The 55204-nt window shown below is 69.9% G+C and carries 50 protein-coding genes, 2 pseudogenes and 1 riboswitch (2 of these 53 running past the window's edge); of the genes and pseudogenes, 14 read left to right on the top strand and 38 right to left on the bottom strand.

Annotation, left to right across the window (positions count from 1 at the left end):
• The 6 genes and pseudogenes from fabG to AAG689_RS03475 all read right to left on the bottom strand — a co-directional run.
• Nucleotides 1-682 carry the 5' portion of a 3-oxoacyl-ACP reductase FabG gene (fabG, locus tag AAG689_RS03500; protein WP_020228381.1) on the bottom strand. It extends 62 nt beyond the left edge of the window, so the window shows 682 of its 744 coding nt (coding positions 1-682); its start codon is at nt 680-682; its stop codon lies beyond the left edge, outside the window.
• Complete coding sequence (fabD, locus tag AAG689_RS03495) at nt 679-1632, bottom strand: ACP S-malonyltransferase (RefSeq protein WP_020228382.1); 954 nt, start codon at nt 1630-1632, stop codon at nt 679-681. The genes fabG and fabD overlap by 4 nt, the downstream gene beginning before the upstream one ends.
• 60 nt (nt 1633-1692) lie before the next feature.
• Nucleotides 1693-2670 (bottom strand): beta-ketoacyl-ACP synthase III, encoded by a 978-nt coding sequence (locus AAG689_RS03490; RefSeq protein WP_406624781.1) that lies wholly within the window; start codon nt 2668-2670, stop codon nt 1693-1695.
• Nucleotides 2670-3728, bottom strand: a complete 1059-nt coding sequence (plsX, locus tag AAG689_RS03485) for a phosphate acyltransferase PlsX (RefSeq protein WP_406624780.1) — start codon at nt 3726-3728, stop codon at nt 2670-2672. Before plsX ends, AAG689_RS03490 begins: the two co-directional genes overlap by 1 nt.
• Before the next feature lie 72 nt (nt 3729-3800).
• Nucleotides 3801-3983: a 50S ribosomal protein L32 gene (gene rpmF, locus AAG689_RS03480; protein WP_024001319.1), complete on the bottom strand. Its 183-nt coding sequence runs from the start codon at nt 3981-3983 to the stop codon at nt 3801-3803.
• 106 nt (nt 3984-4089) lie between these two features.
• A pseudogene (locus AAG689_RS03475) lies at nt 4090-4634 on the bottom strand (YceD family protein).
• A gap of 26 nt (nt 4635-4660) precedes the next feature.
• Between AAG689_RS03475 and AAG689_RS03470 the strand changes: the two are divergent.
• The 3 genes from AAG689_RS03470 (at nt 4661) to AAG689_RS03460 (ending at nt 7214) form a co-directional block, all read left to right on the top strand.
• Nucleotides 4661-5260: a Maf family nucleotide pyrophosphatase gene (locus tag AAG689_RS03470; protein ID WP_406624779.1), complete on the top strand. Its 600-nt coding sequence runs from the start codon at nt 4661-4663 to the stop codon at nt 5258-5260.
• Nucleotides 5257-6027: an SAM-dependent methyltransferase gene (locus tag AAG689_RS03465; RefSeq protein WP_406624778.1), complete on the top strand. Its 771-nt coding sequence runs from the start codon at nt 5257-5259 to the stop codon at nt 6025-6027. Before AAG689_RS03470 ends, AAG689_RS03465 begins: the two co-directional genes overlap by 4 nt.
• A gap of 86 nt (nt 6028-6113) precedes the next feature.
• A complete protein-coding gene (locus AAG689_RS03460; RefSeq protein WP_406624777.1) occupies nt 6114-7214 on the top strand; it encodes a hypothetical protein in 1101 nt (366 codons plus the stop codon).
• Here AAG689_RS03460 and AAG689_RS03455 read toward each other — a convergent pair.
• The 4 genes from AAG689_RS03455 to AAG689_RS03440 are packed head-to-tail and all read right to left on the bottom strand — an operon-like array spanning nt 7211 to nt 10274.
• Entirely contained in the window at nt 7211-8248 is a 1038-nt protein-coding gene (locus AAG689_RS03455) for a S49 family peptidase (RefSeq protein ID WP_406624776.1), read from the bottom strand. The genes AAG689_RS03460 and AAG689_RS03455 overlap by 4 nt on opposite strands.
• 4 nt (nt 8249-8252) lie before the next feature.
• The gene (locus AAG689_RS03450; protein ID WP_406624775.1) at nt 8253-8621 is read right to left on the bottom strand and encodes a Rieske (2Fe-2S) protein; all 369 of its coding nucleotides are present in this window, start codon (nt 8619-8621) and stop codon (nt 8253-8255) included.
• Complete coding sequence (locus AAG689_RS03445; RefSeq protein WP_406624774.1) at nt 8614-9273, bottom strand: HAD family hydrolase; 660 nt, start codon at nt 9271-9273, stop codon at nt 8614-8616. The genes AAG689_RS03450 and AAG689_RS03445 overlap by 8 nt, the downstream gene beginning before the upstream one ends.
• Nucleotides 9270-10274 carry an RluA family pseudouridine synthase gene (locus AAG689_RS03440; RefSeq protein WP_020228393.1) on the bottom strand — a complete coding sequence of 335 codons (1005 nt, stop codon included), beginning with the start codon at nt 10272-10274 and terminating at the stop codon, nt 9270-9272. Before AAG689_RS03440 ends, AAG689_RS03445 begins: the two co-directional genes overlap by 4 nt.
• A 569-nt stretch (nt 10275-10843) precedes the next feature.
• Here AAG689_RS03440 and AAG689_RS03435 point away from each other — a divergent pair.
• From AAG689_RS03435 to queF, 4 genes are all read left to right on the top strand, one after another.
• Nucleotides 10844-13903 carry a ribonuclease E/G gene (locus AAG689_RS03435; protein ID WP_406624773.1) on the top strand — a complete coding sequence of 1020 codons (3060 nt, stop codon included), beginning with the start codon at nt 10844-10846 and terminating at the stop codon, nt 13901-13903.
• 133 nt (nt 13904-14036) lie between these two features.
• Complete coding sequence (yaaA, locus tag AAG689_RS03430; protein WP_406624772.1) at nt 14037-14810, top strand: peroxide stress protein YaaA; 774 nt, start codon at nt 14037-14039, stop codon at nt 14808-14810.
• A gap of 256 nt (nt 14811-15066) precedes the next feature.
• Nucleotides 15067-15924, top strand: coding sequence for a 2OG-Fe(II) oxygenase (locus AAG689_RS03425; RefSeq protein ID WP_406624771.1), 858 nt, complete (start codon nt 15067-15069; stop codon nt 15922-15924).
• A 58-nt stretch (nt 15925-15982) separates the two neighbouring features.
• On the top strand, nt 15983-16828 hold the full coding sequence (queF, locus tag AAG689_RS03420; protein WP_406624770.1) for an NADPH-dependent 7-cyano-7-deazaguanine reductase QueF: 846 nt from the start codon (nt 15983-15985) through the stop codon (nt 16826-16828).
• A gap of 6 nt (nt 16829-16834) precedes the next feature.
• Here the strand turns inward: queF and AAG689_RS03415 are convergent, their stop codons facing one another.
• Nucleotides 16835-17317, bottom strand: coding sequence for a 6,7-dimethyl-8-ribityllumazine synthase (locus AAG689_RS03415; RefSeq protein WP_406626277.1), 483 nt, complete (start codon nt 17315-17317; stop codon nt 16835-16837).
• Nucleotides 17318-17415: 98 nt separating this feature from the next.
• A riboswitch (FMN riboswitch) is annotated at nt 17416-17580 on the bottom strand.
• Between the two features lie 168 nt (nt 17581-17748).
• Between AAG689_RS03415 and AAG689_RS03410 the strand changes: the two genes are divergently transcribed.
• Nucleotides 17749-18156, top strand: a complete 408-nt coding sequence (locus AAG689_RS03410; protein ID WP_406624769.1) for a hypothetical protein — start codon at nt 17749-17751, stop codon at nt 18154-18156.
• A 13-nt stretch (nt 18157-18169) separates the two neighbouring features.
• Nucleotides 18170-19036 carry a LysR family transcriptional regulator gene (locus AAG689_RS03405; protein WP_406624768.1) on the top strand — a complete coding sequence of 289 codons (867 nt, stop codon included), beginning with the start codon at nt 18170-18172 and terminating at the stop codon, nt 19034-19036.
• Nucleotides 19037-19044: 8 nt separating this feature from the next.
• Here the strand turns inward: AAG689_RS03405 and AAG689_RS03400 are convergent.
• From AAG689_RS03400 to AAG689_RS03340, 13 genes are all read right to left on the bottom strand, one after another.
• A protein-coding gene (locus tag AAG689_RS03400) for an IS5 family transposase (protein ID WP_406624493.1) occupies nt 19045-19837 on the bottom strand; the annotation gives its coding sequence in 2 pieces (ribosomal slippage) (nt 19045-19579 and nt 19578-19837; 795 coding nt in all).
• Nucleotides 19838-19877: 40 nt separating this feature from the next.
• A complete protein-coding gene (locus tag AAG689_RS03395) occupies nt 19878-20702 on the bottom strand; it encodes an amidohydrolase family protein (protein ID WP_406624767.1) in 825 nt (274 codons plus the stop codon).
• Nucleotide 20703: 1 nt separating this feature from the next.
• On the bottom strand, nt 20704-21690 hold the full coding sequence (locus AAG689_RS03390; RefSeq protein WP_406624766.1) for a Bug family tripartite tricarboxylate transporter substrate binding protein: 987 nt from the start codon (nt 21688-21690) through the stop codon (nt 20704-20706).
• 43 nt (nt 21691-21733) lie between these two features.
• Nucleotides 21734-22627 carry a DUF1932 domain-containing protein gene (locus AAG689_RS03385; protein ID WP_406624765.1) on the bottom strand — a complete coding sequence of 298 codons (894 nt, stop codon included), beginning with the start codon at nt 22625-22627 and terminating at the stop codon, nt 21734-21736.
• Nucleotides 22627-23334, bottom strand: coding sequence for an RraA family protein (locus AAG689_RS03380; protein WP_406624764.1), 708 nt, complete (start codon nt 23332-23334; stop codon nt 22627-22629). The genes AAG689_RS03385 and AAG689_RS03380 overlap by 1 nt, the downstream gene beginning before the upstream one ends.
• Nucleotides 23335-23490: 156 nt before the next feature.
• Nucleotides 23491-24378, bottom strand: coding sequence for a LysR family transcriptional regulator (locus AAG689_RS03375; protein ID WP_406624763.1), 888 nt, complete (start codon nt 24376-24378; stop codon nt 23491-23493).
• Nucleotides 24379-24390: 12 nt separating this feature from the next.
• Nucleotides 24391-25611: a DNA polymerase IV gene (gene dinB, locus AAG689_RS03370; RefSeq protein ID WP_406624762.1), complete on the bottom strand. Its 1221-nt coding sequence runs from the start codon at nt 25609-25611 to the stop codon at nt 24391-24393.
• Nucleotides 25612-25716: 105 nt separating this feature from the next.
• Nucleotides 25717-26646: an EamA family transporter gene (locus AAG689_RS03365; RefSeq protein ID WP_406624761.1), complete on the bottom strand. Its 930-nt coding sequence runs from the start codon at nt 26644-26646 to the stop codon at nt 25717-25719.
• Between the two features lie 211 nt (nt 26647-26857).
• Complete coding sequence (locus tag AAG689_RS03360) at nt 26858-27853, bottom strand: Bug family tripartite tricarboxylate transporter substrate binding protein (RefSeq protein WP_406624760.1); 996 nt, start codon at nt 27851-27853, stop codon at nt 26858-26860.
• Nucleotides 27854-27883: 30 nt separating this feature from the next.
• A complete protein-coding gene (locus tag AAG689_RS03355; RefSeq protein ID WP_406624759.1) occupies nt 27884-28726 on the bottom strand; it encodes an SDR family NAD(P)-dependent oxidoreductase in 843 nt (280 codons plus the stop codon).
• On the bottom strand, nt 28723-29541 hold the full coding sequence (locus AAG689_RS03350; RefSeq protein WP_406624758.1) for a hypothetical protein: 819 nt from the start codon (nt 29539-29541) through the stop codon (nt 28723-28725). Before AAG689_RS03350 ends, AAG689_RS03355 begins: the two co-directional genes overlap by 4 nt.
• Entirely contained in the window at nt 29538-30344 is an 807-nt protein-coding gene (locus tag AAG689_RS03345; protein ID WP_406624757.1) for a citryl-CoA lyase, read from the bottom strand. Before AAG689_RS03345 ends, AAG689_RS03350 begins: the two co-directional genes overlap by 4 nt.
• Nucleotides 30341-31861 (bottom strand): class I adenylate-forming enzyme family protein, encoded by a 1521-nt coding sequence (locus AAG689_RS03340; RefSeq protein WP_406624756.1) that lies wholly within the window; start codon nt 31859-31861, stop codon nt 30341-30343. Before AAG689_RS03340 ends, AAG689_RS03345 begins: the two co-directional genes overlap by 4 nt.
• Nucleotides 31862-31985: 124 nt before the next feature.
• Between AAG689_RS03340 and AAG689_RS03335 the strand changes: the two genes are divergently transcribed.
• Nucleotides 31986-32729: an IclR family transcriptional regulator gene (locus AAG689_RS03335; protein ID WP_406624755.1), complete on the top strand. Its 744-nt coding sequence runs from the start codon at nt 31986-31988 to the stop codon at nt 32727-32729.
• A gap of 100 nt (nt 32730-32829) precedes the next feature.
• Here AAG689_RS03335 and AAG689_RS03330 read toward each other — a convergent pair whose 3' ends face one another.
• The 6 genes from AAG689_RS03330 to AAG689_RS03305 all read right to left on the bottom strand — a co-directional run bounded on the left by AAG689_RS03330 (nt 32830) and on the right by AAG689_RS03305 (nt 39564).
• Nucleotides 32830-34002 (bottom strand): L-lactate dehydrogenase, encoded by a 1173-nt coding sequence (locus tag AAG689_RS03330; protein ID WP_406624754.1) that lies wholly within the window; start codon nt 34000-34002, stop codon nt 32830-32832.
• A gap of 101 nt (nt 34003-34103) precedes the next feature.
• Nucleotides 34104-34610, bottom strand: a complete 507-nt coding sequence (locus tag AAG689_RS03325) for an OmpA family protein (RefSeq protein ID WP_406624753.1) — start codon at nt 34608-34610, stop codon at nt 34104-34106.
• An 8-nt stretch (nt 34611-34618) separates the two neighbouring features.
• Nucleotides 34619-35881, bottom strand: coding sequence for a diguanylate cyclase domain-containing protein (locus AAG689_RS03320; RefSeq protein WP_406624752.1), 1263 nt, complete (start codon nt 35879-35881; stop codon nt 34619-34621).
• A complete protein-coding gene (locus tag AAG689_RS03315) occupies nt 35881-36417 on the bottom strand; it encodes a YfiR family protein (protein ID WP_020228418.1) in 537 nt (178 codons plus the stop codon). The genes AAG689_RS03320 and AAG689_RS03315 overlap by 1 nt, the downstream gene beginning before the upstream one ends.
• A gap of 49 nt (nt 36418-36466) precedes the next feature.
• Nucleotides 36467-38632, bottom strand: coding sequence for a penicillin-binding protein 1C (gene pbpC, locus AAG689_RS03310; protein WP_406624751.1), 2166 nt, complete (start codon nt 38630-38632; stop codon nt 36467-36469).
• A 59-nt stretch (nt 38633-38691) separates the two neighbouring features.
• The gene (locus AAG689_RS03305) at nt 38692-39564 is read right to left on the bottom strand and encodes a methylglyoxal synthase (protein WP_406624750.1); all 873 of its coding nucleotides are present in this window, start codon (nt 39562-39564) and stop codon (nt 38692-38694) included.
• Between the two features lie 121 nt (nt 39565-39685).
• Between AAG689_RS03305 and AAG689_RS03300 the strand changes: the two genes are divergently transcribed.
• The gene (locus AAG689_RS03300; protein ID WP_406624749.1) at nt 39686-39904 is read left to right on the top strand and encodes a DUF3079 domain-containing protein; all 219 of its coding nucleotides are present in this window, start codon (nt 39686-39688) and stop codon (nt 39902-39904) included.
• Here AAG689_RS03300 and AAG689_RS03295 read toward each other — a convergent pair.
• The 7 genes from AAG689_RS03295 to AAG689_RS03265 all read right to left on the bottom strand — a co-directional run bounded on the left by AAG689_RS03295 (nt 39877) and on the right by AAG689_RS03265 (nt 48084).
• Nucleotides 39877-40752: an endonuclease/exonuclease/phosphatase family protein gene (locus AAG689_RS03295; protein WP_406624748.1), complete on the bottom strand. Its 876-nt coding sequence runs from the start codon at nt 40750-40752 to the stop codon at nt 39877-39879. The two genes, AAG689_RS03300 and AAG689_RS03295, sit on opposite strands and share 28 nt — an antisense overlap.
• Nucleotides 40753-40817: 65 nt before the next feature.
• Complete coding sequence (locus tag AAG689_RS03290; RefSeq protein ID WP_406624747.1) at nt 40818-41645, bottom strand: carbohydrate ABC transporter permease; 828 nt, start codon at nt 41643-41645, stop codon at nt 40818-40820.
• A complete protein-coding gene (locus AAG689_RS03285; protein ID WP_406624746.1) occupies nt 41642-42535 on the bottom strand; it encodes a carbohydrate ABC transporter permease in 894 nt (297 codons plus the stop codon). The genes AAG689_RS03290 and AAG689_RS03285 overlap by 4 nt, the downstream gene beginning before the upstream one ends.
• On the bottom strand, nt 42535-43821 hold the full coding sequence (locus tag AAG689_RS03280) for an ABC transporter substrate-binding protein (RefSeq protein WP_406624745.1): 1287 nt from the start codon (nt 43819-43821) through the stop codon (nt 42535-42537). The genes AAG689_RS03285 and AAG689_RS03280 overlap by 1 nt, the downstream gene beginning before the upstream one ends.
• A gap of 18 nt (nt 43822-43839) precedes the next feature.
• Nucleotides 43840-44862 carry an ABC transporter ATP-binding protein gene (locus AAG689_RS03275; protein WP_406624744.1) on the bottom strand — a complete coding sequence of 341 codons (1023 nt, stop codon included), beginning with the start codon at nt 44860-44862 and terminating at the stop codon, nt 43840-43842.
• Between the two features lie 92 nt (nt 44863-44954).
• Nucleotides 44955-46991, bottom strand: a complete 2037-nt coding sequence (locus tag AAG689_RS03270; protein ID WP_406624743.1) for a BCCT family transporter — start codon at nt 46989-46991, stop codon at nt 44955-44957.
• Nucleotides 46992-47091: 100 nt separating this feature from the next.
• Nucleotides 47092-48084 (bottom strand): LysR family transcriptional regulator, encoded by a 993-nt coding sequence (locus AAG689_RS03265; protein ID WP_406624742.1) that lies wholly within the window; start codon nt 48082-48084, stop codon nt 47092-47094.
• Between the two features lie 113 nt (nt 48085-48197).
• On the opposite strand from AAG689_RS03265, the gene AAG689_RS03260 reads away from it, so the two are divergent.
• From AAG689_RS03260 to AAG689_RS03250, 3 genes are read left to right on the top strand one after another with little or no spacing between them, the layout of a single operon-like run.
• A complete protein-coding gene (locus tag AAG689_RS03260) occupies nt 48198-49181 on the top strand; it encodes a tripartite tricarboxylate transporter substrate binding protein (RefSeq protein ID WP_406624741.1) in 984 nt (327 codons plus the stop codon).
• Entirely contained in the window at nt 49178-50977 is a 1800-nt protein-coding gene (locus tag AAG689_RS03255; protein WP_406624740.1) for an acyclic terpene utilization AtuA family protein, read from the top strand. Before AAG689_RS03260 ends, AAG689_RS03255 begins: the two co-directional genes overlap by 4 nt.
• On the top strand, nt 50974-51951 hold the full coding sequence (locus tag AAG689_RS03250; protein WP_406624739.1) for a Bug family tripartite tricarboxylate transporter substrate binding protein: 978 nt from the start codon (nt 50974-50976) through the stop codon (nt 51949-51951). Before AAG689_RS03255 ends, AAG689_RS03250 begins: the two co-directional genes overlap by 4 nt.
• A 7-nt stretch (nt 51952-51958) precedes the next feature.
• Here the strand turns inward: AAG689_RS03250 and AAG689_RS03245 are convergent.
• A pseudogene (locus AAG689_RS03245) lies at nt 51959-55204 on the bottom strand (alpha-2-macroglobulin family protein) (it continues 2647 nt past the right edge of the window).

The following is a 55204-nucleotide window of genomic DNA, read 5'->3' as shown; positions in this document are numbered from 1 at the left end:
ATGCGAGGTAGGCGACCGCATGCGCAATGTCGCTCGGCTGCCCCAGATCCCCCATGGCGATCTGGGATTTGAGGGCCTTCTTCTGTTCTTCGGGCAGGTCGGCCGTCATGTCGGTGGCGATGAAGCCGGGGGCCACGCAGTTCACCGTGATGCCGCGGCTACCCAGCTCGCGCGCCAGGGCGCGGGTCATGCCGGCCACGCCGGCCTTGGCAGCAGCATAGTTGGCCTGGCCGGGGTTGCCCGAGGCGCCGACCACACTGGTGATGCTGATGATGCGGCCGAAGCGCTGCTTCATCATGGGCCGGATGGCCGCGCGGCTCACGCGAAAGACGGCCTTGAGGTTGGTGTCCAGCACCGCGTCCCAGTCGTCGTCCTTCATGCGCATGGCAAGCGTGTCGCGCGTGATGCCGGCGTTGTTCACCAGCACGTGCAGGCCGCCGTGCTCTTTCACGATGGCATCAATCAGCGCATCCACGGCGGCGCCATCGGTCACGTTCAGCTTCACGCCCCTGCCGCCGTGGGCGGAGAGCGCTTCGGTGATGCGCGCCGCGCCTTCGTCGGTGGTGGCCGTGCCGATCACGCGCAGGCCGCGGGCCGCCAGTTCGGCGGCGATGGCCGCGCCGATACCGCGCGTCGCGCCGGTGACCAGCGCGGTCTGGGAAGGGGTCGTGGATTCGCTCATGCCAGCAGCTCTCGGGTTTCGGCCAGGGTGGCCGGATCGTACAGGGAGGCGCCGACCAGCTCGGGGTCGATGCGCTTGGTCATGCCGGCCAGCACCTTGCCGGGACCGCATTCGACGACATGGGTGATGCCGCGCGCCTTCAACGCCTGCAAGCACTCCACCCAGCGCACCGGACCGAAGGCCTGGCGGTAAAGCGCGTCGCGGATGGCGTCGGCATCTTGCTGCACGGCCACGTCCACGTTGTTGACCACGGGGATCTGCGGCGCTTCCAGCGTCAGCGCGGCCAGGGCGGCACGCAGCTTCTCTGCGGCGGGCTTCATGAGGCTGGAGTGGAAAGGCGCCGACACGGGCAGCGGCAACGCGCGCTTGGCACCAGCGGCCTTGAGCATTTCGCAGCCCTTCTCGACGCCGGCCTTGCTGCCGGCAATGACGGTCTGCATGGGGTCGTTGAAGTTCACGGCCTCGACCACCTCGGGCGAACCCGCGCCGAAGCTCGCGGTCGCCTCGGCGCAGCCGGCGATGACCTTGGCGGCGTCCAGCCCCAGGATGGCGGCCATGGCGCCCGTGCCCACGGGCACGGCCTCCTGCATGGCGGCGGCGCGCAGGCGCACCAGCGGCGCGGCCTGGGCCAGCGTCAGCACGCCCGAGGCGACGAGTGCAGCGTATTCGCCCAGCGAATGCCCGGCGACGGCCGAGGGCAGCGCGCCACCCTCGGCACGCCAGACGCGCCAGGCGGCCACGCCGGCCACCAGCATCACGGGCTGGGTGTTGGTGGTGAGGGCCAGCGCCTCCTTGGGGCCGCCGTGGATCAATGCGCCCACGTCCTCGCCCAATGCGTCGGACGCCTCGCGCAGCGTCTCGGCCACCGCGGGATGATCGCCCCACGCATCGAGCATGCCCACGGACTGCGAGCCCTGGCCGGGGAACACGAATGCAAAGTTGTGTGCCATTGTCTCTTCTTGGTTTTGAATGGAATCAGGCTCCAGCGCTTATCCAGCAAGCGCAAGCAGCTATATTTTCAGGAGTACAGCACCCCAGGTGAAACCGCCACCCACGCCTTCGAGCAGCACGGTCTGCCCCGGCTTGACCTGGCCCGCGCGCACCGCGTGGTCCAGCGCCAGGGGAATGGAAGCCGCCGAGGTGTTGCCGTGCTGGTCCACCGTGACCACCACCTTGTCCATGGGCAGCTTCAGCTTGCGCGCCGTGCTCTGCATGATGCGGATGTTGGCCTGGTGCGGGATCAGCCAGTCGATGTCGGCATCGGTGAGGCCCGCCTTGTCCAGCGTGGCGCGCGCGGCCTTGTCCAGCAAGCCCACGGCGAGCTTGAACACGGCCTGCCCGTCCATCTTGAGCAGCGGGTCGCCCAGGATCTGGCCGCCATAGACATTGCCGGGCACGCACAGAATGCCCACGTGGCTGCCGTCGGCATGCAGGTCGCTGGCCAGGATGCCGGGCGTTTCCGAGGCCTCCAGCACCACGGCGCCAGCGCCGTCGCCGAAGAGCACACAGGTGGTGCGGTCCTTGAAGTCGAGGATGCGGCTGAACACCTCCGCCCCGACGACCAGCGCGCGGCTGGCGGCACCTGACTGGATCATGGCGTCCGCCACCGTGAGCGCATAGACGAAGCCACTGCACACGGCCTGCACGTCGAAGGCGGGGCAGCCGTTCGCGCCCAGCTTGTGCTGGAGGATGCAGGCGGTGGAGGGAAACACCATGTCCGGCGTGGACGTGGCGACGATGATCAGGTCAATGTCCTGCGGCTGGCGGCCTGCGGCCTCCAGGGCACGGCGAGAGGCTTCCAGCGCCAGGTCGCTGCTGGCCACGTCGCGCTCGGCGAAGTGGCGGGAGCGGATGCCGGTGCGCTCCACGATCCATTCGTCGGACGTCTCGATGCCTTGCTGCGCCAGCTGGGCCACCAGGTCATCGTTGGTCACACGGCGCGGCGGCAGGCTGCTGCCGGTGCCGGCAATACGGGAATAGCGTCTCATCAATGTGTGGCTGCGGCGGCAGTTCCGGGTTCGGGCTGGGCATCGGCGGCTGCCAGCAAGGGCGCCGCGTGTGCGACCCGCGTGCGGACGCGGTCGAGCAGGTTGTTGCGGGCCGCATCATACGCCCGGTTCAACGCCTGCTCGAAGGCCAGCGCGTCGGCCGAGCCGTGGCTCTTGAACACCAGGCCGCGCAGGCCCAGCAGCGCCGCGCCGTTGTAGCGGCGGTGATCAACGCGCCGCATGAGGGCCGATAGCACGGGATAAGCGACGATCGCAGCGATTTTCGTGAAGATGTTGCGCGAAAACTCCTGCTTGAGTATTCCCGCGATCATGGATGCGACACCCTCGCTGGCCTTGAGCGCCACGTTGCCCACGAAGCCATCACAGACCACGATGTCCACCGTGCCCTTGAAAATGTCATTGCCCTCGACGTTGCCGTGGAATTTGAGATCGCCGGAGTTGGCGGCAGAACGCAGCAATTCGCCTGCCCTTTTAATGACTTCGCTACCTTTGATGACTTCCTCGCCGACGTTGAGCAGACCCACGGCAGGCTCCTCGCGGTCCTGCAGCACGGACACCAGCGCCGAGCCCATCACGGCGAACTGCAACAGGTGTTCGGCTGTGCAATCGACGTTCGCGCCCAGGTCCAGCACCGTGGTGGCGCCGCCCTTGGCGTGGGGCAGTTGGGTGGCGATGGCGGGGCGGTCGATGCCGTCCAGCGTCTTGAGCAGGTAGCGCGCGATCGCCATCAGCGCGCCCGTGTTCCCGGCGGACACCGCTGCCTGGGCCGCCCCGTCCTTGACCTGCTGGATCGCCACGCGCATGGACGAATCCTTCTTGCGGCGCAGCGCGACTTCGACCGGGTCGTCCATCGTTACCACCTCGGATGCGGGCACGACCGTGGCCCGATCGTGCGAGAAGCCCTGCAGGCTGGCCTGCTGGCCGACGAGCAGCAGGCGCGCTTCGGGATGGTGGTCGAGGAACTGGCGGCACGCGGGAAGCGTGACGCCGGGGCCGTGGTCGCCCCCCATGCAGTCAACAGCCAGTGTGATGGTCATCGGCGGATATTAAAACGACAAAGGCCCGCGCTACGTAAGTAGCAACGGGCCTCGAAGCGGGCCTGATGGAGATCAGGCTTCGGACTTGTTCTTCAGCACCTGGCGGCCACGGTACACGCCGTTGGGGCTGATGTGGTGGCGCAGGTGGGTTTCGCCGGTGGTGGGTTCCACTGCGATGCCAGGCACCGTCAGGGCGTTGTGCGAGCGGTGCATGCCGCGCTTGGAAGGGGACTTTTTGTTTTGCTGAACAGCCATGTTCGGCTCCTAGGGTCTTGAAGGGTTGGTAAAAACGCGATCAGCCCATTGAAGACACGAGGGGATTCGCGCGAAGCCCTCAATTATAGCCCAACTCCTTTTCGGCCTACGCACCGGGCTTGCGCAGCCCGGCCAGCGCGGCGAAGGGGTTGGGCTTGTCGGCGCTGGCCTCCTCGAAGTCCTCGTCGCTCGAAGCCATCTTCACGTCGGTGGGGCATTCGTCGTGGCGCGGCACCACGGGCAGCTCCATGAGCAGTTCGTCCTCGATGAGCTCGCGCAGGTTGAATTCGCGGCTCAGGGCCAGCAGGTCTTCATCGCTGGACTCGTCCAGCGCCTCGGCCGTGGCCTCGTCGGCCACGAATCGGAATTCGCGGTCCACGGCGAGCGGCACGTCCACCGGGTGCAAGCAGCGCTGGCAGATCATGGGGAAGGTGGCCTCCGCCTTCAGCCGCAGCCAGATCTGGCCGCCGATGCCGTGGGTGGCGCGCACTTCGCCATCGGCCTGCCAATCGACGCGCAGGTCGGGGTGCAGGCCCTGGGCCTCCTCGGCCAGGCGCTTGTACTTGAGCAGGGTGTCATGACCGGACAGGTGTCCGCCAGCCTGTGCGAAGGCCTTGACGTCCAGCCGGTCGGGGAGTGTTCCTTGGTCATGGGCGGCAGTGTAAGAGAATCAAGCCATGCCTGAACCCGTCCGCCCGCCCTATTCCCTGGTCCTGGGATCAACCTCCCGCTACCGGCGCGAGCTGCTGGCCCGCCTGGGCCTGCCCTTCGACGTGGCGGCCCCCGACGTGGACGAAACCCCGCTGCCCGGCGAGGCCCCGCGTGCGCTGGCCCTGCGCCTCGCGCAGGCCAAGGCCCGAGCGGTGGCCGCCCAGCACCCGCAGGCCGTGGTGATCGGCTCCGACCAGGTGGCGGACCTCGCGGGCCAGCCCCTGGGCAAGCCCGGCACGCACGAGCGCGCCACGGCGCAGTTGCGGCAGATGCGCGGGCGCACGGTAGTCTTCCAGACCGCCGTGGCCGTGGTGTGCCAGGCCACGGGCTTCGCACAGGTGGACATCGCCCCCGTGGAGGTGCGCTTCCGCGACCTGGACGACGCCGAGATCGAGCGCTACCTGCAAGCCGAAACCCCCTACGACTGCGCGGGCAGCGCCAAGAGCGAAGGCCTGGGCATCAGCCTGCTCGACGCCATCGTGAGCGACGACCCCACGGCCCTCGTCGGCCTGCCGCTGATCCGCACCTGCCGCATGCTGCGCGCCGCCGGGCTGGTGCTGCCATGAGCACGCCCGCCGCACCCGGCACGCTCTACCTTGTGCCCGCGCCGCTCGACTTCGGCTGCGAGGCGCAGGCCCCGCTGCAGGACGCGCTGCCCGAAGGCACGCTGCGCACCGCCGCACGCCTCACGCACTGGGTCTGCGAGAACGCCAAGAGCTGCCGCGCCTACCTGAAGCGCATCGACGCGCTGCACCCGCTGGCCGCGCCGCTGCAGGCGCAGCAGATCACCGAGCTGCCGCGCGAAGTGCACAAGAAGGGCGACCATGGCGGCCAGTTCGATGCCGCCCCGCTCATCGCGCCGCTGCTCGCAGGCCAGGACATGGGCCTGGTCAGCGAAGCCGGCATGCCCGCCGTGGCCGACCCGGGCAGCTCCGTGGTCCGCGCCGCGCACGACGCGGGCGCACGCGTCGTGCCGCTCGTGGGCCCCGTCTCGCTGCTGCTGGCGCTGGCCGCCAGCGGGCTGAACGGGCAGAACTTCGCGTTCACGGGCTACCTGCCGCAGGACGCGGGCGAGCGCGCCGAACGCATCCGCGCGCTCGAAGGCCTGGCGCTCAAGCAGGGCCAGAGCCAGCTTTTCATCGAAACGCCCTACCGCAATGCCGCGCTGTGGCAGGCGCTGCTGCAGCACCTGCAGCCGAACACGCGCCTGGCCATCGCGGCGGGCCTCACGCTCGCGCAGGCACGCGTGGAAAGCCGCCTCGTGCGCCAATGGCGCCAGCACGGCGAGGCCCCTGACAACCGCACCCCGGTGGTGTTCGCCATCGGCCGCTGACCGCCATGCCCCTGCTGCGCAAAGCTCTCATTTCCATAGCTGCTTGCGCTTGCTGGACAAGCGCCGGGGCCATTATTCGCTGCGAAATGAACGGCAAGCCCGTGAACCCGTCGAACGGCGCCGAAACCGCCGGCCTCACGGGCCTGCTGCGCTGCCGCGACGAGGACACGGGCCACCTGCAGCGGGAGCAGGAACTGCGCGGCGGCAAATACCTGGGGCTGCAGCGCTTCTACGACCGCGAAGGGCGCCTGCAGCGCGAGCGCCATGTGAACGAGCGCGGCAACAGCCAGGGCCGCGTGGCGGAATTCTGGCCGAACGGCCAGCTGCGGCGCGAGGAATTCGCCGAGAACGGGCGCACGCAGGGACCAGTGCGCCGCCTCGATGCGCAGGGGCAGCTGGAGCGCCTCGCGTTCCACGCCGACGGGCGCGAGCAGTTCTCCGTGGAGTACAACGCCGCCGGCCAGCCCACGCGGCTGATGTGCCCCACTGCGAGCGTGCTGCCCGAAGACCGCCCGCTGTGCGGCTTCGGCGGCGCGGCGGAAACGGTGCTCCACACCGCATCAGGCGCCAAGGCCGCGCAGATGCGCTACGAACAAGGCCGCCTGCTTACCGCCATGGAGTGGGATGCCGGCGGCCAGCCGGCCGCGCAGATGCTGTTCGAGAACGGCCGCCGCGTGCACCGCCGCTACAGCAGCGAGAACGGCAAGGCCGTGCTGCGCGAGGAGCGCATCTACGAGGCCGACGACCGCCCGCTCGCCCATCGGGGCGGCGCGCCCGCGCAGGTGCGGCAGTGGGGCGCATCGGGCCAGCTCGTCGAGCAGCGCAGCTACACGGCAGGCCGCGAGACGCTGGTGGAGCGCTGGTACCTCAACGGCGCGCTGCGCGAACGCACCGCGCTGGCCGGCGAAGGCCCGGCCGCGCGCGTCCTGCGCGAGCTGCATGGCGACGACGGGCGCCTGGCGCGGCGGGAGCGGCTCACGGCCGACCGGCAGCCCACCGGCGTGCAACAGCACTTTCACGCCAACGGACGCATCGCGTTGGAAGAAGGCTACGGCGAGCCCGACGCACGCGGCCGCACGCGGCTGCAGACGCGCAAGGAATGGGACGAGAGCGGCCGCCTGCTGGCCGACGATGTGCTGCTGGAGGACGGCTCGCGCCAGCGCAAGGCGGGCCTGACCGGCAGTTAACGCAGCTGCGGCACCTGCAGCGCGGCCAGCGCCTTCATGGCGCCCATGCCGACGGCGGCGCCGAACTTCTTGGCCAGGCGCTCGGCCACGTTGTCGCGGCGGGTGTAGTCGATGACCTCCTCGGCCTTGACCACTTCGCGCGCCACGTAGTCCAGGTTGCCCATCTGGTCGGCCAGGCCCATCTCCACCGCCTGCTGGCCGGTCCAGAACAGGCCGCTGAAGGTCTCGGGCGTGGTCTTCAGGCGGTCGCCCCGGCCCTTCTTGACCACGGCGATGAACTGCTGGTGGATCTGGTCGAGCATCTGCTGCGCGTAGGCGCGCTGCGTCTCGGTCTGCGGGCTGAAGGGGTCGAGGAAGCCCTTGTTCTCGCCGGCGGTGAGCAGGCGGCGCTCCACGCCGAGCTTTTCCATGGTGCCAGTGAAGCCGAAGCCGTCCATCAGCACGCCGATGCTGCCTACGATGCTGGCCTTGTCCACGAAGATGTCGTCGGCCGCCGCGGCGATGTAATAGGCGGCGGAGGCGCAGGTTTCCTCCACCACGGCGTAGACCGGCTTGTCGTACTTGGCCTTCAGGCGCGTGATCTCGTCGTTGATGATGCCGGCCTGCACGGGGCTGCCGCCCGGCGAGTTGATGAGCAGCACCACGGCCTGCGAGCCCGAGTCCTCGAACGCGCTGCGCATGGCGGCCACGACGAACTCGGCGCTGGCCTCGGCACCGGCGGCGATCTCGCCCTTCACGTCCACCACGGCCGTGTGCGGCGTGGTCTTGGCGGTCGCGGCGATGTCGCGCGAGAGCACCGCCCAGACGACGGCCGCCGCCATCACGATCCACGCGAAGCGCCAGAAGATGCGCCAGCGGCGCGCGGCGCGCTGCTCGTTCAGCGTTCCGAGCACGAGCTTTTCGAGCACTTCACGCTCCCAGGCGGGCGCCGCCTTGCTTGCTCCTTTTTCCGTAGCTGCTTGCGCCCACAGGTCGGGCGCCGGAGGCGGATTTCCCTCAAAACCTGCGGGTTCGGTGCGGGTGGGGTCGGTCATGGAATCAGAACTCTACGGGTTGCAGCAGTGGGGCAGTATGCCAGCGGACCATCCCGCCCTCTTCCGAGAGGGCTACCTTCACCAGGCCGCCACGGCACGGCCCACCGACGCAGGCGCCGGTGTCGGGCTGGTAGGCCGCGCCGTGCGTGGCGCACAGCAGCCAGCGGCCGGTGTCGTCGAAAAACCGGCCTTCCTGGTAGTCCATCTCCATGGGCACGTGGGAGCAGCGGTTCAGGTAGGCGTGCACCCGGCCTTCGTAGCGGATGGCGAAGGCGCGGCAGTGCTCGCCCGCGTAGCGCACGTCGAAGGCCACGGCGGGCCCGCCGTCCACCAGGTCGGTGCTGGGGCACAGGGGCATGGTCACGTCAGGCATGGGCGTGCAGCCAGCGGTGCAGTTCGGCCACCGAGGGGGCGATGTAGAGCGGTTCCAGCACGCCGAAGCCCTGGATGTCGTGCGCGCCGTAGCCCACGCCCACGCTGGCACAGCCGGCGGCACGGGCCATCTCCAGGTCGTGCGTGGTGTCGCCGATCATCAGCACGCGTCCGGGCGCCACGTCGAACTCGGCCATCAGCTCCTGCAGCATCAGCGGATGCGGCTTGCCGGCGGTTTCGTCGGCGGTGCGCGATCCGTCGAACATGCCGCGCAGTTGCACCTGGTGCAGCACGTGGTCCAGCCCGCGCCGGCTCTTGCCCGTGGCCACAGCCAGCAGGTGGCCCCGCTCGCGCAGGCCGTGCAGCATGGGCAGCACGCCGTCGAACAGGCTCAGGTCGTCCTGGTGCTGCAGGTAGTGGTAACGGTAGCGGTTGGACAGCTCCACGTATTTCTCGCGCGGCACGTCGGGCGCGGCGTGGGCCAGGGCCTGGGGCAGCGCCATGCCGATCACCCAGGCAGCGGCCTCGTCGGTGGGCACGGCGCCGCCCACGTCGCGCACGGCCTCCTGGATGCTGCGCACGATGATGGCGGTGGAGTCGAACAGCGTGCCATCCCAGTCGAAGGCGATGAGGTCGAAGCGGCGGAGGGTCATGGGGTGGGGAGGAAATCGGCCAGCTCGGCGGGCAGGTCGGCGTGCAGCTCGACGCGAGCGCCCGCTTCGCCGGGTTGCGCGGGATGGCTGAACTGTAGCCGCCATGCGTGAAGGAACATGCGCTTGAGGCCTTGTTTCTGCAGCCGCTTGTTGAGTTCGAAGTCGCCGTACTTGTCGTCGCCCGCGATCGGGTGGCCCTGGCTTGCCAGGTGCACGCGGATCTGGTGCGTGCGGCCGGTCTTGATGGTCACTTCCAGCAGGCTCATCGCAGGCAGGCCCTGCGAGGGGCGCGGCGCGATCTGGCTGCGCACCTTGACGAGGGTGATGGAGCGCATGCCGTCCGGGTCCTCCTGCGTGGTCACGCGCACGCGGCGCTCGCCGTCCTCCTGCAGGTATTTGTGGAGCGGCGTGTCGATCACCTTCTTGTTCGCGGGCCACGCGCCCGTGACCAGGGCGAGGTAGGTCTTGCCCGTCTCGCGCCCGCGGAACTGGTCCTGCAGGTGGGTGAGCGCAGAGCGCTTCTTGGCCACCAGCAGGATGCCCGAGGTTTCGCGGTCCAGCCGGTGCACCAGTTCCAGGAAGCGCGCCTGGGGGCGTGCCTGGCGCAACTGCTCGATCACCCCGAAGCTCACCCCGCTGCCGCCGTGCACGGCCACGCCGGCGGGCTTGTCGAGGGCGATCAGGTGCTCGTCCTCCAGCAGGATGGGGAATTCGCGCGCGGGCGCGGGGCGCTCGGCCGGGTTCTTCTCGGCCACGCGCACGGGCGGCAGGCGCACCTGGTCGCCCGCGGCCACGCGCGCGTCGGCGCTGGTGCGGCCCTTGTTCAGCCGCACCTCGCCGCTGCGGATGATGCGGTAGACGTGGGTCTTGGGCACGCCCTTCAGGTGGCGGATCAGGAAGTTGTCGAGCCGCTGGCCCGCCGATTCGGGGTCGACCTCGACGATGCGGGCGGCCGGGAGGGAAGAGGATGGGCCCGGTTTGCCCCCTATAATGTGTTTCACCTGCGCGACGAAAGTGTAAGTGGTTGATTTGTCTGGAGTTTAATGGACATACGGCCCGGCAAGACGCGCAGCATGGTCGATGCCAGCGAGCGTCGTGCGCCAAAGTAGGTCGCACGCCGAGCGGCGGGCTGACGAATCGAAACACTGAATACGGAAATTCCAGGCTGTCCCCCCGCCCGACCAGGGCGCGGCGGCCAGCGGATCAAAGCGAAATCATGTGGGTGTTGCTGGCATGGATTGTCTCGCTGTGGCAAGGGCGCCAGCCTTTGCCATTGGCGCGCAAATCGCCTGTAACGCCCGTCCGGCAAGCGCCAGCGGCTATGCTTTTCACAGCATACCCGCGCACTCTCCGGCTCGCCCCCATCCACGCGCCCCCACCTCGCCTGCGCAGCTGACCGCTGCGCAGCCGCGGTGCGCCCGGCCTTTTCCCTTCGTTTCGATGCGCCAGTCCAGGCATTCCCGGCTCCCCTAGAGCCTGTTTTGGTTTGGAACCGGCGGAACCCCGCAGCCATGCACAGGCGCTGCGCACGGCCCCGCCGCACAACGCAGAGAAATAAAGGAAACGCATCATGAAACGGATGCTCATCAACGCCACGCAGCCCGAGGAACGGCGCCTGGCCATCGTGGACGGCCAGAAGCTGCTGGACTACGAGATCGAGATCGAAGGGCGCGAACAGCGCAAGGGCAACATCTACAAAGCCGTGGTGACGCGCGTGGAGCCGTCGCTGGAGGCCTGCTTTGTCGACTACGGCGAAGACCGCCACGGCTTCCTGCCGTTCAAGGAAATCTCCCGCCAGTACTTCGCCGAAGGCGTCTCGCCCAGCCAGGCCAAGATCCAGGAAGTCATCAAGGAAGGCCAGGAGCTGATCGTCCAGGTCGAGAAGGAGGAGCGCGGCAACAAGGGCGCCGCGCTGACCACCTTCATCAGCCTGGCCGGCCGCTACGTGGTGCTGATGCCCAACAACCCGCGCGGCGGCGGCGTCAGCCGGCGCATCGAGGGCGAGGACCGCGCTGAGCTCAAGGAGGCGATGGACCAGCTCGAATACCCCAAGGGCATGAGCATCATCGCGCGCACCGCCGGCATCGGCCGCACCGCGCCCGAACTGCAGTGGGACCTGAACTACCTGCTCAAGCTGTGGAACGCCATCGACGGCGCGGCCAAGGCCGGCAAGGGCGCGTTCCTGATCTACCAGGAGTCGAGCCTGGTGATCCGCGCCATCCGCGACTACTTCAACAGCGACATCGGCGACATCCTCATCGACACCGATGACATCTACGAGCAGGCGCAGCAGTTCATGGCGCACGTCATGCCCGAGCATGCCGCCCGCGTGAAGCGCTACCGCGACGACGCGCCGCTGTTCTCGCGCTTCCAGATCGAGCACCAGATCGAGTCGGCCTACTCGCGCACCGTCACCCTGCCCTCGGGCGGCGCCATCGTGATCGACCACACCGAGGCGCTGGTCAGCGTGGACGTGAACTCCGCGCGCGCCATCAAGGGCGGCGACATCGAGGAAACCGCCACGCGCACCAACCTGGAGGCCGCCGACGAAGTGGCGCGCCAGATGCGCCTGCGTGACCTGGGCGGCCTGATCGTGATCGACTTCATCGACATGGAGGAGAGCAAGAACCGCCGCGAGGTCGAGAACCGCCTGCGCGACGCGCTGCGCCAGGACCGCGCGCGCGTGCAGTTCGGCACCATCAGCAAGTTCGGCCTCATGGAGATGAGCCGCCAGCGCCTCAAACCGTCGCTGTCCGAAGGCGCCCACATCCGCTGCCCGCTGTGCGACGGCACCGGCCACGTGCGCGATACGGAAGGCTTCTCGCTGCAGATGCTGCGCATGATCCAGGAAGAGTCCATGAAGGACAACACCGCCGCCGTGCACTGCCAGGTGCCCGTGGAGGTGGCCAGCTTCCTGCTCAACGAGAAGCGCACCGAGATCGCCAAGATCGAGTTGAAGCAGCGCGTCAGCGTGGTGCTGATCCCCAACAAGTCGCTGGAGACGCCGCACTACAAGCTCGAGCGCCTCAAGCACGACGACCCGCGCCTGGACAGCCTGGACGCCAGCTACAAGCTCGCCGACGTGGAGGAGGAGCAGACCCAGGTCACGCGCCGCTCGCAGGAGCCCACGAACAAGCAGACGCCCGTCATCAAGGGCGTGCTGCCCGATGCCCCCGCTCCCGTGGCTGAGCCGCGCCCTGAAGGCGCCGCACGCCCCGCGCGCAACCAGGGTGGCCAGGGCCCGGGCCATGCGCAGCAGCGCCCGGCAGCGCCCGCGGTGCAGCCGCAGCGCCCAGCCCCGGCGCCCGCACCGGAGCAAGGCTTCTTCTCCTGGCTCAAGAGCCTGTTCGGCTTCGGCCCGGCGCCTGCACCCGCCCCGGTGGCCGTCGCCCCGCAGCAGCCGGCCGAGGCCGCCCGTGGCGAAGCACGCCGTGACGGCCGCAGTGGCGAACGTGGCCGCCGCGGCGGCCGCGACGCCTCCCGTGACGGCAACCGCGATGCGTCCCGCGAAGGCAACGGCGAAGGCCGCGGCCGCCGCGGCGAAGGCCGGAGCGGCGAGCGCGCGCTGGAAGGCCGCGAGGGCCGTGACAGCCGCAATGGCCGCAACGGCGAGCGCACCGAAGGCGAAGGCCGCCGCGAGCCGCGTGAACCGCGCGAAGGCCGTGGCGGACGCGAACGCGGCGAGCGCCAGTCCCCTGCGCAAGCTGCCCTGCCGCAAGGCGCCGATACGCAGGCCCCTCTGACCGCACCCGCCGATGAAGGCACGCCCGAGCAGGCACGCGCCGAGCGCGCACCGCGCGGCGAACGTGGCGAGCGCAGCAGCGAGCGCGGTGGCCGCCGCGAACGCGGGGAGCGCCGCGAACGCGGCCCGCGCACCATCGACGCTAATGCCCCGGCCCCGGCCGCCGCAGCGTCGGCAGCCCCTGGCGCCGACTTCGTCGATACCGCGCCCCTGGCCTCGCTGCCCGATCTGGACCTGTCGGCGGGCGAAACGGCCCCAGCGGTCGCCGAGTCGCCCGCTGGCGGCGAGGAGCGCCGCGAGCGCCGTTCGCGCGACCGCTACGGCCGTGACCGCCGCGAGCGCGGCCCACGCGGCGGCGACGCCGCGGACGCGCAGCCCGCGGCCCCGCTGCTGGACTTCGACGCCTCGGCCATCGCAGCGCCCGCCGCTGGCGACGAAGAGGCCGCGCAAGAGCCCGCGCGCCGCAGCTACTTCGCCGCGTCCGCCGCACCCGCCCCTGCGGCGGAGGCCGTGCCTGCCAGCGCAGTGCCCGTGAGCCAGGCGCCGGTGGCCCCCGCGCCCGTCGAGGCACCGGCCCCCGCGCCGGCGCCGGCACCCGTGGCCGTGATCCCGCAAGGGGACGGCATGCCGCGCGTGCAGTCCTTCGCGCTGCCCGTGGATGCGCTGATCGAGGTGGCGAAGTCCTCAGGCCTGGAATGGGTCAACTCCGACGCGGAGAAGATCGCCGCCGCCCAGGCCGCGATCGCCGCCGAGCCCCAGCCCATCCGCGTGCCGCGCGAGCGCCCGCCCGTGGTGGTGGTGGATGAAGGCCCGCTGGTGCTGGTGGAGACCCGCCGCGACCTGCGCGACCTGCAACTGCCGTTCGAGAAGGAAGGCACGGCCGCCTAGCCCCCCCGCCAAGGCCTTCGCCTTGCGCAGCGGCAACCGGGGGCTCTGGCCCCCGTTGTCGTTTCTCCGCTATCAAAAATCATAGCTGCCTGCGCTTGCTGCACAAGCGCTGGAGGCCCATTTGGCTTAAACCATGCTGTTCCTGCTCTCCCCCGCCAAATCGCTCGACTACGACACCCCGCTGCCCGCCGGCCTGCCGCACACGCTGCCGCAGTTCGTGCCCGACTCCGCGCGGCTGATCGAGGTGCTGCGCGCCAAGGCGCCGCAGGAAATCGCCTCGCTCATGTCCATCAGCGACCCGCTGGCCGCGCTCAACGTGGCGCGCTACGCCGCATGGAAGCCGCGCTTCACGGCGCGCAACGCCCGCCAGGCCGTGATGGCCTTCAACGGCGACGTGTACGAGGGCCTGCAGGCGCGCACCCTCTCGCCCGAGGATCTGGACTGGGCGCAGCAGCACCTCGCCATCCTCAGCGGCCTGTACGGCGTGCTGCGCCCGCTGGACTGGATGCAGCCCTACCGCCTGGAGATGGGCACGCGCCTGGCCACCGGTGCGGGGTCCAACCTCTACCAGTTCTGGGGCGCGCGCATCGCCGAACACCTGAACCAGCGGCTGGCGGCCGACGCCACGCCGGTCGTGGTCAACCTCGCGTCGCAGGAATATTTCAAGTCCGTCGACCTCCAGACGCTCAAGGCCCGCGTGGTCGAGTGCGTGTTCGAGGACTACAAGGGCGGCCAGTACAAGATCATCAGCTTCCACGCCAAGCGTGCGCGCGGACTCATGGCGCGCTGGGCCATCCAGCGGCGCGCGGCGACCCCGCGCCAGTTGGAGGGCTTTGACCTCGAAGGCTATGCTTTCCACCCCGCCGCCTCCGCGCCCGACCGCCTGGTCTTCCGCCGCACGCCATGACCAGAGCGTATTCCTGACCTTTTCATGGTGCCCGTTGCCCCGCAAAGGCAGTGGATGCAAGGCGCCCACCGCAAGCCGCACTGATGTGCGGCGAGGACGGGTAACGCCGCAGACGCTGCCTTTGCGGGGCAACCCTTCGGCAAGGCAGCCAACAGCCGCACTCGTCGTTGCGCACCTTGCCCAGGCCGCCAGCATGGCCTGCGGCGCGCGCCTAGATTGCGGCTGTTGGCTGCCTTGCGGGTACCATGAAAAGGTCATGAATACGCTCTTACAACCCATCACCCCCGAACTGCGCCAATGGATCATCGACCAGGCGGGCACAGGCATCGCCGCGCCCGCGCTGATCGACGCCATGTGCAAGGCCGGCTGGAACGAGGACGTGGCCATCCAGGCGGTGGAGCAGGTGCTGCGCAAGCACCTGGACGACGTGGCCGTGCAGCAGGGCCAGCCGCCCGCCGTGCGCGTGCCTGGGCCGCCGCTGGCCGATTCGCCGCTCTTCATCGACGTGGGCGACCGCCAGGTCGAGGTGCTCATGGCCATGGGCAGCCCGCGCGTGGTGCTGTTCGGCAACCTGCTCTCGCCCGAGGAGTGCGACGCCATCATCGCCGCCGCGCGCCCGCGCATGGCGCGCTCGCTCACCGTGGCCACGCGCACCGGCGGCGACGAAGTCAACGACGACCGCACCAGCGACGGCATGTTCTTCCAGCGCGGAGAGAACGACGTGGTGACGCGGCTGGAAGAGCGCATCGCCCGCCTGGTGGAATGGCCCATCGAGAACGGCGAGGGCCTGCAGGTGCTGCACTACCGCCCCGGCGCCGAATACAAGCCGCACTACGACTACTTCGACCCGGCTGAGCCCGGCACAGCCACCATCCTCAAGCGCGGCGGCCAGCGCGTGGCCACGCTGGTCATCTACCTCAACGACCCGGCCCGGGGCGGCGGCACAACCTTTCCGGACGTGCACATGGAGATCGGGCCGCGCCGCGGCAACGCCGTGTTCTTCAGCTACGAGCGGCCCCACCCCTCCACGCGCACGCTGCACGGCGGCGCGCCCGTCATCGAGGGAGAGAAGTGGATCGCCACCAAGTGGCTGCGCGAGCGGGAATTCAAGTAAAAATGGCCTTCAGCGCTTGATGCACAAGCGCAAGCAGCTATCCATTCAATAGCACACAATGACCACGCCGGAACAATCCCAGCTCGGCAAGGCGTCCGCCTACGCCGACCAGTACGACGCATCGCTGCTGTTCCCCCTGCCGCGCCTGCCCAAGCGCGCCGAGATCGGCATCGCAGGTGCGCCGCCCTTCTTCGGCGCGGACCTGTGGACGGCCTACGAGCTGTCGTGGCTGGGCCCGCGCGGCAAGCCGCAGGTGGCCATCGCCCACGTCACGGTGCCGTGCGAGACGCCCCACATCGTCGAGAGCAAGTCGTTCAAGCTGTACCTGAACAGCTTCAACAACACCCGCTTCGCCAGCCTGGAGGACGTACGCGCGCGCATCCGCCAGGACGTGAGCGAGGCCGTCTGGCGCGGCAGCGCCGCCCCCGGCACCGTGGGCGTGAAGCTGGTCGCGCCCGAGCTGTTCGACCAGGAGCCGATCCACGAGCTGGACGGCCTGCTGCTCGACCGGCTGGACGTGGAGTGCACGCAGTACACCCCCGCGCCCGAGCTGCTCGCCGCCAACCACGCCGAGGCGCCCGTGACCGAGACGCTGGTGAGCCACCTGCTCAAGAGCAACTGCCTCGTCACCGGCCAGCCCGACTGGGGCAGCGTGCAGATCGCCTACAGCGGCGCGCAGATCGACCAGGCCGGGCTGCTGCAGTACCTCGTGAGCTTTCGCAACCACAACGAATTCCACGAGCAGTGCGTGGAGCGCATCTTCATGGACGTGTGGACGCGCTGCCGCCCCATCAAGCTGGCCGTCTACGCGCGCTACACGCGCCGCGGCGGGTTGGACATCAACCCGTGGCGCACCAGCCACCCGCAGCAACTGCCGCGCAACGTGCGCACGGCGCGGCAGTAACGCTCATCAACGTCGCTGCACGCGCGCGAGCTGCGCCAGCGCGCCCAGGCAGGCCTGGGCGACCTCCTCGCCCTTCTTGACGAAGTGCGCGCGGAAGAACGCGCGGTGCTCCTCGTGCTCATGGAAGTCGTGCGGCGTGAGCACGGCGGAGAATACGGGCACGCCATCGTCGAGCTGCACGCGCATCAGCCCGTCGATCACCGCGCCGGCCACGAACTCGTGGCGGTAGATGCCGCCGTTGACCACCAACGCGCAGGCGACGATGGCGTCGTACTGCCCGCTGCGCGCCAGCGACTGCGCAAGCAGCGGGATCTCGAACGCGCCCGGCACGTCGAAATGGCTCACGCGGTCGGCAGGCACGCCGCGCGCGGCCCAGGTGGCCACGGCGGCGTCGCGCGCCTGGTGGACGATGTCGGCATGCCAGAGCGCGCAGATCAGCGCGATGCGCGGCGATGCCGTGGAAGGAACGGAAGAAGAAGTTTCAGTCATCTGATTCATGGTGAGTTCCAGACAAGGGACATGAACCAGGGCGCGCACGCGAAGCCACGCCCCCCGGCGCGCGGTCAGGCACGCCGGGGGCATGGCACTCGCGTTCTCTTTCATCCGGACTGTGACCGTCGGCCCTGGCATCGCACCAGATCTGCTGACCCCCGGCGGCCATCCACAAGACGGCACCGGGGCGCTCGCGGGCTCGCGCGGGTCGCCCCGCGCCTACCGCCGGTGGGGAATTCCGCCCCGCCCTGAGAACGCTTGCCGGCACCGCGAACGAAGCGACGCGGCGCCGGCCCGCGCATTGTAGAAGGCACCGGCACGGCCCACGGAGCCATCGGTTTTTTATTCTGATCTCGAACAAATAAAATAATTTACGAATGGATCACGGCTTCCTACAGTCGCGGCTTCTTTCACCCAGGAGCCTGCCCATGCACACCGCCACCATGCCCTACCCCATCGACCACGTGCTGAACGCCTTCGCCGCCGGCGACGTGCCGACGCTGCTCGCGCACATCGACGATGGCGTGGACTTCCGCATCGACCACTACCGCGACACGGCCGACGTCTCGTGGCAGCAAGCGAAAGACAAAGCCGGCCTGCTGGCCGTGCTGCAGCGCCTGGCGGCGGAAGTCTTTCCGCGCGGCACGCAGATCGTGCAGACCCAGAGCCAGGCGCTGGGCGACGACTGGGTGCTCACGCGCTTCCACCAGCGCTTCTTCTATGCCGTGCAGCAGCGCGAGGTGGAGAGCGTGACCTGGATCGTGAGCCACTCCGTCCAGGGCCGACTGGACTACTTCCGCGAAACCGTCACCACCATCGCGCCCACGGGTGCCTGATCCCCCGCACACCATGCTGTTCGACCTGCGCGCCCTGGGCTACTTCGTCGCCGCCTACGAGGAAGGCGGCGTCACCGCCGCCGCACGCCGCTGCCACGTGGCGCAGCCCTCGATCAGCATGGCCATCAAGGGACTGGAAGACGTGCTGGGCAGCCCGCTGTTCCAGCGCAGCCGCGCGGGCCTGGCGCCCACGCCCGCGGGCGAGCGGCTCTACCCGCGCGCCTGCAGCCTGCTGGCGCAGGCCGGCGCGATGGTGCGCGACTTCCGCGAGGCGCCGCGCGAGGTGCTGGCCCTCCACCTGCCCGACGACGTGCTGCTGCGCAGCGCGGCGCCGCTGCTCTCCTGGATCGATGCGCACTGGCCCGCCGCGCTGATCCGCCTGACCGCCACGCCCGGCGAGGCGCGGCTGCGCCTCGTGGCCGACCACTGCAAGCCCGAGGGCGACCTGTTCGAGAGCGTGGCGCGCGAACCCTACGTGATGCTCGTGCCCGAGCGGCATCCACTGCGCTTCAAGGCCCGCTTCGCCCTCGCCGACCTGCAGGGCCTGCCCCTGATCGAGCGGCCCTACTGCCCGCTGCACGAGCGCTTCGCCCGGCTGCTGGCGCAGCAGGGCATCACCTTCGAGGTACGGGCCAGCGCCGCGCGCGAGGAAGCCCTGCTGCAGATGGTGGAGCTGGGCCTGGGCCTGGCCGTCGTGCCGCAGTCGCACGCGGCCCATGCGCCGCGCTGCATCGCCCGGCCGCTGGATGCGGCCCTGCCCTTCGCCCGCCACCTGGGCCTGGCCTGCGCGCCGGACGACGCCGCGCTCGCGCCGGCGCTGCCCTTGATGGCCGCCGCGCTGCAGGGCCAGCCTGCCTCGGCGATGGCAGGCCGCGCCTAAGAACGTGTTCAAAGTCTTCTGAGCAAGAGGCCCAGGAAGGCCAGATGGACGAACTGCAAACTGGTGTTGAGCCAGCGCTCGCAGTTCTTCCATAGCCTGCGGTTCTTCTCCAACCACGCAAAGCTGCGCTCGACAATCCAGCGCTTGGGCATGACCTTGAAGGTGTGCAACTCGCTGCGCTTGGCAATCTGTACCGTCACGTGCTCGCCCAGGATGCCCCTAACACCCTGCGAGAACGGCTGGCCGACATAGCCGCTATCGCACAGCAAGCTTTGCACCCGGCCCAAGGTGGGCTTGCAGCGCTTGAGCGCCCCCGATGCCCCTTTGCGGTCCGTCACCTCGGCCGTGGTCACCGCCACCGCATGGGGCAGCCCTTGCGTATCCACCGCGATGTGGCGCTTGATCCCCGAGACCTTCTTGCCCGCGTCATAGCCCCTCAATGCCGCCGGATCCGCGTTCTTCACGCTCTGCGCGTCCACGATCAAGAACGCGCTGCAGGCGTTGCGACCCAGTTTCTCGCGGGCCGCGCCAACCTGATTTTTTTAAAGCCTGCTCCAGCAGGCTGCCACCCTCGCGCGGCTCGCTCCAGATGGCCCAGTACGAATGCACCGTGCGCCATTTCGGGTAGTCACTGGGCAGCGCTCTCCACTGGCAGCCCGTGCGCAGCAGGTACAGCACCGCGCAGAACACCTCGTACAGGTCTATCTTGCGCGGCGCTGTCTTCTTGCGTGCGCTCTCCAGCAACGGCTTGATGATCTCGAATTGTTCGCGACTGATGTCGCTCGGGTAGCTCTTTCTCACCCTGCGAGCTTCTCATATCGACAGAGACCTTGAACACGTTCTAAGAGCCGAAGCCGTAGAGCGCGGCCGGGTTGCCTTGCAGCACCCGGTCGGCCAGTGCCTGCGTGCCGCACCACGCGAGCGCGCCGTGCAGCAGCGCGGCGTCATCGGGCATCGGCACCTCGCCCGCCGTGGCGGCGGGGTGCGGCCAGTCGGAGCCCCAGAGCATGCGATCGGGCGCCTGCGCCAGCAGCCAGCGCGCCGCGTCCTGCATATCGCCGTAGCCGGGCGGCCCCGCACGGCTGTCCAGGTACGGTGCCGAGAGCTTGACCCAGAGCCGGCCGCCGTCCAGCAGGCGCCGCAGCGTGGCCAGCGCCCGCGCATCCGCCTGCGGCGGCACGCGCGCCAGGTGGTCGAGCACGGTGGGCACAGGCAGCCCCTCCAGCCAGGGCGCCAGTTCTTCGAGCGCGGACAGGCCGCAGTGCAGCTGCAGGTGCCAGCCCAGCGGCCGTGCGCGCTGCAGCAGCCGCGCCCAGGCGGACAGGTCGGGTGCCGCCCCGCGCGCGAGGTTCAGGCGCACGCCGCGCGCGCCCTGTGCGTGCAGCCGCCCAAGCTCCGCCTCGTCCGTGCCAGGCTCCACGACGACGACGGCACGCGCTGCCTGCGGCCCCAGGCGGGCCACGGCGTCGAGCGTGCAGCGGTTGTCCATGCCGTAGCTGGAGGGCTGCACCACCACCACCCGTGCCAGGCCCAGCCGCTGCTGCACCTGCCGGTAGTCCTGCACGGTGGCCGGCGGCGGGCGCAGATGCGCCTGCGGGGCGAACGCGAAGCGCCCGTCGAACACGTGCATGTGGCTGTCGCATGCGAGTGGCGGCAACGCGGGCATGTCAGTCCTGCGCGATGCCGGCGGTGCGGATCACCTCGCTCCAGCGACGCGCCTCATCGGCCACGTAGCGTGCGAACCCGGGCTGGTCCATGGCGATGCGCTCGGAGCCCTGCGCGGCCAGGCGCTGCTGCACGTCGGCGTCCTGCAGCGCCTCGCCGAGCGCCTTCACGAGCTTCTGCTCCACGTCGCGCGGCAGCCCGGCCGGGGCGAACAGGCCGGTGTACACGGCCACGTCCACGCCCTCGACGCCCTGCTCGCGCAGCGTGGGCACGTCGGGCAGCACGGGCGAGCGCTGGGCGCCGGTCTGCGCCACGGCGCGCAGGCGCCCGTCCTTGATGAACGGGGCCGAAGAGCTGAGCTGGTCCACCATCGCGTCGAGCTGGCTGCCCAGCAGGTCCGACAGCGCCGGGCCCGCGCCCTTGTAGGGGATATGGGTGGCATTCAGGCCGGTCTTCTGCTTGAGCAGCTCGGTGGTCAGGTGGTTGAGCGAGCCGGTGCCGGGCGAGCCCATGCTGAAGCCCTGCGGCTGCGCGCGGCTTTGCTCCACGAGCTGCTGGTACGTGCGGGCCGTGGTCTTGGGCGCCACCACGACCACCGACGGCGTGGTGCTGATACCGCCGATCGCGGTAAAGCTCTTGACCGGGTCGTAGGCCGCGGCCTTGAGCATCGCGGGCGCCGTGGCATTGGTGGCCGTGCTGCCGACCATCAGCGTGTAGCCGTCGGGCTTGGCGCGCGCCACCAGCGTGCTGCCGATGGTGCCGCCGCCGCCCGCGCGGTTGTCGATGACCACGGGCTGCCCCAGCGCCTTGCTGAGCGCGGGGCCGATGGCGCGCGCCGTGGCGTCCACGTTGCCGCCGGGCGCGAAGGCCACGACGATGGTGATGGGCCGTTCGGGATAGCCCGCGGCGCTGGCCGTGCCTGCCAGCAGGGCCGTTGCGGCCAGCACGGCGAGCGAGCGCCGGGTGAAGGAAGTGCGAAGGAATGCCATGGCGAAGGTCTCCTGGGTTTTATGGGGAAAAGGGAGGCCCGGCTCAGCGACCGAGCGTGAAGATGTCGTGAAAGTCGCGCGGCGCCACGCCCTTGAAGTGGGCCTTGTAGCCAGCGGCGGCGATCTTCAGCAGCTTGTCGCGCGTGGCGAGCGACATGGTGTCGTCCACGCCCGCCGCACGCAGCGTGGCGACCACCTCGTCCATTTCGTGCGCGCGGCGCTCGGCATGGATCACGCCGCGCGCGATCAGGCCGTTGGCCACTTCGAGGAACGGCCCGGCCGCGAAGGTCTCGGCGATCGAATCGAGCAGGTCGTCCTCCAGCCCGTATTCGTGGCCCGCGAGCACCGTCTCCAGCAGCAGCGCGACGACGCCCTTCATGAAGATGCTGCGCAGCATCTTGGAGGCCGATGCCTTGCCAGCCGCGCCTTCCAGCACGGTGAGCTGCATGCCGAAGGGCCGCAGCACGTCCGCGAAGCGCTGCGCGCCCTCGCCGCACACGAGCGTGGGCACCTTGTGGCCGAGGCCCGGCACGGTGCCCATGATGGCGCCGTCGACGAACGCGGCGCCCGTGGGCGCGACGATGGCGGCAGCCTCGATCTTGGTCTGCGGCCCGGCCGAATTGAGGTCGGCATAGACCTGCCCCGGCCGCAGCCACGCCGCGCTCTCGCGCGCCAGTGGCACGGCCAGGTTGGCGCTGACGGCGGAGACGACGATGTCGCAGCCCTCGACCAGCGCCTGCAGGCTTGGCGCCAGGGTGACCGAGGCCTCGCCCGCGCGCTGCGCCACGAGGTCGGACTGCGGCGGCACGTTCCAGAACTTGTCGTAGGCGCGGATGCCGCGCAGGCCCTCGCCATGCAGGCCGCGCGCGATGTGGAAGGCGGCCTCGCCCAGGCCGATGAAGCCCAGCACGGGCATGTTGTCGTTGCGCGCGGTCATCAGCGGCCCTCCACGTCGGCGTAGGCCGCGTCGATGATCTCGCAGCCCATCGTGCGCAGCACCTCTTCGCTGTAGCCCGAGCGGTCCCAGGTGCCGGCGTTGATGGCCTCGCGCGTGGCGATCTCCTTTTGCAGCTTGGCGCGGGCCTTGCCCAGCACCGCTTGCGCATCGCGCGGCGCGATCACCAGCACGCCGTCCTGGTCGCCCGCGACGATGTCGCCGGGGTGCACCACCACGCCGCCGCAGGAGATCGGCACGTTGATCTCGCCGGGCCCGCTCTTGTGCGGCCCGCGCGGGTTGATGCCGCGCGAGTACACGGGGAACGCCATCGCGCCGATGGATTCGAGGTCGCGCACCGCGCCGTCGATCACCACGCCCGCGACGCCGCGGCGCGCGGCCCACATCATCATGTTCTCGCCGGTCAGCGCGTTCGCCTGGTCGCCCTGGTCCTCCACGACGATCACGTCGCCGGGCTCGGCCATGTCGATCGCGCGGTGCAGCATCAGGTTGCAGCCGGGGCGGGCGCGCACGGTGAAGGCCGTGCCCAGCAGCGGCGCCTTGTTCAAGGGGCGGATGCCCGTGTCCATGCAGAACATGCGCCCCATCTCGTCGGCGATGTTGGCGACGGGCAGGCCGCGAAAGCCCTGCACCAAGTCGGGCGCGGGGCGGTGGATGCGTTGGAAGATACGAAAGCCGATATTGGGCATGGCGTGGACCGTGAAGGGTGGAACAACGCACGTCAGGCCTGCCTTTCCCCGGCAACCCTTGCAGCGCGACTGAGGGAATCGTAGGTTTTTCGGCCCGAACGATGGCCGCGTTTTCGTTGTCCGATCCACCAAGGAATTTGGTGGATCGTGCAGCCTTCAGGCGCTGCCGTGCCGTCCCTGCGCCACGGATGCCTGGAACGCGCGCAGCACGGCCTGGATACGCCGATCCTCCGCATCGCCCGCGCGGCACACCAGCGCGATCTGGCGCGTGGGCCCGCGCCGGCCCAGGCCGACCTCGCGCACGGGCCAGGTGCGCCGCACGTCCTCGCGCAGCTCGGGAACCACCGACACGCCCACGCCCGCCGACACCATGGCCACGATGGCATCGGTGCCCGGCAGCTCGAGGAATTCGCGCTTGCCCGGCAGCGTGGCTTCCACGAAGGCCGCGGCGATGCGCCCGCCCGTGGCGCTGCGGTCCAGGCGGATCCACTCGTGCGCGGCCAGCAGTTCGCGCACGTTGCGCCCGCGCGCCTGGGCCGGCGCTACGAGCACGAAGGATTCGGTGAGCAGGGGCGTCCAGCCCAGGCGGCTCGACCCGCCCGTTTCGGGCCGCACGAGCACGGCCACGTCCAGCCGCCCGGCCTTCAGGTCCTGCAGCAGCTGCTGCGAGACGCCGCGCGCGCAATGCACTTCCAGCCCCGGCACCGATTTGCGCAGCGCCAGCATGGCCTGCGGCAGCAAGGCCACCTGGGCGGATTCGATGATGCCCAGGCGCACATGGCCGGTCACGGCGGCCTCGGTGCGCGAGCGCAGCTGCTCCAGCGTGCCCAGCGCGGACTCCACGGCCGCCGCCACCTCCAGCGCCAGCGGCGTGGGCCGCACCGCGCGGCCCGAGCGGTCGAACAGCGGGCGGCCGAAGTAGATCTCCAGCTGGCGGATCTGCATGCCCACGGCGCTGGCCGTCAGGTTCACCTCCGGCGCGGCGGCGGCGAACGAGCCGTGCCTGATGACGGCGATGAGGGTGTGCAGGAAGTGGAGTTTCATGTCGGCATTTTTTCAGAACAGCGGCGCGCTTTCGCCCCAGCCCGGTGGCGGCAGCGCCGCGGCGCAGGCCTCGGGCAGCAGGTTGCCCACGCGCACGCCCAGCAGGCGCAGGCGCTTGGTCAGGGGCACGCGCTTGAGGCACAGGCCCGCCACCCGCCGGATGACGGCCGCGTCCTGCGTGTGGCGCTCCACCGTCTGGTCGCGCGTGGCGATCTTGAAATCGTCGTAGCGCAGCTTGATGCCGATGGTCTTGCCCACGTAGCCCTTGCGCTGGAGGTCGCCCGCCACCTGTTCGCACAGCTCGGTGAAGATGCGCCCCAGCTCGGCCCGGTCGGCCACGGCGTGCAGGTCGCGGTCGAAGGTGGTCTCGCGGCTCATGGAGACGGGCTCGCTCTCGGTGACCACGGGCCGGCTGTCGCGGCCCCAGGCTGCGTCGTGCAGCCAGGCGCCGTAGGAGCGGCCGAAGTGCTCCACCAGCCACTCGCGCGGCCGCACGGCCAGCTCGCCGATGGTGTGGATGCCATGGCCCTGCAGCCTGGCATCCGCCTTGGGGCCCACGCCGTTGATCTTGCGGCAGGCCAGGGGCCAGATCAGCGTTTGCAGGTCATCCGGGTGGACGACGGAGATGCCATTGGGCTTGTTGAACTCGCTCGCCATCTTGGCGATGAGCTTGTTGGGCGCCACGCCGATGGAGCAGGTCAGGCCCGTGGCCTCGGCGATGCGCCGCTGGATGCGCTGCGCCAGCGCTCGGCCGCCCTCCTCCTGGCCGCCGGGGACTTCGGTGAAGTCGATGTACACCTCGTCCACGCCGCGGTCCTCCATGACCGGGGCGATGGAGACGATGACCTCCTTGAACCGCCGCGAGAACCGCCGGTACTCGGCGAAGTCCACCGGCAGCAGGATGGCCTGCGGGCACAGGCGCGCGGCCTTCATCATGCCCATGGCCGAGCCCACGCCGAAATGCCGCGCCGGGTAGGTGGCGGTGGTGATCACGCCGCGGCCCGCATAGTCCCGCAGCCGGGGGAACGCGTCTACCGGGATGTCCGCCAGCCGGCCGGCATAGGCGGCGGCCAGCGCCTCGTCCTGCGCGCTGCGCCCGCCTCCGATGACCACGGGCAGCCCCTGGAGCTGCGGATAGCGCAGCAGCTCGACGGAGGCATAGAACGCATCCATGTCGAGGTGGGCGATGCGGCTGGACGGAAGGGGCGGCAAGGGCGCGGTCACGGCCGCCATTGTCCGCGCTGCGCGGAGCGCTTGCCCGCGCCGAGGTGAATACAAGCCAAATAGACCTCTAGCGCCCATCCATCAAGCGCGAGCAGCTATCGAAAGTGAAGCACTTCACAACCCCTGCATGCAGATCAGCACCAGCCCCGCGAGCATCACGCCCATGCCGATCTTCTCGGGGCGCGTGAACGATTCGCTGAGCATGCGGCGCGACACCAGGTAGCTGAACACCACCTCCACCATGCCCAGCGTGCGCACCGGCCCCGCGCTCTGCATGGCATAGGCCGTGAACCAGCCGAGCGACGCGGCCGCGCCCATGCTGCCCGCCACCAGCGACACGCGCCACGAGCGCAGCAGGGGCCCCAGCCCGCGCTCGGTGCGCAGGGCCACCCAGGCGCCCAGGCCCACCGTCTGCAGCGCCTGCGCGATCAGCACGCCCCAGGCGCCCGACAGCCAGGGCGTCTCGGCCCCCAGCGCCAGCGCGGCGCCGCGAAAGCCCACGGTGGCCAGCGCGAAGCACGCGCCGCAGGCCAGGCCGTAGAGCGACGACCGGCTCGTCCAGGCCGCCAGCGACAGCATCTGCCCGCGCGGCGGCAGCGACAGCATGAGCACCCCGGCCGTGGCCAGCACCATCGCCACCAGCGCCAGCGGCGTGGGCAGCTCGTGCAGGAAGACGCTGGAGAACAGCGCCACCTGCAGCACCTCGGTCTTGGACAGGGTCACGGCCACGGCGAAGTTGCGTTCCTTCATCGCCAGCAGCAGCGCGGCCGTGGCCGCGACCTGGAAGAACGCGCCCAGCGCGATCCAGCCCAGGTAGGCGGCGCTGAAGCCGGGCACCGCCGGCGTCCGCCCCGGCCACGCATACAGCAGCACCAGCCACAGGCCCGCGAACGGCAGGCCGTAGAGAAAGCGCGCGAGGGTGGCGGGCAGCGTGCCCAGCTCCTGGGTCAGCGAGCGCTGGGCGGTGTTGCGTGCGGTCTGCGCGGCGGCGGCGCACAGGGTCAGGGGGATCCAGGCCCAGGCGGCCATCCAGGAAAAGCTCATGCGCCGGTTATAGCGCCGCCGGGGCGCGCGCCCCGACGCCGATGGGCATCCCCCTCATGCAGGGCCGCGAAGGCGTACAGCCCATCCGTGAGACAGGCGCACCGCACCCGCGGGCAGCCGCGCAAGGGCCGCCCCGCCGCGCCGGCTGCGTCCCCCTTCCCGCGCAAAGCGCGAGAGAGGGGAAGCGGCGCAGCCGCTCAGGGGGATGTCCTCAATCCGCGGAGATGCGGTTGTCCTGGGCCACCTTTTTCCACTTGGCCACGTCGTCCGCGATGATCTTGGCGAACGCCGCAGGCGTGTCTTCCACCGCGATCGCGCCGGCGGCGGCGAACTTCTCCTGCACCGCCTGGGTGCGCAGCGCGCGCACAATGGCGCCGTGCAGCGTCTTGAGCACGTCGGCCGGCAGGCCCGCGGGCGCCAGCACGCCGTTCCAGAAGCCGTCGTTGGCGCTCTTGAGGCCCAGTTCGGCGAAGGTCGGCACGTCGGGCAGGTCCTTGACGCGCTGCGGCGTGGCCAGCGCCAGGGGCACCAGGTTGCCGGCCTTGATGTGGGGCATGGACGAGGCCAGGGTGTCGTAGATCATGTCCACCTGCCCGCTGATCACGTCGTTGAGCGCCGGGCCCGTGCCGCGGTAGGGCACGTGCACCACGCGCATGCCGCTGAGCGACTTGTAGTACTCCATCGCCATGTGCGTCGCGCCGCCGTTGCCCGACGATGCATACACGTACTTGCCGGGCGACTGCCCGACGAGCTTGGCGAAGTCGGCATAGGTCTTCGCCGGGAAGTTCTTGTTGACGCTCAGGACGCCGGGCACTTCGAGGATGCGCGTGATCGGCGTGAAGCTCTTGACCGCGTCGAAGGGCAAGTTCTTGTAGACGGCCGAGTTGGTGCCGTTGGTGCTGGTGGTGCCCAGCAGCAGGGTGTAGCCGTCGGCCTTGGACTCGGCCACGTAGCGCGCGCCCACCGAGCCGCCCGCACCGGCCTTGTTCTCGACGATGACGGGCTGGCCCAGTTCGCGCGATAGCGCGTCGGCCAGCACGCGGCCGCTGATGTCCGACGTGCCGCCCGGCGGAAAGGGCACGACGAGGCGCACCGGCTTGTCCGGAAAGCCGCTCTGCGCCAGGCCCGGCAGGGCCGCGAATGCGCCCGCGAGCGCCAGGGCCAGGCCCGCCAGGCGGCGGCTGGTGCGTGGGGTGGAAGGGGTCATGGTGTCATCTCCTGGTTTTGTGATGGTGGTTCATTTGCCGGTGCAGCCCTTGCCGCCGTCCACGGGAATACACACGCCCGTGATGTAGCGGGCCTCGTCGCTGGCCAGGTAGAGCGCGGCGTAGGCCACGTCCCAGGCCTGGCCCATGCGGCCCATGGGGCTGGCGGCGTTGCGCGTGCGCAGCATCTCCTCGGTGCTGGCGAACTGGCCGGCGATCTGCTGGTGGATCAGCGGCGTGTCGATCACGCCAGGCAGCACCGCGTTGGCGCGGATGCCCCGCGCCGCGTACTGCACGGCCAGCGCGCGCGTGAAGTGGTTGAGCCCGGCCTTGGCGGCGTAGTACGGCATGTAGGGGTAGCTGTTGATCTGCTGCGAGGCGAGCGACGAGATGTTCACGATCGCGCCCCGGCCCTGCTCCAGCATCACCGGCACCACGTGCTTGCAGGTGAGGAAGACGCCGGTGAGGTTGGTGTCGATCACCTGCTGCCAGGTGGCCTCGTCCATCTCCACCACGCTGCCCATGCGCGTGATGCCCACGTTGTTGTGCAGGATGTCGATGGCGCCGAAGCGCGCGTGCACCTGCCGCACCACCCCGGCCACGGCGGCGGAGTCGGTCACGTCGGCGACGTAGGCCTCGGCATCGAAGCCCTCGGCGCGGAGCTGGTCGCGGGTTTCCTCGGCGGCCTCGCCGCGGATGTCCACCACGGCCACGCGCGCGCCCTCGCGGGCGTAGACCATGGCGGCGGCCTTGCCGTTGCCCCAGCCGGGGCCGGCCGAGCCGCCGCCGAACACCAGCGCCACCTTGCCGGCGACGCGGCCGCGGCCCGGCAGGGCGTCGAGCGGGGGAAAGCAGGCAGAGGTCGTCATCGTCATGGCCTTCCTGCCGCAGCGGCCATGCCTTCGGCCCACGCGCGGGCGCTCTGCCCTTCGCGCACGCCCAGGGCACGGGCGGTCTGGTTGACGCGGCTGATGACACCCGTCTCCCAGGCCGAGCGCGCGTCGCCGATGCGCGCGCTGTCCGCGGCCACGGTGGCGCCTGCGATGCCGCGCGCATCGAGCGCCGGCAGGCGCGACACGCCCGCGCCGTCGCAGCCGATGCCCGCATCGTTGTAGAGCGCGGCGAACACGTCCACCTTGATCGCGGACTCCGGCCTCCCGCCCTGCAGGCCGCCGTGCGAGCCCGTGAGCACCACCGCGCCCCGGTCCTCGGGGGCTGCCAGCGACACGGAATCGATCAGCACGATGGGGCGCCGGCCCGCCTGCGGCGGCAGCACCGTGCGCGCCTCGGCGGGCAGCGGCCCGGGGTCCACCGCCCGCAGGGGCGCGGCGGCCAGGCACTGCGCGGCCTGCAGGGCGGGCATGCCCGCGCGCACGCCCAACCGCTGAGCCTGGGCGTTGGCGAAGGCGATCACCCCGCGCGCAGCGCAATCGGCCCCGTCGCCGATGCGCGCCGAGCGGTGGTCGATGGCAGCGCAGGGCACGCCCAGCGCCTGCGCGAAGTCCAGCCCGGCGATGCCGGCGCGCGCCAGGCCCACGCCGCCATCGCTGACGACGAGGCCGCCCACGCCCTCGCTGAGCGCCAGGTGCACGGCATACACGCCGCCGTGCGACGCGGCGATGACGGCGCGGCCCCGCACGGCGGGGTCCATGCGGGTGACGGAGTCGCAGACCAGCACGCCGCCCGTCATGCGCCGCTCCGGTCCTTGTTATGGCCCTCGCCCGCGCCGCGGTACGGCACTTCGTGGTCCACCAGGTCCCAGACGAAGCGCGCCGAGGGGATGCGCTGCTCCTCCGCGATGTGCGCCACCAGCCCCGCCGCGCGCGAGATGATGGCGAAGCCGCGCATTAGCGCCGGCGGCACGCCCAACTCGCCCAGCAGCGTGCCCACGGCGCCGGTGGCGTTGATGGTGATGTGCTTGCCGAAGGCGGCGTCCACCTCGCGCGAGAGCACTTCCATCGCATGCAGGTAGCGCCCCTCGAAGCGCGGGTGCTCGCGCCCGATGGCCAGCAGCCGCGAGGCGCGCGGGTCGTCGGGCTTGTGCATGTGCTGGCCGAACCCGGGGATGGGCTTGCGCTCGGCGCGGTATTGCTGCGCCGTGGCGCGCGCGGCGGCCTCCACGCCCTCGGGCGCGTCGATGATGCGGCGCAGCAGGATGGCCGAGTTCTCCACCGTGCCCACGAACTGGCTGCCCACGGCCAGCAGCCCCGCGGCCACGCCGCTCTGGATGTTCTCGGGCGAGCTCATGTAGACCATGCGCGTGGCGATGGCGCTGGGCGTGAGGCCGTGCTCCATGATGGCAACGAGCGCGGCATCGAGCACGCGCAAATCATCCGCATCGGGCCGGCGGCCCAGGATCTGCGAGAACAGCACGTCGGTGAAGCCGCGCCGGCCCAGGATGTCCTCGGCGAGGTTGTCGCCCCGATAGTGGACCGACGTCTGCGAATGCGTACACAGCTCGGTGTACGGACGCTGTGGGGGCTTGCCGCTCATGCTTTCGTTTCCTCGCGCAGCTTGCGCGTGATGTCTGCCTTCAGGGTGACCTTGTGGACCTTGCCCGCCACGCTACGCGGCAGGTCGTCGTAGAAATGGATGGCCTTGGGCGTCTTGACCGAGCCCAGGTGCTCCTTGGCGAAGGCGATGAGCTGCTGCTCGCTCACCTGCGCGCCGGGCTTGCGCTGGACGGCGGCGTGCACGGCCTCGCCCCACTTGTCGTCCTCGATGCCGAACACGGCCGACTCGTGCACCGCCGGGTGCTGGTCGAGCACGCTTTCCACGTCGATGGGGTAGACGTTGAAGCCGCCCGTGATGACCACCTCGCGCAGCCGGTCCTTGAGGAACAGATAGCCGCGCTCATCCACGTAGCCCCGGTCGCCGGTGTGCAGCCAGCCGTCCACGATCGTCTCGGCCGTCTTCTCGAGCATCTTCCAGTAGCCGCTCATGACGAGGTCGCCGCGCACCACGATCTCGCCCGCCTCGCCCGCGGGCAGCAGGCGGCCCTGCGGGTCCATGATGGCCATGTCGGCCAGCAGGCCCTGGCGGCCCACGGAGCGCCAGTTGGCCTCGTCAGCAAAGTCCTCGGCGCGCATGATGCTGACGACCTGGGGCGCCTCGGTCTGGCCGTAGGTGGTCTCCAGCACGGGGCCGAAGCATTCGCGCACCGTGCGGATCTTCTCGGGCGGCATGGGCGCGCCGCCGTAGATCAGGTGCTTGAGGCGCGGCAGGTGCAGGCGCCCGCCGTGCGCCTCGGCCACCAGCATGTAGAGCAGCGTGGGCGGCATGAAGGTGGTGGTGATGCCGTCCTCGCGGAAGCTGCGCAGCAGCTCGGCGGGCTTGTTGCTGGCCGGCAGCACGTGGCAGCCGCCCTGCGCCAGGATGGGCAGCAGGTAGGTGGAGGTGCCGTGCGTGACGGGCGCGGAGACGAGGTAGCGGTCGTCGGCATCGAAGCCGAAGGCCTGGATCTGGTTCACCAGCGTGGCCACCCAGGCGCGGTAGGGCTGCATCACCCCCTTGGGCACGCCCGTGGAGCCGCCCGTGAACTTGATGGCCTGCGCCTCGTCGCGCGAGCGCTGGTGAGGCGTTGGCATGCGCCCCTGCTGGGCCTGCGCGAGGGCGGCGAGCAGCGGCGTGCCCGCGCACTCGCCCAGCGCCACGGCCTGCACGTTCGACAAATCCAGCGTACCCAGGTGCGCGGGCTCGGCCACGACGATGGACGGCGCGGTGAATTCGATGATGCGGTTCAGCTCCGCCGCGGGATTGCGCCAGTTCAGCGGCACCCACACCTTGCCCGCCGCCAGCACGGCCAGCAGCGCCACCACGTGGTCCACGGTGTTGCCCGCGCAGATGCCCACGCGCGAGCCCGGCTGCGCATCGAGCGCCTGCAGCGCGCAGGCCGCCGCGTTCACGCGCCCGGCCAATTCGGCATAGGTCAGCACCTCGCGGCCGCTCACCAGGGCTTCGCGCTGCGGGTACAGGCGGGCGGCGCGGTAGAAGAAATCGATGGGGTACATGCAGTTTTCCGCAATACGGACTTATTGAAAGAAGAGCAGCAGGAATTGGCGCAATTTTTCCCACAAACATCTACAAACCCAAGTCGATAAGTCCACAATACGGATTCACTGCGAATTTTTATCCATGTCCACCGTCCAAAGCCTGGGCCGCGCCATCGAACTGCTGCGGCTCATTTCCGCCGAGCACACCAGCGGCGCGCGCCTGTCCGACCTCGTGGCCGCCAGCGGCCTGCCCCAGCCCACGGTGCACCGGCTGCTGCGGCAGATGGTCGAGGGCGGGCTGGTCATGCAGGACGCGCAGCGCCGCTACCGGCTGGGCCATTTCGCGTACGAGCTGGGGCTGGTGGCATCGACCCATTTCCACCTGCGCGACCAGTGCGCACCGCACCTGGGCCGCATCAGCGCGGAAACGGGCGACACGGCCTTCCTGATGGTGCGCAGCGGTGCCGACTCGTTCTGCCTGGACCGCCAGTCGGGCAGCTTCCCCATCCAGGTGCTCACGGTGCAGGTGGGCAAGCGCCGCCCGCTGGGCATCGGCGGCGGCGGGCTCGCGCTGCTGAGCTTCATGCCGCGCGAAGACCTGCCCTGCGTGCTGGACCGCATCGAGCCGCACCTGGCCCCCTACGGCGGGCTGACGCGGCGGATATTGCTCGGGCTGGTGGAAGAGGCGCGCGCCCAGGGCTTCGCGCGCATCACCGACTACGCCGTGGCCGGCGTGACCAGCGTGGGCGTGCCCATCCGCGACCGGGGCGGCGCGGTGGTCGGCGCCATCAGCGTCAGCGCCATGACGGCGCGCATGCAGCCCAGGGAAGAGATGGTCGTGCAGACCATGCAGCGGGAGGTGGCGGCGCTGCAGCGGTCGCTATGAAAAAGAAGCTGCTTGCGCTTGCCTTACAAGGATTTCAATGCCATTCACACCTGAAAATGGCTTTCTACAAACGCAACCAGCTATGGTTTGAATAGCACCCTCAGCCCCGCGGCGCCACGGGATAGGTGCCCGGCACGAGGATGGACTTGTCCACGTTCTGGATGTTGGTGTGGCCGCAGAAGGCCATGCTCACGTCCAGCTCCTTGTGGATGATTTGCAGCGCCTTGGTCACGCCCGCTTCGCCGAACGCGCCCAGACCGTAGGCCATGGCGCGGCCGATCATGGTGCCGCGCGCGCCCAGGGCCCAGGCCCGCAGCACGTCCTGGCCGCTGCGGATGCCGCCGTCCATCCACACCTCCAGCTTGTCGCTCACCGCATCGACGATGGCCGGCAGCGCATGGATGGAGGACGGCGCGCCGTCGAGCTGGCGCCCGCCGTGGTTGCTGACCACGATGGCGTCGGCGCCGTTGTGGGCCGCGAGCAGCGCGTCCTCCACTTCCATGATGCCCTTGAGGATGAGCTTGCCGCCCCACTGCTGCTTGACCCAGCGCACGTCCTCCCACGACAGGCGCGGGTCGAACTGCTCGTTGGTCCACGCGGCGAGCGAGTTCATGTCCGACACGCCCTTGACGTGCCCCACCAGGTTGCGGAAGGTGCGCCGCTGCGTGCCCGCCATGGCCATGCACCACTGCGGCTTGGTCATGAGGTTGAGGATGTTCCTGAGCGTGGGCCGCGGCGGCGCCGTGAGGCCGTTCTTGATGTCCTTGTGGCGCTGGCCGATCACCTGCAGGTCGAGCGTGAGCACCAGGGCGCTGCATTTCGCGTCCTTGGCGCGCTGGATCATGCGGGCCATGGCATCGCGGTCGCGCATCATGTAGAGCTGGAACCAGAACGGCGCGCTGGTGTGCTCGGCGATGTCCTCGATGGAGCAGATGCTCATCGTGGACAGGGTGAACGGAATGCCGAACTTCTCGGCCGCGCGCGCGGCGTGGATCTCGCCGTCGGCGTGCTGCATGCCGGTGAGGCCCACAGGGGCGATGGAGACCGGCATCTTCGCCTGCTGGCCCACCATGGTGGTGGCGGTGGTGCGGCCTTCCATGTTCACGGCCACGCGCTGGCGCAGCTTGATGGGGTGGAAGTCGCTCTCGTTGGCGCGGTAGGTGCCCTCGGTCCACGAGCCGGAATCGGCGTAGTCGTAGAACATGCGGGGCACGCGCCGCTCGGCGATCACGCGCAGGTCTTCGATACAGGTGATTTTGGAAAGATCGGCCACGTCGGTTCCTCGGGGGGATGGGGTGCAAACGGCAAGCCACGCATCGTAGCCCCAGGCACCCCGGGCCGGCTTGAAGGCTTTTGTGCGGCCCGTGAATTTTTTTATTGCGCCGGCACGATCAGCGCCACGCGGCGGTTTTCCTGGCGCGCGGCCTCGCTGGTTCCGGCCACCAGCGGGCGGCTCGCGCCGTAGCCGCGCACGTCGATGCGCTCGCGCGGGATGCCCGTCTCGGCCAGCACCTGGGCCACCGACTGGGCGCGGCGCAGCGACAGGCGCTCGTTGTAGTCGGACGAGCCCTGGTCGTCGGCATGCCCTTCCACCCGCAGCGCGCGCACCCCCACCTCCACCAGCGCACGGCCCATGCGCGCCAGCATCTCGCGGCGCTCGCCAGCCATGGCGTCGGAATTGAAGTCGAACAGTAGCTTGCCGGACATCTGCAGCTCCCAGCCGTCGTCCGTCTGCACGAAGCCCTGCGCGCGCAGCACCTGCGCGCGGCGCTCGGCCGGCGCGTCGGCGGCCGCGGGCGGCGGGCTCTGGCAGGCGCCCAGCGCCAGCGCGGCGGCGCACAGCCACAGCAGGCGCAGGAAGAACCGGGTGGGGGTTGCCATCGTCGTCGTCATCTCTGTGTTTCCTCCGTATCCGTCATCCGCCGGCCCCGGCGGGCCTTCACTTCGTACATCGCGGCATCGGCGCTGCGCAGCAGCGATTCCATGTCGCCGCCCTGCTGCGGGAACACGGCCACGCCCGCGCTCACCGCCGGCTGCAGCACGCTGCCGCCCTCCAGCACCAGCGGCGCACGCATGGCGGCCGCCACGCGCTCGGCCAGCGCCGCCGCCTCGGCCTGTGCGGCCGGGGGCGCCATGACCACCGCGAACTCGTCGCCGCCCAGGCGCGCGACCACGTCGCCCGCGCGCCCGTCCACGTGCACTTGCGCCTGCAGGCGGCGCGCCACCTCGATCAGCAGCGCATCGCCCGCGGCGTGGCCATGGGTGTCGTTGACCTGCTTGAAGCGGTCGCAGTCGATGAACAGCAGCGCCATGGGCTGGCCGGTGGCGCGCGCCTGCGCGATGGCCGCCTGCAGCTGCTGCTCGAAGCTGGCGCGGTTGGGCAGGCCGGTCAGGCTGTCGTGCAGCGCGCGCTGCTGCAGTTCGGCGTTCTTCTGCCGCAGCAGCGCCTCGCGGTCTTCCAATTCACCCAGCAGGGCGTTGAAGTCGTCGCCCAGCTCGCGCAGTTCGTCCAGCCGCGCAGGCGGCACGCGCAGGCCCGTGGCGCGCTCGCGCCGCACCGCGCGCGCCACGTGGGCGAGCGCCTGCAGCGGCGTGACCATGTCGCGCAGCATGCGCCGCGCGAGCAGCAATCCCACCGCGCCGCTGACGGCCGTGCAGGCCAGCAGCGCCGCCAGGCCGGTGAGCACGAAGTTCAAGAGCGCCTGGCCGTCGCCGCGCAGCTCCACAGAGCCCACGGGCACGCCCTCGTAGCGGATGGGCGCCATCGCCGGGGCCAGCAGCGCCAGCCGCGCCAGCGCCTGCCCCGTGCGCGCGCGCAGGCCGGGCGCAGCGCCCTGCCACTGCGCGAACACCGCTCCCTGCGCGTCGCGCACCACGGCGCGGGCCACGCCCTCGTGCGCGAGCATGTGCGCCAGGGTCTGGCCGGCATCTTCCGCGTCCTTGAAGACCACCGCCGCCTCGACCGTGTAGGCGACGGAGCGCGCCATGAGCTGCAGGTTGCTCTCCAGGTTCACACGCAGCGCCACCAGCCCCGCCAGCAGCAGCAGCGAGCCGGCCAGCGCCATCGCCATCAGCGCCATGCCCAGGTGCGCGCGGCGCACCACGCCGCGCAAGGAGGAGGGCCTGCCCGCCGCCCCGTGCCGCTGGCCCATCAGGGAGCGCCCTTGCGCCGCGCGAGCTGCAGCACGCGCGGATTCACGCGCACGCCGCTGCGCGCCACGGAGTCGAGGTTGGTCTCGAAGGCCACGCCGTTCTCGCGCACGTCCAGGCAGAACATGCAGCCGATCAGGCACAGCTCCTGCCGCTCGCTGATGGACAGCAGCGGCTGCGATTCGAGCCGCGCACGCAATTGGCGCCAGGCGGCGTCGTCCAGCATGCCGGCATAGACGCCGTCGCACTGCGAGAGCAGCCCGGCGTCGTCCAGCCGCATGCGGCGCACCTGCACGCGGCGCTCGCCCGGGAGCACGCCGCCCTTGAGCAGTTCGTCCGCGTATTCGGTGGGGCCGACGACGCACAGCCGCACCGTCTGCGGCGCGGAGGGCCAGCGCGTGTAGCCCAGGATGCCGAGCACCGTCTTGGCGGCCGCCTGCGACTTGTCGTCGGTGACGATCTCCTGCGCGCGCGCCGCGCCCACGGCCAGCCACAGCGCACACAGCGCCGCCAGGGCATGCATGAAGAGGGGGGACATCGCCACGCTGCGGCCTTTCGAAACAGGAGGAAACAGTGTAGCGGCCATGCTACTCACGAGTGCGCACGCCGGCGCCGCGCACCTCGATCTGGATCCGGTCCAGCACCTGGCCGCGCGCGTCCGTCAGCTCCACGCGGTGGCGGCCGGGCCAGGGCAGCCAGGCCCATTGGGCGCCCTGCCCCACGGTTTTGCCGTCGATGCGCCAGCGCACCGCGGCGCTGTCAGCCTCGAAGCGCAGGCGCTGGCGCGCGGGCGGGATGTCGGGGTCCAGGGCGACGATGGTGCCCGGCGCGGGCGCGAGGATGCGCGCGGAAGGTTGAAGGTCTTTTTGGCCTCCAGCGCTTTCCTGGTGAGCGCTGGCAGCTCCCTTATCCATAGCAAAAAGCGACTGCTGCGTGCCGCGCAGAAACCATTCGTCGCGCGCGCTCTCCAGCCAGCCGCCATCGGGCGCAGAGCCGTAGCGCACGGGCTGCCGCACCACGTCCTGCGGTGGCGACGGCGCGCGGCTGGGCGTGGTGCGGTGCAGCCAGCCCATCACGTCGGCCCAGATGGGCGCCGCGCCGCTGGTGCCGCTCACGTCGTGCATGGCGGCGCCGCTGGCATTGCCCACCCACACGCCCACGGTGTAGCGCTGCGACCAGCCCACGGCCCAGTTGTCGCGCATGTCCTTGCTGGTGCCGGTCTTCACGGCCGTCCAGAAGCGCGTGGCGAGCACGCTGTCGGTGCCGAAGGTGCGCACGCGGGCGTTGGCGTCCGAGAGGATGTCGCCCACGATGAAGGCCGCGTCCGCATCCAGCGCGCGCGTGCGCTGCGGGCGCGGCGTGGCGGCGAAGGCCACGGGGCTGGCCTTGCCGCCGTTGGCGAGCGCGCGGTAGGCGTTGGTGAGGTGCAGCAGCGGCACCTCGGCACTTCCCAGCGCGAGGCTGTAGCCGTAGTAGCCACCCGACTCCTGCAGCGGCATGCCCAGGCGCTGCAGCTGCGCGAAGAACGCATCGGGCGACACCATGACCAGCGTGCGCACCGCCGGCACGTTGAGCGAGGCGGCGAGCGCCGTGCGCACCGACACCCAGCCCTTGAACTGCCGGTCGTAGTTCTGCGGGATGTAGAGGCCGCCTGCCGTGCTGATCTGCGCGGGCGAATCCTCGATGAGCGAAGCGGCGGTCAGGCGCCGCTGCTGAATCGCCTGCGCGTAAAGGAAGGGCTTGAGCGTGGAGCCCGGCTGGCGCGCGGCGAGCACGCCGTCCACCTCTGCCGCCTGGCTCAATGCGCCGGAGGAGCCCACCCAGGCCAGCACCTCGCCCGTGGCGTTGTCCAGCACCACCAGCGCGCCGTCCTCCACGTTGCGCCCACGCAGCTCGCGCAAGTGGCGCGTGAGCGTCTCCACCGCCACGCGCTGCAGCGGCGCGCTGACGGTGGAGCGCACGCGCTCGCCGGGCTCGGTCCGGCGCAGCAGCTGGCGCGCGAAGTGCGGCGCGATGCCCTCGCTGGCGTCGAAGGCGCGGCGCTGCAAGGCGGCGGTGGTGAACAGGTCGAGCGCATCGCAGTCCGCGCCCTTGCGCATCTCGCGCAGCACGCCGCAGGCGCGCCGGGCGACGAGCGCAGGTTTGGCATTGGGCGCGCGCACCAGCGCGGCGGCGACGGCGGCCTCGCGCTCGTCCAGCCCGTGCGCGGCCTTGCCGAACAGCGTGCGCGCGAGCGCGTCGATACCCACGATCTCGCCACGGAACGGCACGAGGTTCAGGTACGCCTCCAGGATCTGGTCCTTGCGCCAGCGCCGGTCGAGCACCTGCGCGGCCATGGCCTGGCCGAGCTTCTGCGTGACCGTGCGCCCGCCCGGCCCCTGGCGCCAGTCGCCATCGAGCAGGCCCGCGAGCTGCATGGTGAGCGTGCTCGCGCCGCGCGTGCGCTGGTTCCACAGGTTGCCCCAAGCGGCGGCGGAGACGGCGGCCCAGTCCACCCCGCTGTGCTCGTAAAAGCGCTTGTCCTCGCTCAGTACCAGGGCCGTGCGCAGCGCGGGCGACACGGCGGCCAGCGGCTGCCACTGGCCCCGGCGCACCGTGGCGTCGGTGCGCAGGCGCTGGATCACCTCGCCCTCGCGCGAGAGCACCAGCGTCTCGGACGGACGGAAGTCAGCGCGCACCTCGTCGAACGTGGGCAGCGCGTGCGCCCACGCGGCCGCCAGGGCCAGCCAGACGGCGGCGAGCGCACGGCGCATTGACGCCCGGCGTATCGACGCGCGACGTATCGACGCCCGACGTATCGACGCCCGACGCATCAGAGTCCGGCGCGCAAGCGGGCCGCGTCGCACCAGCGCTGCGCCACGGCGGGCGTGGTGGCGCATACCGCATCGTGCGTGGCCGTGGTCACGGCGCGCTCCAGCAGCTGGATATCGGCCTCGTGCTGGCGTGCCACGTGCGGGTCCTCGAAGAAGATCGCGCGGTGGCAACGCCGCTCCAGCACCAGGTCGGCGATCTGCGCGTCGCCGCCCAGCGGGCCGCTGTTGAAGCGCTGCACCCAGGGCACGTCCGCGGGCCAGCCCCGGCTCCATGCCATCTCGTTGAGGCGCTGGCCCGTCGTGCCCGTGCCCACGCGGCGGCCGAAGCGCGAGAGCAGGTCGAAGTTGCGCGCGGCGAAGTCGAGCATGGCACTCTTCATCGCGTCGTGGGCGATCAGCGCGAGCGTCTGCGCGCCGTGGTCGTGAAAGCGGTCTGCGTTGCGGTCGGGTGGCAGGCCCGCATGGATACGCTCCATCTCCACCCAGTCGCGCGCGCTCGCCACGGTGGAAAGGAACGGCTTGCCGTGGATCACGCACTGGCGCTTGAGCGCCAGCGCCTCGGGGAAGATGGACGACGGGTCCACCGGGTCGATGAGGTAGATCGCGCCATCCAGCGTGCGCCCCGGCTCGGGCATGCCCACCACCTCGGCCACGAGCTTCATGAGCCCGCCGTCACGCCCGTAGGGATAGCGCACCAGCGGCGCGTAGCCGCGCAGCATGCCGGCGGCGGCGATCGCATCGTGCGTGCGGCCCACGGCGTGCAGGCCCATGTTCAGTTCGCGGATGCCCGCCTCGCAGGCGCGCAGGAAAGCGAACAGCGCGGCGTCTTCGGTGTGGTGGTGCAGGCGGTTGGCGGCGAGGCCGATGAGCATGGCGTGGCGTCTTTCGTTGGAAAACCCCGGAATCGTAAGCGCCGTGGAGCGGCCCCGGGGGATTTGATGCATATCAAAACCCCACTCGCAGCGGGTCACCAGACTGCATGCACCCACTGCCATGAGCCACAAGAAGTTCCCCATCCATCCCGCGCGCCCCGAGCTGATCTGCTGGGGCTGCGACCGCTACTGCGCGGCGGATGCGATGGCCTGCGGCAACGGGTCGGACCGCACGCAGCATCCGTCGGAGCTGTTCGGGCCGGACTGGGCCGAGTGGGAGCCTCCCGTGGAGCAGCGCCGGGACCCTCCGTCTCACCCCAGCGACAAGAGCACGGGCTGATGGTCCGACGCCTGCGTCTGCACATCCACATCCATCGCACGCACGCGGCCCTTGAGCGAATCGCTGACCCAGACGAAGTCACAGGCCACCGGCTCGGGCGCGTAGGTGCGGTCGAACAGGCAGAACGTGGGCGGCTGCGGCTCGGCGGGGTGCAGCAGGCGCCAGGCGTCGTGCAGCGGCGGCGTGCCGGGTTGCGCCCAGCCGGCGGCCTCAAAGGGCGAGAGGGGCGCGGCGATGGCGGCGTATTCGGGCTCGTGCGCCTGCAGGTTGAAGTCGCCGCAGAGCACGGCATGCGGCGTGTGCGGCTTGGACTGGAAGGGCGAGCCGTCGCGCGCGTCCTGCGGCGGGCGCGCGGCCTGGGCCGTGGCCTCCAGGTGCAGGGCGCGCAGGGCGAGGGCCTGGGCCATGCGCTGGGGCTTGGAGAAGTATTCGAGGTGCGTGGTCATCACGCGCACCGCGCCCAGCGCCGCATCGCGCACGGTGAGCACGGTGCACATGCGCGGCATGCTGCGCACGCCCGCGTCGTGCGGGTACGGCAGCGGGTGGTGGCGCAGTTGCAGCACGGGCAGGCGCGTGGCGATGAGGTTGCCGAAGCGCTGGCGGCCCGCAGCCGTCCATTCATCGACCGCCGCGCCGAAGAAGACCTGCCAGCCGGGCGGCAGCAGCGCGCGCACCTGGGCGAGCTGGTCGCCGGGCGCGCCCGCGAGGCCGGGGTAGTGGACGGCGATTTCCTGCAGGCAGAGCACGTCCACGTCGCCCATGCCGAGCGCATGGCGCACGATGCGCGCCACGTCCACGCGGCCGTCCAGGCCGCGGCACCATTGGGTGTTCCAGGTGACGATTTGCATGCTGCAATCTCAAAAACGATAGCTGCTCGCGCTTTCTATATAAGCGCTGGAGGCCGATTTGACTGTTATTTAATTCCGGCGCGCATGAAGCTCTGCACGAACTGGCGCTGGAACAGGATGAAGCCGATGAGCAGCGGCGCGGTGGACATGAGCGTGGCGGCAGTGATGATCGACCATTCGACGCCCTGCTCCACGGACGAAAACACCTGCAGCCCCACGGTGAGCGGGCGCGATTCGACGCTGTTGGTGATGATGAGCGGCCACAGGAAGTTGTTCCAGTGGAAGCTGACCGACACCAGCGCGAACGCGGTGTAGACCGGCCGCGCGAGCGGCACGTAGACGCGCCAGAGCACCTGCAGCGCGCTCGCGCCTTCCACGCGCGCGGCTTCGTCCAGCTCCTTGGGGATGCCCATGAAGGTCTGGCGCAGCAGGAAGATGGCGAAGGCCGAGGCGAAGTACGGCAAGCCGATGGCGGTGAGCGTGTCCACGAGGCCCAGGCGCCCCATGGTCTTGTAGTTCTCGACCAGCAGGATGTCCGGCATGATCATGAGCTGCACCAGCACCAGCGCGAAGGCCACGTTCTTGCCCCGGAAGTCGTAGCGCGCGAACGCATAGGCCGCGAGCGTGGAGAGCACGAGCTGCGCGGCCAGGATGATGGCGACGAGCAGCACGGTGTTGAGGAAGTAGCGCGCGAACGGCGCGGCCTCCCACGCGTGGCGGAAGTTGTCGAGCGTCCACGGCGCGGCCAGGTCGAAGCGCGTGGCGTACTCGGCGGGATGGAAGGCCGTCCACACCGCGTAGGCCAGCGGCAGGATCCACAGCACGGCCAGCACCCATGCGGCCAGGGTGTCGAGCCAGGTGGCGCCGTAGATGGTGTTCGCAGGCGCCTTCACTTGTAGTGCACCCGCTTGTCCAGGACGAAGAACTGGATCAGCGCCACGCTGGCGAGCACCACGACCAGCACCACGGTGATGGCGGCGGCGTAGCCCGTGTCCCAGAACTTGAAGCCCACTTCGTACAGGTGGTAGAGCAGCAGCGTGGTGGCGTTGTCCGGCCCGCCGCGCGTGAGGATGAAGATGTGGTCGACAAGGCGGAAGGCGTTGATGACCGCGTTGATCAGCACGAACAGCGTGGTGGGCATGAGCAGTGGCCACTGCACGCGGCGGAAGAAATACCAGCGCGACGCGCCCTCGATGGCGGCGGCTTCCTTGAGGCTGGGGTTCAGCGTCTGCAGCGCGGCTAGGTAGAAGATCATGAAGAAGCCGGCCTCCTTCCACACCGCCACCACGGTGACGCAGGCCAGCGCCGTGGACGGGTCGCCCAGCCAGTTGCGCGAGGGCATGCCGAGCGCGCCGGTGAACTGCTCCAGCAGCCCATACTGCGGCGTGTAGAAGAACAGCCAGATGTTGGCCACGGCGATCATGGGCAGCACCGTGGGCGTGAAGTAGGCCATGCGCACCAGCGTACGGCCGGCCATGCGTTCGTTGACCCACAGCGCCATGAGCAGCGCGAGGCCGATGGAGAGCGGAATCGTCGCCCCCGCGAACCAGAGGTTGTTGCGCACGGCCTGCCAGAACACCGGATCGTCGACCATGACCGCATAGTTCTCCAGCCCCACCCACTCGGCCGGACGCGCGCCGCGCGGGGTGGAAAAGAAACTGTCGATCAGCGTGGCGACGGCGGGCCAGTGCGTGAACGCGACCAGCAGCGCCAGCGCGGGCAGCAACAGCAGCCACGCATGCACTGCGCGCTGGCTGGCTCCCGCGTTGGGCGACGCGTTCATCACTTATAGGAGCGCAGGATACGGTCGGCCTCGCGCTGCGCGTCCTTCAGGGCCTGGGCCGAGGTCTTGGTGCCGTTGAGCGCGGCCTGGATGGCGTCGTTCAGCACCTTGGTCACGCGCTGGTTCTCGTGCGTGGAGAACTCGGCCACCGACACGGGCAGCTGGTCGCGCGCGACGAGGGCGGGCGGGAATTCCTGGCCATATTTCTTCAGCGCGGGCGTGTCGTAGGCGGCGGGCGAGACGGCGACGTAGCCGCTGTCCATGCTCCACTGCGCGGCGTTCCCGCGCTGGGTGATCCACTTGGCGAACTCGAACGCGGCCTGCTGCTGCTCCTTGGGAGCCTTCTTGAAGATATAGAAGTTGCCGCCGCCCGTGGGCGAGCCGCCCTTGCGCACATTGCCCGCGATCTGCGCCACGCCGAAGTCGAACTTGGCGTTGGCCTTCACGTTGGTCAGGTTGCCCGTGGTCGTGATGATGATGGCGGCCTTCTTCTCGAAGAAGTCCTTGGGCGTGGTGCCCCACTCCACCACGCCCTTGGGGTGCACGCCGTCCTTGGCGAGGTTGACCCAAAAGTCCAGCGCCTCGATCACCTTGGGGTTGTCGAACGTGACCTTGGTGCCCGCCTCGTTGGCCAGCAGCACGTCGTTGGGCGTGGTCAGCGTCTGCAGCATCCAGTAAGCGAAGCCGGTGGAGGGGATCTGGATGCCGTACTGCGTGACGTTGCCGCCCGCGTCCTTCTTGGTGAGCTTGCGCGCGGCCTCCTTCAGCTCCTTCCAGTTGGCGGGCGCCTTGCTGGGGTCGAGCCCTGCTTCCTTGAACGCTTCCTTGTTGTAGTACATGACCACGGTGGAGCGCTGGAACGGAATGCCCCAGGTCTTGCCGCCCGTCTGGCTGTTGGCCATGAAGGCGGGGTAGAAGCCCTTGAGCCACGCGCGGTCGGCATCGGTCTTCACGAAGTCGTCGATGGGGGCGATGGCGTCCTCGTCGATCAGCGTGAACATGTCGGTGGACAGCAGCACCGAGGTGGCCGGCGGCTTGCCCGACTTGTGCGCGGTGAGCGCCTTGACGATGGTCTCCTGGTACGTGCCCGCGTAGATGGGCGTGACCTTGATGCCGGGGTGGGCCTTGTTGAACGCCTCGGCGTAGCCGTCGATCACCTTGGTGATGGGGCCGCCCACGGCCACAGGGTAGTAGAACGGCACCTCCACGGTCTGGGCCAGCGCGCCCGTGGCGCAGGCAGCCAGGGCGGCGGCGGAAACGGCTTGCAGGAAGGTCTTGCGTTGCATGGGAAGGCTCCTTGGAGTTCAGATGGCGATGCGCTGGCCGTCGGCATCGAAGAAATGCTGGTCGTGCGCCTGCCAGCGCAGGTGCACCGGCTGGCCGTGCGCGGCCAACTGCTGGCCCGGCGCGCGCACGGTGAGGGTCTCGCTGCCCACGGCGCAGCGCAGCACGGCGTCGGCGCCCAGGTATTCCTGGCTCTGCACGGCGGCGGGCACGCCCGCGTCGGCCAGTTCCACCGCCTCGGGCCGCAGGCCCAGCCAGTGCGCGTGCGCGGGGCCGGCGGCGATGTCGGTGCCCGCGATGCGGCCCGCGTCGAGCCGCAGCAGGTTCATGGGCGGCGTGCCGATGAAGCGCGCGGCGAAGGTGGTGGCGGGCGCGGCATAGACGGCGCGCGGCGGCGCGCACTGCTCCACGCGGCCCTGGTGCAGCAGCACCACCTGGTCGGCCATGCTCATGGCCTCGGTCTGGTCGTGCGTCACGTAGACCACGGTGAGGCCCAGGCGCTGCTGCAGCTCGCGCAGCTCGGTGCGCATCTCCTGGCGCAGCTGGGCGTCGAGGTTGGAGAGCGGCTCGTCCATCAGGCACACGCGCGCCTGCGCCACCAGCGCGCGGCCCAGCGCCACGCGCTGCTGCTGCCCGCCCGAGAGCTGCGCGGGGCGCCGCTCCAGCAGGTGCGCCAGGCCCAGCAGCTCCGCCGCCTGGGCCACGCGCGCGGCCGCCTCGGCCTTGGGCACCTTGCGCACCGAGAGGCCGAAGCCGATGTTCTCGCCCACCGTCAGGTGCGGGAACAGCGCGTAGTTCTGGAACACCATCGCGATGCCGCGCTGCGCGGGCGGACGGTGGGTGACGTCCTGCCCGTCGATCAGCACGCGGCCCGACGTGGCCGTCTCCAGCCCCGCGATGATGCGCAGCGTGGTCGATTTGCCGCAGCCCGAGGGACCCAGCAGCACGCAGAAGGAACCTGGCTCAATGCGCAGGTGCATGGACTGCAATGCGGTGGTCGCCCCCCAGGATTTGGCAACCGCGTCAAGCTCGATCAGTGACATCGCGGCAGTTTAGAGGCGTGTCGTGACAGCGGCGTTACGTTTTTCTTCAGGGTTTTTCTGTGGCATGGCTGTCATATGACAGCCATGCGCGGTTACGCAGGGTCGGTGTGGCCCGGTGCGCGGTTGAGCAGCTGAGTGCGCCGGTCAGCGCTCACGGACAGGTAGCGCTCGTAGTGCCGCAGGATGTCGGCGATGAGTTCCTCGCCGCGCAGGTACTGGATGTCGTAGCCCTGGCGCCCGTCGGCGAAGAAGGTGACGGGCTCCACCACGTAGCGCCGCTCCTCGTCCTGCGCCACCTCCGTCAGCATGAAGCCCGGCAGCTTGCGCCGCACGGGGCGCACGCCGTAGACGAAGTCGCGCAGCTCGGCCATGGGGATGGTCAGGCGCACCGACGCGGCCTCGCCCTCACCCTCGCCGGTGGCGGTGTCGTCCTGCACATGGGCCTGCACGCCGCGGCGGTCCAGCTCGGCCGCCACGTCGCGCATCGCGGGCAGCACCACGCTGTGCATGAAGCGCAGCACGTCCTCGCGCGTGGGCTGGTGCACGATCTGCTCCAGGCGCTTGCGCCAGTGCTGGCCGCTCCAGAAGTTCGTGGCATGCGCCAGCTCCTGGGCGGAATGCGCGCGGTCGGCCTGCATGCCGCGCCACAGGCCCCAGCACAGCGCCACCATGATGGCCGCCACCGGCAGGGCCGCGCCCAGCGTCAGCGCCTGCAGTGCCTTGAGGCCGCCTGCCACCAGCAGCACCGCGGCCGTCACGCCCAGCACCGCCGCCCAGAAGAGCCGCTGCCACACGGGCGAGCGCGGGTTGCCGCGCGTGGCGATGGCATCCACCACGTAGGCGCCCGAGTCGGCCGAGGTGACGAAGAACACCGCGATCAGCACGATGGCCAGCCACGAGACGGCCTTGGCCCACGGCAGGTATTCGAAGAAGCGGAACAGCAGCGCGTCCACGTTGCCGGCCGTCTGCGCCAGCGCGCCCTGCGCCACGTGGGTGTCGATCCAGATCGCGCTGTTGCCGAAGGCCGTCATCCACAGCAGGTTGAACGCGGTGGGCACGAGCAGCACGCCCACGATGAACTCACGCACCGTGCGCCCGCGCGAGATGCGCGCGATGAACATGCCCACGAAGGGCGACCAGGAGATCCACCATGCCCAGTAGAGCACCGTCCACTGGCCGTACCAGCCCGGCTCCTGCGGCGACTCGTAGGCGAAGGTGCGCAGCGACATCTGCGCCAGGCCCGAGAGGTAGTTGCCCACGTTCTCGCTGAGCGCCTGGAACAGGTGCACCGTGGGCCCGCAGACGATGACGAAGGCCAGCAGCACGAACGAGAGGCAGAGGTTGAACTCGGAGAGCACGCGCACGCCCTTGTCCAGCCCCGAGGCCGCCGACAGCCCCGCCAGGGAGACGACCACCACGACCACCGCCACGCGGAACAGCGCGGTGTCGGTGTTCCAGTCGGTCATCAGGCCGATGCCCGCAGCCAGCTGCAGCGCGCCGTAGCCCAGCGTGGTGGCGATGCCCGCGATGGTGCCCACGAGCGCGAAGGCGTCCACCGTGTGGCCGATGGGCCCGTTGATGCGCTGCTGCAGCAGCGGGTACAGCCCCGAGCGCATCGTGAGCGGCAGGTTGTAGCGGAAGCCGAAGTACGCCAGCACCAGCCCCATCGTGCCGTACACCGCCCAGGCGTGGAAGCCCCAGTGGAAGAAGGTGGACTGCAGCGCCTCGCGCGCCGCATCGGGCGTATCGGGCAGGGCCGTGGGCGGCTTGAGGTAGTGTTGCAGCGGCTCGCCCACGCCGAAGTACATGAGCCCGATGCCCATGCCCGCCGCGAACAGCATGGCCGTCCACGAGAGGAAGCTGAACTCGGGCTTGGCATCGTCCGGCCCCAGCCGGATGTCGCCGAACCGGCTGGCCGCCACCAGCACCAGGAAGGCGAGGAACAGCGTCACCGCCACGCTGTAGAACCAGTCGAAATGCCCCACCACCCAGGCCTGCATGCCCGAGAAAAACCGGTCGGCCTGCTGCGGGAACAGGCCGCACCCCACCAGCAGCAGGCCCAGCACCACGAGCGAGGGCACCACCACAGGCGCGGCGAAGGTGAGGCGCGGGGCGGGGCGTGCCGCCATGTCTTCCGCGGGAGGCGCCGGTGTTTCGGTTTTTTCGTTTGGCATGAGGTTCCTTCGGGTTCCCAGGGTTACGGCGCGCGCCGGCGGAGCCGGGGGCACACTATTTCATCGATAGGGCCTTGGCGGTGTCGGACAACACGCCTCGTCGCGCCCTCCTGGGCGCCGGCCTCGACAGATCCGCCGTATCCATTGCCTTGAGGCATTCCATGAACGCCAGCGTCGCCGGCGAATGGGGGGCATCCTTCAACAGCAGCAGCCCGATCTCCCTGACGGTTGCCGGCCGGAATTCAACCAGGCGGCACCCCTCTAGGCTCACGCCATGCAGCGCTACCCGGGGCTGGATGCTCACGCCCAGGCCCAGGCGCACCAGCGACACCAGCGGGTACGTACCGGTCAGTTCCTGCGCAGGCTCCACGGCGAGGCCCGCGGAGCGGAAGCGTTCCTCGATGATTTCACGAAGATCCACGCCGCGCGGATTGAGGAGCAACGGATAGGCCGCCAGCTGTTTCGGCGCCAGCGTCTTGCGGCCTGCCAGTTCCGGCAGTGCGTCTGGCACCACGACCACCAGTTCATCCTCGAACAGCGCAGTGAAATCGACGCCCTCGGATCTCTCGCGGCGCGACACGACGGCAATGTCCACCTCGGCATTCACCAGTTTCTCGTGGGCACGCTGGGAGTCCACGTCGCACATCCGCACCTCGATCCCGGGATGCCGCTCCCGGAACCTGCGCATGGCCTGCGGCATGAACGTGGCCGTCAGCGAGGGCAACACCGCCACGCTCACGGAGCCTGCGCGCAAGGCAGCCTCGTCCTTGAGCTGCCGTATGACGCGTGCCAGGGTATTGCCTGCCACGTCCACCGCGCCGTACAGGCGCTCGCCCTCCGGCGTCAGCGCCACGGAGCGGGTATCGCGCACGAACAGCTTCACCCCCAGCGCAGCCTCGATGTGCTGGACGTGAACGCTCAGGGCCGATTGCGATACGTGCAATTGCTCCGCTGCGCGGCGGAAGCTCTGCTGCTGGGCCACGGCCGCAAAGGACACCAGCTGGTTCAGGTTCACCCGGCGCAGCTCGGGAGGCCATCGTTGCAGCATTGATCATCTCCTGCGATCAATTCTTACAGATTTATTAATTGCTGCAATACGGTGCGGCTCTTAGGATGCGTCCGAAAAGGCGCTCTCGCACAAGCGCCACAAGGAGACATGCCATGCGCCGGATCGCGTCGAAATTCTTGTACACGGGCTTGGGAACGCTCGCCATGCTCTGGGCCGCCGCTGGCGCAGCGCAGCCCGCGAGCTACCCCAGCCGCCCGGTCACCATCGTGGTGCCCTATGGGGCCGGCTCGAGCACGGACATCCTCACCCGGGTGCTGGCCAAGCAGTTGGCCGGCGAACTGGGGCAGAACGTCGTCGTCGAGAACCGGGCCGGCGCAGGCGGCGCGCTGGGCAGCGCCTTCGTGGCCAAGGCGCCGCCCGACGGCTACACGCTCGTGATGGGAACCATTTCGTCCCACTCCATCAACGCATCGCTGCTCAAGGACCAGTCATTCAACGTCATGCGGGACTTCAAGCCGATCTCGCTGGTGGCCTATTTCCCCAACCTGCTCGCCGTCAACAAGGACTTGCCCGTCAACAACCTGCAGGAGCTGGTGGCCTACGCCAAGGCGCGCGGCAGCCTCAGCTACGCCACGGGCGGCGTGGGATCTTCGGGGCAGATGGCCGGAGAGCTGTTGAAGCTCAGCACCGGCGCCCCGTTGAGCCACGTTCCCTACAAGGAGGTCGGACAGGGCATCACCGACACCATCGCCGGCCACGTGCCCCTGATCTTCTACCAGACCCCTGCCCTGGTGCCCCATATCCGCGACGGCAAGCTCAAGGCCATTGCCGTGCTGGCACCAGAGCGCACGCCGCTGCTGCCCGACGTGGCCACGCCTGCCGAGCAAGGCGTCGCCGGCTTCGACGCCAGCGCATGGATGGGGCTCTTTGCCCCGGCATCCACTCCGGACGCCGTCATCGCGAAGATCCACCGGTCCCTCGTGGACGCGGCACGCGACGCCGGCATGGCCAGGCAGTTCGGCGCGCAAGGGTTCACGCTGGCGGTGGATACGCCGGAGGCGTTCCGCCGGTTCGTGGAAGCGGACATCGCCAAATGGGCCAAAGTGATCCAGACGACAGGAGCCACCGCGCAATGAATTCGCCCGCAACGAAAACCGTGTGCCTCAGGGAGGTTGCCCATGCGCGCTCCGGCGAGAAAGGCAACAGCTCGATGATTTCGGTCATCGCCTACGAACCGCAAGACTACGGCCTGCTGTGCGAGCAAGTCACCGTGGACGCGGTGCGCAAGGTCTTCGGGCCGATCACCCGCGGCAGCATCGCACGGTACGAAGTGCCGCGCATCGGCGCCCTCAACTTCGTGCTGGACGAAGTGCTCGAAGGAGGCCGGTCGCGGACGCTGGCCTTCGAAGAATCGGGCAAGGCCCTGTCGTCCCTCATGCTCATGCTGCCGGTGCGGGTGCCCGCAGGCTACGTGGAGCGCAAGGACAGGCCGGCCACCGAGGAAGGGCCGCGCAGCAGGCCATCCGGGGATGCCGCCAAGCCGGCAGGCACGATCCGCCTCGCGGCAGCCACGGCCTGGTCACGCGACCGCTTCGAGCCCGCGCTGTCTCTCGTGCGGGACGAGGCCATCGACTACCTCTGCTTCGAATCGATGTCCGAAGTGACGATGAGCGCCGCCCAGGTCGCCCTCAACGACGGCCACGCCACCCCGCCCTACGACCCCTACCTGCTGGACCGCCTGCGCCCCGTGCTGGCCGAATGCAAGCAGCGCGGAATCCGCATCATCAGCAACCAGGGCTGGCTGGACCCTCATGCTGCCGCGCAGGCCGTGCAGGAACTGGCCGGAGAACTCGGCATTGCGGACCTGCGCGTGGCCGCCGTCTCGGGAGGCATCCTCACCGACCGCATCGCCGGACTGGGCCTGCGGTTCTCGGAGAACGGCCAGGCCATCGCCGACCTCGAGGACGGTATCGTTTCCGCCGAGGCCTACCTGGGATGCGAGGGCATCGTCCAGGCGCTGCAGCAGGGCGCGGACGTGGTCATCACGACCCGGGTGGCCGACGCGGCGCTCTACCTCGGGCCGCTCGCCCACGAGTTCGGCTGGGACACGGGAGACAGCCAGCAGATGGCACGGGGCATGGTCGTCGGCCACCTCATGGAATGCGGCGCCCAGCTGGCGGGCGGCTACTTCGCCGACCCCGGCTACAAGAACGTGCCCGACCTGGCGCACGTCGGCAACCCGATCGCGGACGTATCGCCCGAACGCATCGTGCTGCGCAAGCAGCGCGGCAGCGGCGGCCTGCTGAGCCCCGCGACGTGCAAGGAGCAACTGCTCTACGAGGTCCACGACCCGGGCGCGTACATCGGCCCCGACTGCACCACGGACTTCGGGGCCGTCTCGTTCACGCAGATCGCGCCCGACACGGTGGAGGTCCACATCGCGGAAGGCGCGGGGTTTCCGAAGCCGGACACGCTGAAGGCGCTCGTCGGTGTGCGCGAGGGCTACATGACCGAGGAAATGGTGATCTTCGCGGGCCCCGGAGCGCACCAGCGCGCGCAGCTGACCGAGTCCATCCTGCGGCAGCGCCTGGCATCGGCGGGGCTGCAGGCGCAGGAAATGCGGTTCGACTACATCGGCGTCAATGCCGTCCACAGAGAAGCGACGCCGCCGTCCGCGCATGCGCCCTACGAAGTGGTCCTGCGGGTGGCCATCAAGACGAGCACCCGGCAACAGGCCGAACTGCTGCGCAAGGAAGTGGACCCGCTGGCCGTCAACGGGCTCTATGGAACCGGCAAGTGGGCGACCACGGCGAGCGGCTCCCGGGTCCGGTCCGTCATCGGGCTGAACTCGTGCCTCGTTCCACGGACGCTGGTCGACTGGTCCGTCTCGTTCGCCGAAAAAGCCGTCCACACCACACAGGAGACTCCATGAGAACACGCCACGCCTACGCCGCCATCGCCGCGCTCGCGGCCCTGCAGGCCACCGCGGCGCAGGCCGACGCCGCCTGGCCCAAGGCGCACCCCATCACCATGGTGCTGCCCGCAGGGGCAGGCGGCTCCTCCGATCCGCTGACGCGCTACGTCTCTGAAGAGATCGGCAAGCGCATCGGGCAGTCGTTCATCGTCCAGAACAAGCCCGGCGCAGGCGGCAATGTGGGCATGGTCTACGGCGCCAAGGCGCGCCCCGATGGCTACACCCTGACGATCAGCTGGACCGGACCGATGGCGACCAACCTGGCGCTCTACAAGGAGGTGGGCTTCAGTCCCCAGAAGGACTTCGCGCCGGTCGGCATGATCGGCTGCACGCCCAACGTGCTGGCCGTGGACAAGAGTTCCCCCGCGTCCTCGCTCCAGGAGTTCAACCGGCTGGCCAAGGAGAAACCGGAGAAATTCAGCTATGGAACGACCGGCGTCGGCAGCTCCTGGCACATCGCGGCCGAGATGCTCAACCGCGACCTGGGAGACCGCCTGGTGCACGTCCCCTACCAATCGCCCGGCGCGGCGTTGACCGACATGAAGGGGCGCCGCCTGGACGCCATCTTTCCGGTGATCCCCATGACGGTTCCCCATGCGCGCGCAGGGGAGATGAAGGTATTGGCCGTCTTCTCCAAGGAGCGCTCGTCCGTGCTTCCCGAGGTTCCCACGACCGTGGAGCAGGGCTTCCCCGACCTGCTGAGCGACACCTGCTTCGCCCTGCTCGCGCCCGCGGGCACGCCCGCGCCCATCGTGGATCAGTTGAACAAGGCGCTGAACCAGGTGCTGTCCGACCAAGCCTCGCGCACGCGGATCGAGGACATGGGCATCCAGATCCGCTCCGGCCCGCCCTCCCGGCTCCAGGCTTACCTGGACACGGAGATTCCCAGGCAGGCCAGGCTGGTGCGCGCCATGGGCGTGTCGCCGGAGTGAGGGGCCTTCAGGGCTGCACCACCTTCACCCGCGCGTTGGGCGCCTCGCCGAACATCTCGGGCGCGTAGAGCGCCTCCACGCGGCTGGGCGGAAGCTGGAACTCGCCCGCGTTGTTCAGGCGCACGGTGTATTCCATCTTCACCGTGCCCTTGGGCAGGTACTCGTAGTAGCTGCGGAAGGCCTCGAAGGCGCGCTCCTCGAACGCGGGCCAGCCGTAGCCGGAGCGCTTCTCGCCCTGCGTGGCGATCTCGGAATCGCGCCCCAGGCCGCTGCCGAGGATGGTGGCGCCCGCCGGCACGGGGTCGGTGACCGCCACCCAGGTCATGTCGGCCGTGCCGGTCACCTCCAGCGCCACACGCAGCACGTCGCCGCGCGTGTACTGGCCGGCGGGCAGGCTCTTGTCGGCCTGCTCCACGGGCGTGACGGTGCGGCGGATCGTGTATCCGGCGCTGAACGGCTCCTTGAGCGCGATGGCCGCGACCGACTGCAGCGTGAGCCAGGGCTTTCCCGTGCCCTGGTGCGTGACGGCCAGGCGGTCGTTCCCGTTCCAGGGCAGGAACATGCCGTTGTTGCGGTAGTTGCCTGGGGCGGCGGGTGCACCGAACCACGTGGTCTGGTGCGCGGCGCCGCTGGCGTCGCTCGCCTTGATGCGCTCGACCTTGGCCCAATCCACGCTCGCCGCATTGGCGCCTATGGCCGCCCGGGTGGTGCCCGAGACGGGCGTGGCCTCGAACTTCGCGCTGAATTTCTCCAGCGCCAGGCCGCCCCACAGGTTGGCCGTGGTGGTGTACCACGCGCCGCCCTGCTGGCGCAGGATGAAGCCGTTGGCCAGGCGCCCCATGTCGTCCTTCCACGCCGGGTCGTCCATCACCGCAAGCATCAGGCGCGCGGTGTTCACGTCGCCGTTCTGCATGAGCCACCACCAGTAGTCGTCCTGCTCGGTGCTGAAGATCAGCTTGGTGCCTTGGTACGACAGGCGGGCTTTCAGCACGTTCATGGCTTCGGCCAGGCGCTGGTCGCGCTGGGGCACGCCATCGACACGCTTGAGGATGTTCACCCAGTCGATCACCGTGTGCGTGGGCCACTGGTTGGGCGCGATGGTGATGCTGCCCAGCATGCGCGCCTGGGCCTTGCCGTAGCGCGAGAGCGCCTCGATGGCGGCGAGCTTGCGCATGTCCAGGTCTTTGCGCGGGCTCCAGAAGTCGCGCTGGATGCGGCCTTCGACGAAGGCGATCAGGCCGCGCTCCATGGGCTCGCGCGCTTCGGCGGGCAACGCGAATTCGGCATGCAAGGATGACGCCTCGTGCGAGGCGGCGAGCAGGTAGGCGGTGAGCGTGTCGCTGCCCCGGCGGGCAGCGCCGTCATGCGGCGGGAAGTAGCTGGCGAGGCCGTCGCCATCCAGATACGTGGGCAGTTGCGCCACCACGGTCTGCCAGAGCTTGCCGTCGCGCAGGCCCACGGCCTTGCTGGTCTTTTGCTCCAGGCAGATGAAGGGGTAGTTGGCCCACCAGTCGCGCACGCCGGGCAGGCCTTCGGCCAGCCTGGGCTGCAGCGACATCTTCAGGCCGCCCCGGCCGGGGATCGCGTCCTTGGGCGGTGCCACGTCGAGGTTGTAGGTGCCATCCACCTGCACCAGCGTCGCTTGCTGCACCGTGAGCGGCACGGCGGGGATCAGGCGCTGGCTGGCCTTGAGCGCGTCCTTCGCGCCGCCCAGCGTGTCGCGTGCCTCGATCTCCCACATCAGCGCCTGCGCGCGCGTGGTGCCGAGCTGCGCGGGCGCGGTGACATTCCAGGCCACCTCGCGCGCCTCGCCGGGCGGGATGTCCACGGTCTGCTTGTCGAGCTGGAGCAGCGTGGCGCGCGGCGCGACTTCCACCTTCATGGCCTTCTGCGTGGTATTGCGCAGCGTGAGCTGGGCGCGGAACTGGTCGTCCTCGCGCACCAGCGGCGGAAGGCCGCTGATGATCTGCAGGTCCTGCGTGGCGCGGATGCTCGTGGCGCCGGTGCCGAACAGGCCCGTACCCGCATCGGCCACAGCGACGATCCTGAACGTGGTGAGCGCGTCATTGAGCGGCACCGTCACCTTCGCCTGCCCTTGCGCGTCGAGCTGGATCGCGGGCTGCCACAGCAGCAGCGTGTCGAGCAGCTCGCGCGTCTGCGCGCGGCCCCCGCCGCCGCCCGCGGGCACGGCCTTCTTGCCGTAGTGGCGGCGGCCGATGATCTCCATCTGCGCAGTGGAGGTGGAGACGCCCCAGGAGCGGCGCTGCAGCATGGCTTCGAGCAGGTTCCAGCTCTGGTTGGGCATCAGCTCCAGCAGCGCCTGGTCGACGGCTGCCAGCGCCACCTCGGCCCCGGCGGCGGGCTTGCCGTTCGGCAGCGTGGCCGAGATCGTGACCTGCGCCTTGCCGCGCACTGGGTAGCTTTCCCTGTCGGCCGCGACCTTCACGGCGATCTGGTGCGCCGCGTGGCCCACGCGCAGCTCGGCCAGGCCCAGGCGGTAGGCGGGCTTGGACAGGTCCACCATCGCCGTGGGCGCGACGTATTCGCGGCCCTCGTACCAGAAGGCGCTCCACCACTCGCGCGGCGCCTTGAAGCCCCAGGTGAAGAAGCTGTACCACGGCACCTCGCGCAAGCGCCCGCGCAAGGCGAGCACGCTCACGTAGACGTTGGGGCTCCAGCCTTCCTCGATCTTGAGCTGCACCGTAGGGTCCTGCCCATTGAGCTTCACCACGCGCGTCTCGATCACGCCCTCGCGCTCCACGCTGACCAGCGCGGTGGCGTAGCGGAACGGCATGCGCACCTGCAGGCGCGCGGTCTCGCCGGGCTGGTAGCTCTTCTTCTCGGGCAGCACGTCGATGCGGTCGTGGTCCTCGCCGCCGAACCAGAGTTCGCCCTGGCGCGTGACCCAGACGGAGGACGCGGCCTGCGCCTCGTTGCCGTCCTTGTCGCGCGCGGTCACGACCAGTTCCACTTCGCCGGGCTCGTCGAGCTTGGCATCGCACAGTAGCAGGCCGCGGCTGTCGCTCTTGCCGGTACAGACGGTGCCCAAATCCTTGGTATCGGTCTTGTTGTCGTAGCTGTAGAAGCCCCCCACCATGCGCTTGCGGCTGGTGGTGGTGATGCGCGCGATGGCCTGCACCGCCAGCGGGACGCCCTCCTGCGCCTTGCCGTCCAGCCCCAGTGCCAGCGCCTGGAAGCGCACGCGGCTCGACGCCGAGGCCCAGCCCTCGGTCTTCACACCCGCGACCACGGC

It is taken from the genome of Acidovorax sp. SDU_ACID1 (genome assembly GCF_045291395.1).
Taxonomy (GTDB): domain Bacteria; phylum Pseudomonadota; class Gammaproteobacteria; order Burkholderiales; family Burkholderiaceae_C; genus MR-S7.
Note: the sequence above shows the minus strand (reverse complement) of the source record. Positions and strands in the feature narration are given on the sequence as shown.

Excerpts from the sequence above, each read along its gene's own strand:
- fabD (WP_020228382.1), bottom strand. The coding sequence starts at position 1,632 with ATGGCACACAACTTTGCATTCGTGTTCCCCGGCCAGGGCTCGCAGTCC.
- AAG689_RS03490 (WP_406624781.1), bottom strand. The coding sequence starts at position 2,670 with ATGAGACGCTATTCCCGTATTGCCGGCACCGGCAGCAGCCTGCCGCCG.
- plsX (WP_406624780.1), bottom strand. The coding sequence starts at position 3,728 with ATGACCATCACACTGGCTGTTGACTGCATGGGGGGCGACCACGGCCCC.
- rpmF (WP_024001319.1), bottom strand. The coding sequence starts at position 3,983 with ATGGCTGTTCAGCAAAACAAAAAGTCCCCTTCCAAGCGCGGCATGCAC.
- AAG689_RS03470 (WP_406624779.1), top strand. The coding sequence starts at position 4,661 with ATGCCTGAACCCGTCCGCCCGCCCTATTCCCTGGTCCTGGGATCAACC.
- AAG689_RS03465 (WP_406624778.1), top strand. The coding sequence starts at position 5,257 with ATGAGCACGCCCGCCGCACCCGGCACGCTCTACCTTGTGCCCGCGCCG.
- AAG689_RS03460 (WP_406624777.1), top strand. The coding sequence starts at position 6,114 with ATGAACGGCAAGCCCGTGAACCCGTCGAACGGCGCCGAAACCGCCGGC.
- AAG689_RS03455 (WP_406624776.1), bottom strand. The coding sequence starts at position 8,248 with ATGACCGACCCCACCCGCACCGAACCCGCAGGTTTTGAGGGAAATCCG.
- AAG689_RS03450 (WP_406624775.1), bottom strand. The coding sequence starts at position 8,621 with ATGCCTGACGTGACCATGCCCCTGTGCCCCAGCACCGACCTGGTGGAC.
- AAG689_RS03445 (WP_406624774.1), bottom strand. The coding sequence starts at position 9,273 with ATGACCCTCCGCCGCTTCGACCTCATCGCCTTCGACTGGGATGGCACG.
- AAG689_RS03435 (WP_406624773.1), top strand. The coding sequence starts at position 10,844 with ATGAAACGGATGCTCATCAACGCCACGCAGCCCGAGGAACGGCGCCTG.
- yaaA (WP_406624772.1), top strand. The coding sequence starts at position 14,037 with ATGCTGTTCCTGCTCTCCCCCGCCAAATCGCTCGACTACGACACCCCG.
- AAG689_RS03425 (WP_406624771.1), top strand. The coding sequence starts at position 15,067 with ATGAATACGCTCTTACAACCCATCACCCCCGAACTGCGCCAATGGATC.
- queF (WP_406624770.1), top strand. The coding sequence starts at position 15,983 with ATGACCACGCCGGAACAATCCCAGCTCGGCAAGGCGTCCGCCTACGCC.
- AAG689_RS03415 (WP_406626277.1), bottom strand. The coding sequence starts at position 17,317 with ATGACTGAAACTTCTTCTTCCGTTCCTTCCACGGCATCGCCGCGCATC.
- AAG689_RS03410 (WP_406624769.1), top strand. The coding sequence starts at position 17,749 with ATGCACACCGCCACCATGCCCTACCCCATCGACCACGTGCTGAACGCC.
- AAG689_RS03405 (WP_406624768.1), top strand. The coding sequence starts at position 18,170 with ATGCTGTTCGACCTGCGCGCCCTGGGCTACTTCGTCGCCGCCTACGAG.
- AAG689_RS03395 (WP_406624767.1), bottom strand. The coding sequence starts at position 20,702 with ATGCCCGCGTTGCCGCCACTCGCATGCGACAGCCACATGCACGTGTTC.
- AAG689_RS03390 (WP_406624766.1), bottom strand. The coding sequence starts at position 21,690 with ATGGCATTCCTTCGCACTTCCTTCACCCGGCGCTCGCTCGCCGTGCTG.
- AAG689_RS03385 (WP_406624765.1), bottom strand. The coding sequence starts at position 22,627 with ATGACCGCGCGCAACGACAACATGCCCGTGCTGGGCTTCATCGGCCTG.
- AAG689_RS03380 (WP_406624764.1), bottom strand. The coding sequence starts at position 23,334 with ATGCCCAATATCGGCTTTCGTATCTTCCAACGCATCCACCGCCCCGCG.
- AAG689_RS03375 (WP_406624763.1), bottom strand. The coding sequence starts at position 24,378 with ATGAAACTCCACTTCCTGCACACCCTCATCGCCGTCATCAGGCACGGC.
- dinB (WP_406624762.1), bottom strand. The coding sequence starts at position 25,611 with ATGGCGGCCGTGACCGCGCCCTTGCCGCCCCTTCCGTCCAGCCGCATC.
- AAG689_RS03365 (WP_406624761.1), bottom strand. The coding sequence starts at position 26,646 with ATGAGCTTTTCCTGGATGGCCGCCTGGGCCTGGATCCCCCTGACCCTG.
- AAG689_RS03360 (WP_406624760.1), bottom strand. The coding sequence starts at position 27,853 with ATGACCCCTTCCACCCCACGCACCAGCCGCCGCCTGGCGGGCCTGGCC.
- AAG689_RS03355 (WP_406624759.1), bottom strand. The coding sequence starts at position 28,726 with ATGACGATGACGACCTCTGCCTGCTTTCCCCCGCTCGACGCCCTGCCG.
- AAG689_RS03350 (WP_406624758.1), bottom strand. The coding sequence starts at position 29,541 with ATGACGGGCGGCGTGCTGGTCTGCGACTCCGTCACCCGCATGGACCCC.
- AAG689_RS03345 (WP_406624757.1), bottom strand. The coding sequence starts at position 30,344 with ATGAGCGGCAAGCCCCCACAGCGTCCGTACACCGAGCTGTGTACGCAT.
- AAG689_RS03340 (WP_406624756.1), bottom strand. The coding sequence starts at position 31,861 with ATGTACCCCATCGATTTCTTCTACCGCGCCGCCCGCCTGTACCCGCAG.
- AAG689_RS03335 (WP_406624755.1), top strand. The coding sequence starts at position 31,986 with ATGTCCACCGTCCAAAGCCTGGGCCGCGCCATCGAACTGCTGCGGCTC.
- AAG689_RS03325 (WP_406624753.1), bottom strand. The coding sequence starts at position 34,610 with ATGGCAACCCCCACCCGGTTCTTCCTGCGCCTGCTGTGGCTGTGCGCC.
- AAG689_RS03320 (WP_406624752.1), bottom strand. The coding sequence starts at position 35,881 with ATGGGCCAGCGGCACGGGGCGGCGGGCAGGCCCTCCTCCTTGCGCGGC.
- AAG689_RS03315 (WP_020228418.1), bottom strand. The coding sequence starts at position 36,417 with ATGTCCCCCCTCTTCATGCATGCCCTGGCGGCGCTGTGTGCGCTGTGG.
- pbpC (WP_406624751.1), bottom strand. The coding sequence starts at position 38,632 with ATGCGCCGTGCGCTCGCCGCCGTCTGGCTGGCCCTGGCGGCCGCGTGG.
- AAG689_RS03305 (WP_406624750.1), bottom strand. The coding sequence starts at position 39,564 with ATGCTCATCGGCCTCGCCGCCAACCGCCTGCACCACCACACCGAAGAC.
- AAG689_RS03300 (WP_406624749.1), top strand. The coding sequence starts at position 39,686 with ATGAGCCACAAGAAGTTCCCCATCCATCCCGCGCGCCCCGAGCTGATC.
- AAG689_RS03295 (WP_406624748.1), bottom strand. The coding sequence starts at position 40,752 with ATGCAAATCGTCACCTGGAACACCCAATGGTGCCGCGGCCTGGACGGC.
- AAG689_RS03285 (WP_406624746.1), bottom strand. The coding sequence starts at position 42,535 with ATGAACGCGTCGCCCAACGCGGGAGCCAGCCAGCGCGCAGTGCATGCG.
- AAG689_RS03280 (WP_406624745.1), bottom strand. The coding sequence starts at position 43,821 with ATGCAACGCAAGACCTTCCTGCAAGCCGTTTCCGCCGCCGCCCTGGCT.
- AAG689_RS03275 (WP_406624744.1), bottom strand. The coding sequence starts at position 44,862 with ATGTCACTGATCGAGCTTGACGCGGTTGCCAAATCCTGGGGGGCGACC.
- AAG689_RS03270 (WP_406624743.1), bottom strand. The coding sequence starts at position 46,991 with ATGGCGGCACGCCCCGCCCCGCGCCTCACCTTCGCCGCGCCTGTGGTG.
- AAG689_RS03265 (WP_406624742.1), bottom strand. The coding sequence starts at position 48,084 with ATGCTGCAACGATGGCCTCCCGAGCTGCGCCGGGTGAACCTGAACCAG.
- AAG689_RS03260 (WP_406624741.1), top strand. The coding sequence starts at position 48,198 with ATGCGCCGGATCGCGTCGAAATTCTTGTACACGGGCTTGGGAACGCTC.
- AAG689_RS03255 (WP_406624740.1), top strand. The coding sequence starts at position 49,178 with ATGAATTCGCCCGCAACGAAAACCGTGTGCCTCAGGGAGGTTGCCCAT.
- AAG689_RS03250 (WP_406624739.1), top strand. The coding sequence starts at position 50,974 with ATGAGAACACGCCACGCCTACGCCGCCATCGCCGCGCTCGCGGCCCTG.